The 57,297-nt window shown below is 67.6% G+C and carries 50 protein-coding genes (2 of these 50 running past the window's edge); 36 read left to right on the top strand and 14 right to left on the bottom strand.

All coding sequences use genetic code 11. The features are described 5' to 3' along the window. The 5 genes in view from I5803_RS07820 to I5803_RS07800 are tightly spaced (at most 17 nt apart) and all read left to right on the top strand, a layout consistent with a single transcriptional unit that may run on beyond the window. A protein-coding gene (locus tag I5803_RS07820) for an ABC transporter permease (protein WP_196985811.1) crosses the window boundary here: on the top strand, positions 1-681 show its 3' portion. It extends 258 nt beyond the left edge of the window; 681 of the gene's 939 nt are visible here — the last part of the coding sequence; the start codon falls outside the window, past its left edge; it ends in the stop codon at positions 679-681. Beyond that, positions 678-1,781, top strand: a complete 1,104-nt coding sequence (locus I5803_RS07815) for an ABC transporter permease (RefSeq protein WP_196985810.1) — start codon at positions 678-680, stop codon at positions 1,779-1,781. The genes I5803_RS07820 and I5803_RS07815 overlap by 4 nt, the downstream gene beginning before the upstream one ends. A gap of 13 nt (positions 1,782-1,794) precedes the next feature. Then, positions 1,795-3,474, top strand: a complete 1,680-nt coding sequence (locus I5803_RS07810) for an ABC transporter ATP-binding protein (RefSeq protein WP_196985809.1) — start codon at positions 1,795-1,797, stop codon at positions 3,472-3,474. Between the two features lie 8 nt (positions 3,475-3,482). Beyond that, positions 3,483-5,309, top strand: a complete 1,827-nt coding sequence (locus I5803_RS07805) for a S8 family serine peptidase (protein ID WP_196985808.1) — start codon at positions 3,483-3,485, stop codon at positions 5,307-5,309. Positions 5,310-5,326: 17 nt separating this feature from the next. Then, positions 5,327-8,074: a M16 family metallopeptidase gene (locus tag I5803_RS07800; protein ID WP_354001635.1), complete on the top strand. Its 2,748-nt coding sequence runs from the start codon at positions 5,327-5,329 to the stop codon at positions 8,072-8,074. A 1-nt stretch (position 8,075) separates the two neighbouring features. Here I5803_RS07800 and I5803_RS07795 read toward each other — a convergent pair whose 3' ends face one another. The 10 genes from I5803_RS07795 to I5803_RS07750 form a co-directional block, all read right to left on the bottom strand. Next, on the bottom strand, positions 8,076-9,335 hold the full coding sequence (locus I5803_RS07795; RefSeq protein ID WP_196985807.1) for a 6-phosphofructokinase: 1,260 nt from the start codon (positions 9,333-9,335) through the stop codon (positions 8,076-8,078). Between the two features lie 22 nt (positions 9,336-9,357). Next, positions 9,358-12,012, bottom strand: coding sequence for an aminopeptidase N (pepN, locus tag I5803_RS07790; protein WP_196985806.1), 2,655 nt, complete (start codon positions 12,010-12,012; stop codon positions 9,358-9,360). Next, a complete protein-coding gene (locus tag I5803_RS07785; protein ID WP_196985805.1) occupies positions 12,005-12,670 on the bottom strand; it encodes an HAD family hydrolase in 666 nt (221 codons plus the stop codon). The genes pepN and I5803_RS07785 overlap by 8 nt, the downstream gene beginning before the upstream one ends. Continuing rightward, positions 12,670-13,774, bottom strand: a protein-coding gene (gene prfB, locus I5803_RS07780) for a peptide chain release factor 2 (protein ID WP_196985804.1) whose coding sequence is annotated in 2 segments (ribosomal slippage) — positions 12,670-13,692 and positions 13,694-13,774 — 1,104 coding nt in all. Because the reading frame shifts where the segments join, the coding sequence is not laid out codon by codon here. The genes I5803_RS07785 and prfB overlap by 1 nt, the downstream gene beginning before the upstream one ends. Before the next feature lie 32 nt (positions 13,775-13,806). Beyond that, positions 13,807-14,922, bottom strand: a complete 1,116-nt coding sequence (locus I5803_RS07775) for a hybrid sensor histidine kinase/response regulator (RefSeq protein WP_196985803.1) — start codon at positions 14,920-14,922, stop codon at positions 13,807-13,809. Continuing rightward, on the bottom strand, positions 14,919-15,536 hold the full coding sequence (locus I5803_RS07770) for a chemotaxis protein CheB (protein ID WP_196985802.1): 618 nt from the start codon (positions 15,534-15,536) through the stop codon (positions 14,919-14,921). The genes I5803_RS07775 and I5803_RS07770 overlap by 4 nt, the downstream gene beginning before the upstream one ends. After that, positions 15,533-16,357 carry a CheR family methyltransferase gene (locus I5803_RS07765; RefSeq protein WP_196985801.1) on the bottom strand — a complete coding sequence of 275 codons (825 nt, stop codon included), beginning with the start codon at positions 16,355-16,357 and terminating at the stop codon, positions 15,533-15,535. Before I5803_RS07765 ends, I5803_RS07770 begins: the two co-directional genes overlap by 4 nt. Next, entirely contained in the window at positions 16,358-19,849 is a 3,492-nt protein-coding gene (locus tag I5803_RS07760; protein ID WP_196985800.1) for a response regulator, read from the bottom strand. A 97-nt stretch (positions 19,850-19,946) separates the two neighbouring features. Beyond that, positions 19,947-20,834, bottom strand: coding sequence for a DUF2927 domain-containing protein (locus I5803_RS07755; RefSeq protein WP_196985799.1), 888 nt, complete (start codon positions 20,832-20,834; stop codon positions 19,947-19,949). A 176-nt stretch (positions 20,835-21,010) separates the two neighbouring features. After that, a complete protein-coding gene (locus tag I5803_RS07750) occupies positions 21,011-21,916 on the bottom strand; it encodes an alpha/beta fold hydrolase (protein WP_196985798.1) in 906 nt (301 codons plus the stop codon). 47 nt (positions 21,917-21,963) lie between these two features. Between I5803_RS07750 and I5803_RS07745 the strand changes: the two genes are divergently transcribed. Next, a complete protein-coding gene (locus tag I5803_RS07745; RefSeq protein WP_231402369.1) occupies positions 21,964-23,718 on the top strand; it encodes an acetate--CoA ligase in 1,755 nt (584 codons plus the stop codon). 11 nt (positions 23,719-23,729) lie between these two features. Here I5803_RS07745 and ppc read toward each other — a convergent pair whose 3' ends face one another. Next, the gene (gene ppc, locus I5803_RS07740; RefSeq protein ID WP_196985797.1) at positions 23,730-26,549 is read right to left on the bottom strand and encodes a phosphoenolpyruvate carboxylase; all 2,820 of its coding nucleotides are present in this window, start codon (positions 26,547-26,549) and stop codon (positions 23,730-23,732) included. A gap of 76 nt (positions 26,550-26,625) precedes the next feature. On the opposite strand from ppc, the gene hemC reads away from it, so the two are divergent. From hemC to I5803_RS07720, 4 genes are read left to right on the top strand one after another with little or no spacing between them, the layout of a single operon-like run. Next, complete coding sequence (gene hemC, locus I5803_RS07735) at positions 26,626-27,528, top strand: hydroxymethylbilane synthase (protein ID WP_196985796.1); 903 nt, start codon at positions 26,626-26,628, stop codon at positions 27,526-27,528. A gap of 7 nt (positions 27,529-27,535) precedes the next feature. Next, positions 27,536-28,306, top strand: a complete 771-nt coding sequence (locus I5803_RS07730; RefSeq protein ID WP_196985795.1) for a uroporphyrinogen-III synthase — start codon at positions 27,536-27,538, stop codon at positions 28,304-28,306. Continuing rightward, positions 28,303-29,385 carry a uroporphyrinogen-III C-methyltransferase gene (locus I5803_RS07725; RefSeq protein WP_196985794.1) on the top strand — a complete coding sequence of 361 codons (1,083 nt, stop codon included), beginning with the start codon at positions 28,303-28,305 and terminating at the stop codon, positions 29,383-29,385. The genes I5803_RS07730 and I5803_RS07725 overlap by 4 nt, the downstream gene beginning before the upstream one ends. Before the next feature lie 4 nt (positions 29,386-29,389). After that, positions 29,390-30,643, top strand: coding sequence for a heme biosynthesis protein HemY (locus tag I5803_RS07720; protein ID WP_196985793.1), 1,254 nt, complete (start codon positions 29,390-29,392; stop codon positions 30,641-30,643). 18 nt (positions 30,644-30,661) lie between these two features. Here I5803_RS07720 and I5803_RS07715 read toward each other — a convergent pair whose 3' ends face one another. Continuing rightward, positions 30,662-33,781 carry an Rne/Rng family ribonuclease gene (locus I5803_RS07715; RefSeq protein ID WP_196985792.1) on the bottom strand — a complete coding sequence of 1,040 codons (3,120 nt, stop codon included), beginning with the start codon at positions 33,779-33,781 and terminating at the stop codon, positions 30,662-30,664. 518 nt (positions 33,782-34,299) lie between these two features. Between I5803_RS07715 and I5803_RS07710 the strand changes: the two genes are divergently transcribed. The 4 genes from I5803_RS07710 to I5803_RS07695 are packed head-to-tail and all read left to right on the top strand — an operon-like array spanning position 34,300 to position 37,314. Next, a complete protein-coding gene (locus I5803_RS07710) occupies positions 34,300-35,289 on the top strand; it encodes an RluA family pseudouridine synthase (RefSeq protein WP_196985791.1) in 990 nt (329 codons plus the stop codon). Next, on the top strand, positions 35,261-35,929 hold the full coding sequence (locus I5803_RS07705) for an HAD family hydrolase (RefSeq protein ID WP_196985790.1): 669 nt from the start codon (positions 35,261-35,263) through the stop codon (positions 35,927-35,929). The genes I5803_RS07710 and I5803_RS07705 overlap by 29 nt, the downstream gene beginning before the upstream one ends. A gap of 4 nt (positions 35,930-35,933) precedes the next feature. Then, positions 35,934-36,302, top strand: a complete 369-nt coding sequence (locus tag I5803_RS07700; protein WP_196985789.1) for a Rieske (2Fe-2S) protein — start codon at positions 35,934-35,936, stop codon at positions 36,300-36,302. Between the two features lie 4 nt (positions 36,303-36,306). Next, positions 36,307-37,314: a S49 family peptidase gene (locus I5803_RS07695; protein ID WP_196985788.1), complete on the top strand. Its 1,008-nt coding sequence runs from the start codon at positions 36,307-36,309 to the stop codon at positions 37,312-37,314. 3 nt (positions 37,315-37,317) lie between these two features. On the opposite strand, the gene I5803_RS07690 is transcribed toward I5803_RS07695, so the two are convergent. Continuing rightward, on the bottom strand, positions 37,318-38,085 hold the full coding sequence (locus I5803_RS07690; protein ID WP_196985787.1) for an SAM-dependent methyltransferase: 768 nt from the start codon (positions 38,083-38,085) through the stop codon (positions 37,318-37,320). Continuing rightward, complete coding sequence (locus tag I5803_RS07685; RefSeq protein ID WP_196985786.1) at positions 38,085-38,690, bottom strand: Maf family nucleotide pyrophosphatase; 606 nt, start codon at positions 38,688-38,690, stop codon at positions 38,085-38,087. Before I5803_RS07685 ends, I5803_RS07690 begins: the two co-directional genes overlap by 1 nt. Before the next feature lie 25 nt (positions 38,691-38,715). On the opposite strand from I5803_RS07685, the gene I5803_RS07680 reads away from it, so the two are divergent. The 22 genes from I5803_RS07680 to nagZ form a co-directional block, all read left to right on the top strand. Continuing rightward, positions 38,716-39,261, top strand: a complete 546-nt coding sequence (locus I5803_RS07680; RefSeq protein ID WP_196985785.1) for a YceD family protein — start codon at positions 38,716-38,718, stop codon at positions 39,259-39,261. A gap of 131 nt (positions 39,262-39,392) precedes the next feature. Beyond that, the gene (gene rpmF / locus I5803_RS07675) at positions 39,393-39,575 is read left to right on the top strand and encodes a 50S ribosomal protein L32 (RefSeq protein WP_196985784.1); all 183 of its coding nucleotides are present in this window, start codon (positions 39,393-39,395) and stop codon (positions 39,573-39,575) included. Positions 39,576-39,713: 138 nt separating this feature from the next. Beyond that, positions 39,714-40,763 carry a phosphate acyltransferase PlsX gene (gene plsX, locus I5803_RS07670; protein ID WP_196985783.1) on the top strand — a complete coding sequence of 350 codons (1,050 nt, stop codon included), beginning with the start codon at positions 39,714-39,716 and terminating at the stop codon, positions 40,761-40,763. Positions 40,764-40,775: 12 nt separating this feature from the next. Then, positions 40,776-41,753, top strand: coding sequence for a beta-ketoacyl-ACP synthase III (locus I5803_RS07665; RefSeq protein WP_196985782.1), 978 nt, complete (start codon positions 40,776-40,778; stop codon positions 41,751-41,753). A gap of 10 nt (positions 41,754-41,763) precedes the next feature. Then, the gene (fabD, locus tag I5803_RS07660; protein ID WP_196985781.1) at positions 41,764-42,714 is read left to right on the top strand and encodes an ACP S-malonyltransferase; all 951 of its coding nucleotides are present in this window, start codon (positions 41,764-41,766) and stop codon (positions 42,712-42,714) included. After that, positions 42,711-43,457, top strand: a complete 747-nt coding sequence (fabG, locus tag I5803_RS07655; protein ID WP_196985780.1) for a 3-oxoacyl-ACP reductase FabG — start codon at positions 42,711-42,713, stop codon at positions 43,455-43,457. Before fabD ends, fabG begins: the two co-directional genes overlap by 4 nt. 111 nt (positions 43,458-43,568) lie before the next feature. Further along, positions 43,569-43,808, top strand: a complete 240-nt coding sequence (gene acpP / locus I5803_RS07650; RefSeq protein WP_196985779.1) for an acyl carrier protein — start codon at positions 43,569-43,571, stop codon at positions 43,806-43,808. 8 nt (positions 43,809-43,816) lie between these two features. Then, a complete protein-coding gene (gene fabF / locus I5803_RS07645; RefSeq protein WP_196985778.1) occupies positions 43,817-45,061 on the top strand; it encodes a beta-ketoacyl-ACP synthase II in 1,245 nt (414 codons plus the stop codon). Positions 45,062-45,104: 43 nt separating this feature from the next. Beyond that, positions 45,105-45,563, top strand: a complete 459-nt coding sequence (locus I5803_RS07640; RefSeq protein WP_196985777.1) for a hypothetical protein — start codon at positions 45,105-45,107, stop codon at positions 45,561-45,563. After that, positions 45,560-46,195: an RNA polymerase sigma factor RpoE gene (gene rpoE / locus I5803_RS07635; RefSeq protein ID WP_196985776.1), complete on the top strand. Its 636-nt coding sequence runs from the start codon at positions 45,560-45,562 to the stop codon at positions 46,193-46,195. Before I5803_RS07640 ends, rpoE begins: the two co-directional genes overlap by 4 nt. Positions 46,196-46,217: 22 nt before the next feature. Then, complete coding sequence (locus tag I5803_RS07630; protein ID WP_196985775.1) at positions 46,218-46,796, top strand: sigma-E factor negative regulatory protein; 579 nt, start codon at positions 46,218-46,220, stop codon at positions 46,794-46,796. 18 nt (positions 46,797-46,814) lie between these two features. Continuing rightward, positions 46,815-47,861, top strand: coding sequence for a MucB/RseB C-terminal domain-containing protein (locus I5803_RS07625; protein ID WP_196985774.1), 1,047 nt, complete (start codon positions 46,815-46,817; stop codon positions 47,859-47,861). 26 nt (positions 47,862-47,887) lie between these two features. Beyond that, positions 47,888-49,369 (top strand): DegQ family serine endoprotease, encoded by a 1,482-nt coding sequence (locus tag I5803_RS07620; protein ID WP_196985773.1) that lies wholly within the window; start codon positions 47,888-47,890, stop codon positions 49,367-49,369. Positions 49,370-49,891: 522 nt separating this feature from the next. Continuing rightward, a complete protein-coding gene (gene lepA, locus I5803_RS07615; RefSeq protein WP_196985772.1) occupies positions 49,892-51,703 on the top strand; it encodes a translation elongation factor 4 in 1,812 nt (603 codons plus the stop codon). 16 nt (positions 51,704-51,719) lie between these two features. Further along, positions 51,720-52,685, top strand: coding sequence for a signal peptidase I (gene lepB, locus I5803_RS07610; protein ID WP_196988496.1), 966 nt, complete (start codon positions 51,720-51,722; stop codon positions 52,683-52,685). Between the two features lie 22 nt (positions 52,686-52,707). Then, positions 52,708-53,061 carry a DUF4845 domain-containing protein gene (locus I5803_RS07605; protein ID WP_196985771.1) on the top strand — a complete coding sequence of 118 codons (354 nt, stop codon included), beginning with the start codon at positions 52,708-52,710 and terminating at the stop codon, positions 53,059-53,061. A gap of 4 nt (positions 53,062-53,065) precedes the next feature. Then, complete coding sequence (rnc, locus tag I5803_RS07600; RefSeq protein WP_435520848.1) at positions 53,066-53,776, top strand: ribonuclease III; 711 nt, start codon at positions 53,066-53,068, stop codon at positions 53,774-53,776. Next, positions 53,773-54,684: a GTPase Era gene (era, locus tag I5803_RS07595; RefSeq protein ID WP_196985770.1), complete on the top strand. Its 912-nt coding sequence runs from the start codon at positions 53,773-53,775 to the stop codon at positions 54,682-54,684. The genes rnc and era overlap by 4 nt, the downstream gene beginning before the upstream one ends. Positions 54,685-54,774: 90 nt before the next feature. Further along, entirely contained in the window at positions 54,775-55,527 is a 753-nt protein-coding gene (gene recO, locus I5803_RS07590; RefSeq protein WP_196985769.1) for a DNA repair protein RecO, read from the top strand. Then, positions 55,524-56,285 carry a pyridoxine 5'-phosphate synthase gene (locus tag I5803_RS07585; protein WP_196985768.1) on the top strand — a complete coding sequence of 254 codons (762 nt, stop codon included), beginning with the start codon at positions 55,524-55,526 and terminating at the stop codon, positions 56,283-56,285. Before recO ends, I5803_RS07585 begins: the two co-directional genes overlap by 4 nt. 2 nt (positions 56,286-56,287) lie before the next feature. Next, positions 56,288-56,686: a holo-ACP synthase gene (acpS, locus tag I5803_RS07580; RefSeq protein WP_196985767.1), complete on the top strand. Its 399-nt coding sequence runs from the start codon at positions 56,288-56,290 to the stop codon at positions 56,684-56,686. Beyond that, positions 56,683-57,297, top strand: the 5' portion of a protein-coding gene (nagZ, locus tag I5803_RS07575) for a beta-N-acetylhexosaminidase (protein ID WP_196985766.1). It continues 450 nt past the right edge of the window; 615 of the gene's 1,065 nt are visible here — the first part of the coding sequence; its start codon is at positions 56,683-56,685; its stop codon lies off the right edge, out of view. Before acpS ends, nagZ begins: the two co-directional genes overlap by 4 nt.

The raw sequence follows: 57,297 nt of genomic DNA, 5'->3' as shown, positions 1-57,297 counted from the left end.
GTGTCGAACATCTTCGCCACGCGCCTGCCGGCGACGCTGACGATCATGATCCCCATCCTCATCCTCGAGGTCGGCCTGGCCATCGTGGCGGGCATGGCGGTGGCCTACGTGCGCGGCAGCCTCACGGACCGCCTGGTGATGATCATCAGCACCGTCGCGCTGTCGATCAGCTTCCTGGTCTACGTGATCATCGGTCAGTACCTGTTCGCCTTCCAGCTGGGCTGGTTCCCGGTGCAGGGCTGGACGGCCAGCACCTGGACCAACCTCCTGGTCTATGCGCCCCTGCCTGTGATGATCGCCGTGCTGGTGAGCCTCGCCCCGGCCACGCGCCTGTACCGCAGCTTCTTCCTCGACGAGATCGGCCACGACTACGTGCGCACCGCGCGCGCCAAGGGCGTGCCCGAGAAGACCATCCTCTTCAAGCACGTGCTGCGCAACGCGATGATCCCGATCCTCACGAACGTGGCGACCCAGCTGCCCGGCGTGTTCATCGGCTCCTTCCTGATCGAGGTGTTCTTCTCGATCCCGGGCCTGGGCCGCGAGGTCTACGCCGCGGTGGGCCGTGGCGACTTCCCCGTCATCCAGGCGGTCACGATCTACCTGGCCGCGCTCACGATGGTGATCAACCTGGTCACCGACGTGCTCTATAAATTCGTCGATCCGCGCGTGGTGCTCAAATGAACGCCAATCCGAGCCTCCCCGTCGCCGCCGCTGAGGGCATCGATCCGCCGGGCGTCCCCCTCGTCGAAAGCCTGCCCCGCTCGCCCAGCGTCTGGGCGCAGGCGTGGGCCCGCCTGCGCCGCGACCGCGTGGGCATCGTGTCCCTGTGGATCGTCGGCGCCTTCCTCGTGCTCGTGGTGCTGGCCCAGGTCGGCCTGCTGGCCGGCGGCTGGCAGCGCGAGGTCGGCGAGCCCTTCGCGCCCCCGACCTTCGTCGGCGCCCAGGCCAGGGAAGCGGCGAAGGCGGAAGCGCCGGCCTTGCCCAACGTCGACCTGACCGACATCGATCCGCTCGCGCCCTACTACAAGCAGTGGGCCGAGCGCGCCGCGCAGGTGAAGACGGTGGCCATCGAAAAGTCGGCGACGCTGCCCTTCGGCGGCGACCGCATCGGCCGCGACGTGCTGTCCAAGGCGGTGAAGGGCGCGCAGGTGTCCATCCTCGTGGGTATCGCGGCGGCGTTCCTCGCGACGCTGATCGGCACCGTGCTGGGCGCGGTGGCGGGCTATTTCGGCGGCAAGCTCGACGACCTGCTCGAGTGGGTCTACAACGTCTTCACGTCCATCCCGTACATCCTGCTGATCTTCGCCCTGGCCGCGGTCTTCAAGTACGGCCCGATGGGCAAGGTTTTCTCCAGCAGCATCGTGCCAGTGGTGCTGATCCTGGGCATCGTCGGCTGGACGGGCATCTACCGGCTCGTGCGGGCCGAATACATCAAGCACCGCGGCCGCGAATACGTGCGCGCCGCCGAGTCGATCGGCGCGAGCCACGCGGCGCGCATGTTCGGGCACATCCTGCCCAACATCAGCCACGTCGTGCTCGTTCAATTGAGCCTGCACGTGGTGAGCTTCATCAAGGCGGAAGTGATCCTGTCCTTCCTCGGCCTGGGCGTACCGATCGACATGGTCAGCTGGGGCACGATGCTCGCCGAGGCGCAGACCGAACTCGTGCTGGGCAAGTGGTGGCAGCTCGTCGCCGCCACCGCCTTCATGGCCACCTTCGTCACCGCGTTCGCGCTGCTTACTGACGCGCTGCGCGACGCGATGGACCCCAAGCTTCGTTGACAGGAACCGCCACATGTCTGCATTGATCGAAGTGCGCGACCTGCGCGTGAGTTTCCGTATGGGCCGCGAGGTGCACGAAGCCGTGCGCGGCGTGAGTTTCGACATCCCCGCCAACACCACGGTGGCACTGGTCGGCGAGTCCGGCTCCGGCAAGAGCGTGACGGCGATGAGCATCGTGCGCCTGCTGCCGGACAACGCGATCGTCGGCGCGGACAGCCACATCTTCTACGAGGGCCGCGACCTCGCGCACAACAGCGCCGAAGAAATGCGCCGCCTGCGCGGCAAGGACATCTCGGTGGTGTTCCAGGAGCCGATGAGCTCGCTCAACCCGGTGCTCACCGTGGGCGACCAGATCGCCGAGGTGCTGCGCATGCACTTCCCGCTCGGCCATCGCGCCGCGCGCGACCGCGCGCTCGAACTGCTCGCGGAAGTGGGCATCCCCGAGCCGCGCGCACGCCTCGATGCCTATCCGCACGAGCTCTCGGGCGGCCAGCAGCAGCGCGTGATGATCGCCATGGCGATCGCCTGCGAGCCGAAGCTCCTGATCGCCGACGAGCCCACCACCGCGCTGGACGTGACGGTGCAGCGGCAGATCGTGGACCTGCTCGCGAAGCTGCAGGAGCGCCAGAAGATGAGCGTCCTGTTCATCAGCCATGACCTCGGCCTGGTGGGCGAGATCGCGAAGCAGGTCGTCGTCATGCGACACGGGGAGGTGCGTGAGGCCGGTCCGGTCGGCCAGATATTCGGCGCGCCGCAGGACGCCTACACGCGTGCGCTGCTCGCCTGCCGCCCGCGCCTGGACACGCGGCCGCGCCGCCTGCCGGTGATCGACGATATCGTGAACAACCGTCCGATCGTGACCGAGCAGCGGGTCTCCGCGCCGAGCGAGGGCCCGGCGCTGATCGAAGTGTCGGGGCTGTCCAAGGCCTACCGCCTGAAGGAGGGTTTCTTCAGGCGCCGGACCATCGACGCGGTGAAGCAGGCGGACTTCGTGCTGCACAAGGGCCGCACGCTGGGCGTGGTGGGCGAATCCGGCTCGGGCAAGACCACGGTGGGCATGATGCTCACGCGGCTCACCGACGCGACGACGGGCCGCATCCTGTTCGAAGGACAGGACCTGGCGGCGCTCAATGCGGCGCAGATGCGCCCCTTCCGCCAGCGCATCCAGATCATTTTCCAGAACCCGTACGCGAGCCTGAACCCGCGCTTCACGGTGGGACAGATCCTGATGGAGCCGATGAAGATCCACGGCATCGGCGCGGACGACGATGCGCGCGCGCGCCTCGCGCTCGGCTGGCTGGAGAAGGTGGGCCTGCCCGCCGCGGCCTTCGGCAAGTACCCGCATGAGTTTTCCGGCGGCCAGCGCCAGCGCATCGCGATCGCGCGCTGCCTCACGATGCAGCCGGAGATCATCGTGTGCGACGAGAGCGTGAGCGCGCTCGACGTGAGCGTGCAGGCCACGGTGCTGAACCTGCTGCTGGACCTGCAGGAAGAATTCGGCCTCACCTATGTCTTCATCAGCCATGACCTCGCGGTGGTGAAGTACATGGCCGACGACATCCTCGTGATGAACAAGGGGGAGATCGTCGAGCGCGGCAGCGCCGAGGCGATCTACGCCAACCCGCAACACCCGTACACGCGGCAGCTGCTCGCCGCGATCCCGCGCGGCTACGAGGCCGCCGTTCCCGCCTGAGGTTCGAGATGAAGAAACTGTCCTTCGCGGCCATCGCCATGGCCTGTGCGTTGTCCTTCGGCGTGTCCCACGCCCAGGCCCTGAAGCGGGCCGAGAAGGCCGACGACCTCCCGCGCTACAGCTACCCCGTGCAGGGCCCGCTGGAAGCTGTCGTGCGGGAGCCGCAGCGCTTCACGCCGTTCGCGCAGGGCGTGCGCCGCGACCTGGAAAGCACGCTCGCCACCTACGACATCGCGGAACTCGCGACGCGCCGGCAGATGCTCGGCGTGCTCGTCCAGCTCGACATGCTGGAGGGCCGCCACGAGGACGCGCTGCGCCGCTCCGCGCAGATCCAGCAGTTGCAGGAAAAGCCCGCCGACAAGCTGCTCTCGGGGTTGACGGTGCGCGCCATCGTCGCCGGCCTGAAGAAGGGCGAGCGCGGATCGGCCGCGTACAACGCCGAGGTGGCGCGCTTCATCCGCGAGGAACTCGACCGCCTGCCCTACGCGGTGATCCAGAACGACATCATGCGTGCCAAGGCGGGCATGCAGACGTTCGGCGAGACGCTGGCCCTCGGCCGCGTGCGCGAGGTGCTGCAGCCGGTCGCGACGCGCACGGGCGCGCTCAGCTCCGACCTCGCGCCGGCGATCGTCTCGACGCGCTACGCGCTCGAATACGTCCTTCCGCTCAAGGCCGTGCTGACCGACACCTATACGGCCTACCTGAACGCGCACAAGGTCGACAAGCCGGACATCTGGGCCGCGCGCGACGTCGCGCTGCCGCCGGGGCGCAACTACACGCCCGTCACCGTCGTCGTCTGGGACAGCGGCGTGGACATGGGCCTGTTCAAGGACCAGGTGCTGACGCAGGACGGCAAGCCCGCGATGGTCGCCTTCGACCGGCGCGGCGCACCGTCGGCCGAGCCGCTCAAGCCGATTCCGGAGGAGTTGCGCGGCCGCCTGGACGCGATGCAGGCGCGCAGCAAGGGGCTGTCGGACCTCACGTCCAACATCGACAGCCCCGAGGCCGCCGACATGCGCAACCTGATGTCCAGCCTGCCGCCGGAGCAGTACAAGTCCGTGCAGGAGCAGCTTCGCCTCACGAGCGTCCATTCGCACGGCACGCACGTGGCGGGCATCACCATGGCGGGCAATCCCTATGCGCGGCTGGCCAATGCGCGCATCGAGTTCGGCCACACGCTGCTGCCCGACCCGTGCCCCACGCGCGAGCTCGAGGAGCGTATCTCGGCGAACTTCGCGCGCTACGCGGACTTCATCCGCCGCTCCGGCGCGCGCGTGGTGAACATGAGCTGGGGCGGCAACCTGCGCTCCTACGAGGTCGAGCTGGAGCAGTGCGGCATCGGCAAGGACACGGCCGAGCGCAAGGCGCTGGCGCGCGAATACTTCGACATGCACTTCAAGGCGCTGAAGGCCGCATTCGAGTCGCTGCCCGACGTGCTGCTCGTCACCTCCGCGGGCAACTCCGCGAACGACCCCACCTTCAACGACGCCTACCCGTCGGGCATCACCCTGCCGAACCTGGTGTCGGTCGGTGCGGTGGACAAGGCGGGCGACGAGGCGTCGTTCACCAGCTACGGCCCGACCGTGCTGCTGCATGCCAACGGCTACCAGGTGGACAGCTATGTGCCGGGCGGACGGCGGCTTGCGATGTCCGGCACCTCCATGGCCTCGCCGCAGGTCGCCAATCTCGCAGCCAAGATGCTCGCGGTGAAGCCTTCGCTCAAACCGCAGGAAGTGATCGCGATCATGCGCAGCACGGCCGACCGCAGCGAGGACGGCCGCCGCACGCTGGTGAACCCGAAAAAAGCGCTGGCGGCCGTCGGCTACCAGCCCTGATCCCTGGAGCAGACAACGTGACCCAATTCCTGCAACGCACGGCGGCTTTGCTGCTGTCGGCCTGCGCCGCTGCCGCCTTCGCGCAACCCGCACCGGACATCGCGATCCCGGACATTCCCTACACGAAGTTCGTGCTGAGGAACGGCCTCACGCTGCTCGTGCACGAGGACCACAAGCTGCCGGTGGTGGCGGTCAACACCTGGTACCACGTGGGCTCGAAGAACGAGAGCCCGGGCAAGACGGGCTTCGCCCACCTGTTCGAGCACCTCATGTTCAGCGGCAGCGAGAACTTCAACAAGACCTACCTCTCGGCCCTGTCGCAGGCCGGCGCGACCAGCCTGAACGGCACGACCAACAACGACCGCACCAACTACTTCCAGAACGTTCCGGTGGGCATGCTCGACTATGCGCTGTTTGCGGAGAGCGACCGCATGGGGCACCTGCTGGGCGTGCTGGACCAGAAGAAGCTGGACCTGCAGCGCGGCGTGGTGCAAAACGAAAAGCGCCAGGGCGAGAACCGGCCCTACGGCCCCGCCTACCAGCTCATCACCGAGAACACCTACCCGGCGGGCCATCCGTATTCCTGGACGGTGATCGGCTCGATGAAGGACCTGGACGCCGCGAGCATGGAAGATGTGCGCACGTGGTTCCGGACCTACTACGGGCCGAACAACACGACGCTGGTGCTCGCCGGGGACATCACGCCGCAGGCGGCCCGCGAGAAGGTGGAGAAGTACTACGGCGACATCCCGCCCGGCCCGCCGCTGGCGAAGCACCGCGAGTGGATCGCCAAGCGCACGGGAACGCATCGCGGCGTGCTGGAAGACCGCGTGCCGCAGGCGCGGCTCTACCGCATCTGGAACGTGCCGCCCACGCGCTCCGCGACCGAGCCCCTGCTCGACCTCGGGGCGCACGTGCTGGGTGGCGGCAAGACCTCCCGCCTCTACCAGCGGCTTGTCTACAAGGACCAGGTGGCGACCAGCGCGACGGCGAGCAATGACGCCGGCGAGATCGCCGGGCAGTTCGACATGACGCTGACCGCGCGCCCCGGCGGCGACCTGGGCGTGGTCGAGCGCGCCGCCGCGCAGGAGCTGGCGGCCTTGCTGCGCACCGGCCCGACGGACGCCGAACTGCGACTCGCGAAGACGGCGATCCTGGCCCGCTATGCGCGCATCGCCGAGCGTGTCGGGGGCTTCGGCGGCAAAAGCGACCTGCTGGCGGAATGCCAGACCTACACCGGCAATCCGCATTGCTACAAGGACTACCTGGAGCGCATCAAGGCGGCCACGCCCGCCTCGGTCCAGGCGGCCCTGGTGCAGTGGCTGAGCGACGGCGACTACGTGCTGGAAGTCAAGCCCTTCGCCGAAGGCGTGGCGAGCGCCTCCGGCGTGGACCGCACGAAGGAGCCCGCACCGGGCCAGCCGTCCGCGCTCAACCTGCCCAAGCCGCAGGCGGTGACGCTGGCCAATGGGCTGCGCGTCGTGCTGGTGGAGAGTCACGCGGCCCCCGTCGTCAACCTGTCGCTGATCGTCGATGGCGGCTATGCGTCGGACCCTCCGGCCCAGCCCGGCCTCGCGAGCTTCGCGCTGCGGCTGATGGAAGAGGGCACCGCCCGCCGAGACGCCACGAAACTCGGGCAGGAACTGGAAAGCCTGGGCGCCACGCTGTCCACGAGCGCCAACCTCGACGGCTCCTTCCTGAACATGAACGCCTTGAAGGCCACGCTGCCGCAGGCCGTGGACATCTTCGCGGACGTCGCATTGCACCCCGCGTATGCCGACACGGACGTCGAGCGCATCCGCAAGGACCGGCTCGCCGCGATCCAGCGCGAGAAGTCCAACCCGGAGACGATGGCGCTGCGGGTCATTCCTGCGCTGCTGTACGGCAAGGACCACGCGTATGCGGGCCCGCTCACCGGCACGGGCTCGGAGGCGGCCGTGGGCCGCATCACGAAGGCCGAACTCGCGGCCTACCACCAGGCGTGGTTCAAGCCGAACAACGCGACGCTGCTCGTCGTGGGAGACACGAAGCTCGCCGAGCTCGTGCCGCTGCTCGAGAAGTCGCTGGCGGGTTGGAAAGCCGGCGACGTCCCGGCCAAGAACGTCGCCACCCTGGCGCCCGCCGCGAAGACGGTGATCTACCTGATGGACAAGCCGGGCGCCTTGCAGAGCGTGATCCACGGCGCGCAGCTCGTACGCACAGGCAGCCCGAAGGAGCGCGTGGAACTGCGCCTCGTCAACAACATCTTCGGCGGTACCTTCAGCTCGCGCATCAACATGAACCTGCGCGAGGACAAGCACTGGTCGTACGGGGTCTGGAGCCAGGTGACGCCCGCGCTCGGCCAGCAACCCTATGTGTCGAACTCCCCGGTGCAGACGGACAAGACGGCCGAAGCGCTGCAGGAACTCGTCAAGGAATACGCCGCGATCGCCGGCGCCCGGCCGATCGCCGCGGACGAACTGCGCGTGGCGCAGCAGAAGGAGGCCTTCGCCCTGGCCGGTTCCTTCGAAACGACAGGGGAGTTGAGCGGCGCCTATTCCGCCGTGCTGCAGTACAAGCTGCCGGCGGACTACTACGACACTTACGCGCGGACCGTGCTGGCCCTGACGCCGGAGCAGGCGAACGCGCTGGCCCGGCGCGTCATCGTGCCGGCCGAGGTGACCTGGGTGGTCGTCGGCGACATGAGCAAGGTCGAAGCCGGCATCCGCCAGCTGAACCTCGGTGAAGTCCGCCGGATCGATGCGGACGGCAACCCGGTGAAGTGAGTTACTTCAGGTCGAACTTGGGCAGTTTCTTCGCGACCGGCACGTTCTTCAGTGTCGCGTACACGGGCACGCCGTCCTTGTACTTCGGGTAGTCCTCGCCCTGGATCAGCGGCTTGAGGTAGCGTTTGCACGGCTCGGTGATGCCGAAGCCGTCGGCGGTGATGAAGTTGCGAGGCATGAACTTCTCCACGTTCGCCACCCTGGCGAGAGGCGCCATGCCGATCTTGTACTTGTAGGGCTTGTCGCTGATGCGGTCCACCGTGGGCATGACCGCGTTGTGCCCCTTGAGCGCGAGCTGCACGGCCGCCTTGCCGAGCTCGTAGGCCTGCTTCACGTCCGTCTTTGACGCGATGTGCCGCGCGGCGCGTTGCAGGTAATCCGCCACGGCCCAGTGGAACTTGTGGCCCAGCGCGTTCTTCACCATGTTCGCGACCACCGGCGCCGCGCCGCCGAGCTGCGCATGGCCGAAGGCGTCGCGCGTGCCCTGTTCCGCGAGGAACTTGCCGTCGGGGTAGTGGCAGCCTTCGGAGACGACGACCGTGCAGTAGCCGTGCTGCTTGACCAGCTTGTCCACGCGCGCGAGGAATTTCTTCTCGTCGAATTCGATTTCGGGGAACAGCACGATCACGGGGATGCCGTGGTCTTCGATGAGTCCGCCCGCCGCCGCGATCCAGCCGGCATGGCGTCCCATCACTTCCAGCACGAACACCTTGGTCGAGGTCTTGGCCATGGAGCGCACGTCGAACGAAGCTTCCAGCGCGGACACGGCGACGTACTTCGCGACGGAGCCGAAGCCGGGGCAGCAGTCGGTGATCGGCAGGTCGTTGTCCACGGTCTTGGGCACGTGGATGGCCTGGATGGGGTAGCCCATGCTGTCGGCGAGCTGGCTCACCTTGAAGCAGGTGTCGGCCGAGTCGCCGCCACCGTTGTAGAAGAAGTAGCCGATGTCGTGCGCCTTGAAGACTTCGATCAGCCGCTCGTATTCGCGCTTGTTCGCCTCGAGCGATTTGAGCTTGAAGCGGCACGAGCCGAAGGCGCCCGACGGCGTGGAGCGCAGCGCGGCGATGGCCGAGGCGGATTCCTTCGTCGTGTCGATCAGGTCTTCGGTCAGCGCGCCGATGATGCCGTTGCGCCCCGCGTAGACCTTGCCGATCTTCGCCTTGTTGGCGCGCGCGGTTTCGATCACGCCGCAGGCGGATGCGTTGATGACGGCGGTGACGCCGCCGGACTGGGCGTAGAAAGCGTTCTTCCTGGATGCCATGATGGTTGGGGTTCCTTGCGGTTCAGTCGGCCAGCGCGCGTGTCACCACTTCGCGCACGTCGTTGGACAAATCGGGTTTCGCGGCCACGCGCGCGATCGCCTCGCGCGCCGCGCCGCGCATGGGCTCGGCGAGCTTCTTCCAGCGGTCCAACGCGCGGGCGAGCCGCGCGGCCACCTGCGGGTTGATGCTGTCCAGCTCGATCACGCGCTCACTCCAGAACACGTAGCCCGCCGCGTCGTGGCGGTGGAAGCCGCCCGGGTTGGCGCTGCAATAGCTGAAGATCACGCTGCGCGCGCGGTTGGGGTTGCGCAGGCTGAAGTCCGGGTGCTTCATGAGCTGCTTCACCGCGGGCAGCACGTTGCCGCCGCGGTCCGGCGCGCCGGCCTGCAGGGCGAACCACTTGTCCAGCACCAGCGCCTCGTCCTTGAACATCGCGTGGAAGCGCTGCAGGGCCTGGCCCGCGAGCTCGTGCCCGCTCGTCACCAGCGCGGCGAGGGCGTTGAAGCGGTCGGTCATATTGCTCGCGTCCTTGAAGCGCTGCAGCGCCTTGCCGGGCCACACGGCATCGCCGGACGCGCGTGCGGCCAGGCACAGGTTCGTGAGCGCGAGGCCGGTGAGAGCGCGGCGGCCGGACGAGACGGAGTCGGGCGTGTACGCGCCGTTTTCCTTGTGCGTCTCGAAGGCCCACTGCCAGTCGTCGTACAGGGCGCCGGCGAGCTGCTCGCGCATGGCTTCGCGTACCGCGTGGATGCGCTGCGGGTCCACCACGTCGAGCTGTTCGCCGAGGTAGGTTTCGGCGGGCAGGGTGAGGGCGAGCTCCTTGAACGCGGCGTCGAGCTTCGGGTCGCGCAGGACGGTGCGCATCGCCTCGATGTAAGGTGCGTCCAGCCGGATGTCGCCTGCCGCGAGCCCGTCCTGGCCGATGTAGCCCAGCGCACGGTTCACCGCCAGCCGCTGTCCGGCTTCCCAGCGGTTGAACGGGTCGGTGTCGTGCGCGAGCAGCGTGAGCAGTTCCGCATCGGTGTAGTCGTATTCCAGGATCACCGGCGCGCTGAAGCCGCGCAGGATCGACGGCACCGGCGCCGCCTGCAGCCCCGGGAAGGTCAACGTCTCGGTCGCTTCGGTCAGCACGTGCATCCCGTGCGAGAGCTCGGCGCCATCCGCGCCGAGCAGCCCGAGGCCGATCGGGATGACGAAAGGCTCCTTGACCTCCTGGCCCGCCGTCGGCGGGCAGCTCTGCGTGAGGGTGAGGTTGTAGATGCCGGAGGCGGCGTCGTAGTGGCCCACGGCCTTCACGCGCGGCGTGCCCGCCTGGCTGTACCAGCGCTTGAATTGCGGCAGCAACTGCGCGAGCTTCGATTCGGGGTTCGCGTCGGCGATGGCCTGCGCGAAGTCGTCGCAGGTCACGGCGTGGCCGTCGTGCCGCTCGAAGTACAGCTTCATGCCGCTCGCGAAACCGTCGCGCCCGACGAGCGTCTGCATCATCCGCACGACTTCGGCGCCTTTTTCGTACACCGTGACGGTGTAGAAATTGTTGATCTCCATGTATTGGTCCGGGCGCACCGGGTGCGCCATCGGGCCGGCGTCCTCGGGGAACTGCGCGGTGCGCAGCACCCGCACGTCCTCGATCCGCTTGACGGCGCGCGCCGAGGCTTCGCCCGCGAGGTCCATGCTGAATTCCTGGTCGCGGAACACCGTGAGGCCTTCCTTCAGCGAGAGCTGGAACCAGTCGCGGCAGGTGATGCGGTTGCCCGTCCAGTTGTGGAAGTACTCGTGGCCCACCACCGATTCGATGTTGCCGAAGTCGGTGTCCGTCGCCGTGGCCTGGCTGGCCAGCACGTACTTCGTGTTGAAGATGTTCAGGCCCTTGTTCTCCATCGCGCCCATGTTGAAGTCGCTGGTGGCGACGATCATGAAGCGCTCGAGGTCCAGCGTCAGGCCGAAGCGCGCTTCGTCCCAGGCGACGGAGGCCATGAGCGAATTCATCGCGTGCTCGGTCTTGTCCAGGTCGCCGGGGCGCACGTAGACCTGCAGCAGGTGTTCGTTGCCCGCGCGGGACTTGATGCGTTGCTCGCGCGCGACGAGCTGCCCCGCGACGAGCGCGAAGAGATAGCTCGGCTTGCGGAAGGGGTCGACCCATTTCGCGAAATGGCGCCCATCGTCCATGTCGCCCTGTTCCACCAGGTTGCCGTTGGACAGCAGCACCGGGTAGGCTTTCTTGTCCGCGCGCAGCAGCACGGTGTAGCTGGCCATCACATCCGGGCGGTCGAGGAAGTAGGTGATGCGCCGGAAGCCCTCGGCCTCGCACTGCGTGAAGAACGAATCGTTGCTCACGTACAGGCCCGACAGCTTGGTGTTCTTCGCGGGCGCGCAGGTCGTGAAGATCTCCAGGTCGAAGGGCTCGAAGCCGTCCGGCAGGTTTTCCAGCACGAGCTGGTTGTTCTCCATCTTGAAGGAAGTGCCCTGGCCGTTCACGAGCACGCGCGCGAGGTTGAGCTCCTCGCCGTCCAGGCGCAGCGGCTGCGGCATGACGTCGGGGTTGCGGCGCAGCTTCATCCGGTTCAGGACACGGGTCTTGGCCGGGTCCAGGTCGAAGCACAGGTCGACGGTGTCGATCCAGAAGGCGGGCTCCTGGTAGTCGGCACGGTAGATGACGTTGTTGTGACCTTCACGCATAGAGTCTCTCCAGAAAGTCGGATTGCAGGAGTTCATGGTAGTCGCGCACCTGCGCCACCACATGGTCGCCGGCGAGCTCGCCGGGGGAATGGCTGGTGCACACGGCCACGGCGCGCATGCCGGCGCGGCGCGCGGCTTCGATGCCGAAGGGCGCGTCCTCGAAGACGATGCAGTGCGCGGGCTCCACGCCCATGCGCCGCGCGGCCTCCAGGAAGATCGCGGGTTCGGGCTTGCCGGGCAGGCCCTCGTCGCCGCCCACCACCGCGTGCGGCATGGGGTCCATCTTCAGGTGACCGAATGCGAAGGCGATGTTGTGCCTGTCGCCGGCCGTGCCGACGCCCACCTTGAAGCCGCGCGCATGCGCATCGGCCGCGAAACGCCGAAAGCCGCCCACTTCGGTGAAGACCGGCGTGAAGAGCTCGCGGTAGATCGCTTCCTTCTCGTGGATGAAGGCAAGCGCTTCGTCCTCGGGGACGTCGCGCTCGAACAACTCGCGCATGCACTCGACGCCCGTGCGGCCGGTGGTGCGGCGCATCAGTTCGGGCACGTCGATGTCCACGCCGTGGCGGCGCGTGAACTCGATCCAGCTCTTCGCATGGAAGGGCATCGAATCGATCATCGTGCCGTCCATGTCGAAAATCAGGCCCGCCGTCCTCATCACACGCCCTGCTTGAGCGAGGCCTCGATGAAGGGATCGAGATCGCCGTCCAGCACCTTCTGCGTCGCGGAGATTTCCACGCCGGTGCGAAGGTCCTTGATGCGGCTGTTGTCCAGCACGTAGCTGCGGATCTGGTGGCCCCAGCCGACGTCCGTCTTGGTGTCCTCGAGCTTCTGCTGTTCTTCCATGCGCTTGCGCATCTCGTAGTCGTACAGGCGCGAGCGCAGCCGCTTCCAGGCGACGTCGCGGTTGCTGTGCTGGCTGCGGCTGTCCTGGCACTGCACCACGATGTTGGTCGGGATGTGCGTGAGGCGCACGGCCGAATCCGTCTTGTTGATGTGCTGGCCGCCCGCGCCGCTCGCGCGGTAGGTATCGACCCGCACGTCTGCCGGGTTGATTTCGATCTCGATCGAGTCGTCGATCTCCGGGTAGACGAACACGCTCGCGAAGCTCGTGTGGCGCCCGCCCGAGGAGTCGAAGGGCGACTTGCGCACGAGCCGGTGCACGCCCGTCTCGGTGCGCAGCAGGCCGAACGCGTATTCGCCTTCGATCTTGATGGTCGCGCTCTTGATGCCCGCCGTGTCGCCGGGCGTCTCGTCTTCGACCGTGGTCTTGAAGTTCTTGCGCTCGGCGTACTTCAGGTACTGGCGCAGCAGCATGCTCGCCCAGTCGCACGCTTCCGTGCCGCCCGCGCCCGCCTGGATGTCCAGGAAACAGTTGAGCGGATCGGCCGGGTTGTTGAACATGCGGCGGAACTCGAGCTCCTCCACCAGCTTGGCGAGCTTGTCGGCCTCGGCTTCGATGGTGGCGAGGCCGGCGTCGTCGCCTTCCTCCTTGCTCATCTCGAAGAGCTCGAGGTTGTCGGACAGTTCAGTGGTGAGGGTGGAGAGCGTCCCGACGACGCCGTCGAGCTGCTTCTTCTCCCGGCCCAGTTCCTGGGCCTTCTTCGGGTCGTTCCAGACCTGCGGGTCTTCGAGCGACGCGTTGACCGTCCTCAGGCGCTCCGATTTGGCATCGAAGTCAAAGATACCCCCGGAGGGACTGGGTACGGGCGGCGAGGTCGGCGAGCTTGCCGCCGATGAGGTTGATGCGTTCTGCGTCCATGATGGTAGTGTTCCGGTGAACCCCGGATTGTGTCACGCCGCAGGGGAGCGGCGCGGCAGGCGGACGGTGAAGGTGGAGCCTTCGCCGGGGGAGCTGCTGAGCTCGATCCGGCCGCCGTGCGCCTCCACGATCTGGCGCGTGATGTACAGCCCCAGGCCCAGGCCCGGCGCAACCTGCTTGCCCACCGCCCGCTCGAACTGCTCGAAGATGCGCCCCTGGTCCTGCGGCGCGATGCCGATGCCCTGGTCGCGCACGGAGACGAGCGCTTCCTGCCCCGAGGCCTCGACCTTCACCTGTACCGGCTTGCCGCCCCCGTAGCGGATGGCATTGGTCAGCAGGTTGGCGACGACCTGCTCGATGCGGAACTCGTCCCAGATCCCGGGCAGCGATGCCGGGGCCGTGAGCTCCATGGGGCAGCCGACGCTCGCCGCCTGGTCGGCATAGGCCTCGACCACGCGGCGGGTCAGCAGCGCGAGGTCCGCGGCCGCGGGCTGGATGGCGAGCGTGCCCTTGCGCAGCCGCGACACGTCCAGCATGTCGTCGATGAGGCGCACCATGTTGCGGATCTGCGCCTCGTCGCGTTCCACCATGGCGTTCAGCTGCGTGGGCGTGAGCGTCGCGCCGCTCGCGACGCGGCGGCGCAGCTGCGTTTGCAGGTACAGGGTGTTGAGCGGCGTGCGCAGCTCGTGCGAGACCATGGAGACGAAGTCGTCGCGCATCTCGATCGCGCGCTGCAATTCGGCCTGCGCCTCCTGCAACTGCTGGCGCTGGCGGTGGATTTCCACGAACACCGACACCTTGCTGCGCACCGCGTGCGGGTCGAGCGGCTTGTAGAGGAAGTCCACCGCGCCGGTTTCGTAGCCCTTGAAGGCGTAGTTCAATTCCTTCGCGCCTGCGCTCACGAAGATGATCGGGATGCGCCGGGTCTTCTCCGTGCCGCGCATCATGGCCGCGAGTTCGAGGCCGCTCATCTCCGGCATCTGCACGTCGAGGATGGCCAGCGCGAAGTCGTGTTCCAGCAGCAGCGCGAGCGCCTCGTCGCCGGATCGCGCCTGGTGGATGATGCGATCCTCCTGGCGGATCAAGGCTTCGAGCGCGATCAGGTTCTCGCGCAGGTCGTCGACGATGAGGAGTTTCACGGGCGTCATGGGCAAGGCTCGAGGTGGTTCATCAATTCCCGGATGTCCTTCAAGGGCAGGACGAAGTCCGGATCGCGCGCCGCGATCGCGGCACGCGGCATGTCGGGCACGGCGGCGTCCGCCGGGTCCTGCACGACGGTGAGCGCGCCGCCGGCGCCCGCGTGCGCCAGGCCCTGGGCGCCGTCGTCGTTGGCGCCCGTCAGGAGCACCGCGGCGAATTCCGCGCCCAGCGCGTCGGCCAGGGAGTCGAACAGCACGTCGATGGACGGCCGGCTGAAACGCACCGGCGCGTCGCAGCTGAGGGCGAAGGTCATGTCCGATTCCAGCAGGAGGTGGTAGCCCGGCGGCGCGACATACAGGACCCCGGGTTCGACCGGCAGCTTGTCCGCCGCCTCGCGCGTGGGCATCGCGCAACGCTTCGCGAACAGCTCCGTCAACAGGCTTTCGCGGTCCTCGGGCAGGTGCAGCACCGTGACGATGGGCAACGCGTAGCCGGCCGGCAGCGTCGCCAGCAGCGACAGCAGCGCCTCGACGCCGCCGGCGGAGGCGCCGATCGCGACCATCCGCGCCGCGCGGCGAAAACCGGCCGGCAGCGAGGTGGCGGGGGCGGTGCCGACTTTCATGCCTTGCGGAAGATGCGGTCCGGCTTGGACACCGGGTCGAAGCGCGTGCTCCAGACCGAAAAGTCCAGGCTCTCCTTCGAGCCCAGGCCGAGGAAGCCGCGATGGCCGAGCGATTCGTGGAACAGGCCGATTGCGCGGTCCTGCAGCTTCTTGTTGAAATAGATCAGCACGTTGCGGCAGGAGATGAACTGCGTCTCTGAGAACACGCTGTCGGTGGAGAGGCTGTGGTCCGCGAAGGTGACGCCGTCGCGCAGCGACTTGTCGAAGATCGCGTTGCCATAGGCCGCCGTGTAGTACTCCGAGAAGCTGCGCAGGCCTCCTGCCTTCTGGTAGTTGGATGTGTAGTTGCTCACGCGGTCCAGCGGCAGGATTCCCGCGCGCGCGCGCTCCAGCGAGTCGGGATTGATGTCCGTGGCGTAGATGATGGTGCGCTCGAGCAGCCCTTCCTCGCGCAGCAGGATCGCGAGGGAATACACCTCCTCGCCCGTGCTGCAGCCCGCGACCCAGACCTTGATCGACGCGTAGGTGCGCAGCACCGGCACGACGTGGCGGCGCAGCGCGAGGAAGTAGGGCGGGTCGCGGAACATGTCGCTCACCGGCACCGTGAGGTACTGCATCAGCTGCGCGAAGGACGCCTGGTCGCGCAGGATGCGCTCCTGCATGCTGGAGATGGTGGCGAAGTTCATCTGCTGCTGCGCGTGCAGCACGCGCCGCTTGAGCGAGGCCTGCGAATAGTCGCGGAAGTCCTGGCTGTAGCGCAGGTAGATCGCCTCCACCAGCAGCCGCAGCTCGATGTCCACCGCTTGCGCGTTGCCCGGCACCTAGATGCGCTCCAGCTTGGGCATCCAGACCCGGATGAGCGAGAAGAGGCGCTCCAGCTCGATCGGCTTGGCGAGGTAGTCGTTGGCGCCCGCCGCGAGGCAGCGCTCCTGGTCGTCCTTCATCGCCTTGGCGGTCACGGCGATGATCGGCAGGTTGCGCCACTTCGGGTTCTTGCGGATCTCGCGCGTGGCGGTGTAGCCGTCCATGCCCGGCATCATGATGTCCATCAGCACGAGGTCGATCGCGGCGGTTTCCGCGAGCTTGTCCAGCGCCTCCTGGCCGTTGCGCGCGATCTCGACCACCGCGCCCTTGCTCTCCAGCGCGCTGGTGAGCGCGAAGATGTTGCGCACGTCGTCGTCCACCAGCAGCACGCGGCGCCCCTCGAAGACCTTGTCGCGGTTGCGCGCGACGCGCAGCATCTTCTGGCGGTCGGTGGAGAGCTCCGTTTCCACCTTGTGCAGGAAGAGCGTCACTTCGTCCAGAAGCCGCTCGGGCGAGCGCGCACCCTTGATGATGATGGAGCGCGAATAGCGCGAGAGCTCCGCTTCCTCCTCGCGCGTGAGGTTGCGCCCGGTGTAGACGATCACCGGCGGGAACGAGCGGATCTCCTCGCTCGCCATGCGCTTGAGCACCTCGTTGCCCGGCATGTCGGGCAGCTTCAGGTCGATGATCATGCAGTCGAAGATGTCGGTGTGCAGCAGCTGCAGGGCCTGCGCGCCGGACTCCGCCGTCTCGATCTGGATGTCCTCGTCGCCGATGAGGCGCGCGATGCTCTCGCGCTGCAGCTTGTCGTCTTCCACGACCAGCACGCGCTTGACCTTCTGCGACAGCTTGGCTTCCAGGCGGCCGAACACCTCGCGCAGCTCCTCGCGCGAGGCGGGCTTGCGCGCATAGCCGATGGCGCCCATTTGCAGCGCCGTCTCCGACAGGTCTTCCACCGAGATCACGTGCACCGGGATATGCCGCGTCTTCGGGTTGTCCTTGATGCGCTGGAGCACGGACAGTCCCGAGCTGTCGGGCAGGCGCATGTCGAGCAGCATCGCGTCGGGCGCATAGCGCTCCGCGAGTTCGAACGCCTCGTCCGCCTGCTGCGCGACGATGCACTGGTAGCCGAGCTCGTGCGCGAGGTCGCGCAGGATCTGCGCGAACTGCGGCTCGTCCTCCACGACCAGCACGCGCCGTTGCGCGGGTGCGGGCGCGAGCTCGCGGTCGTCGGCGATCGGCGGCGGACGGGTGCGGCCCAGGCTGGTCGCAGGCGCGGGCGCGGCGGTGGGCGCGAAAGAAGGCGCGGGCGCCGGCGTCGCCGTCGGCTCGGCGGGCCGGCCGCGCGCTTCCTCGTACTGCACCGGCAGCACCAGGGTGAACGTGCTTCCATGCCCCGGCCGGCTCTCGACGGAGATCGAGCCGCCCAGAAGGCGTGCGAGGTCGCGCGAGATGGACAGGCCCAGGCCGGTGCCCCCGTAGCGGCGGCTCGTCGTTCCGTCGGCCTGGCGGAAGGCCTCGAAGATGAGCTCCTGCTGGTCCGGTGCGATGCCGATGCCCGAATCGGTCACCTTGAAGGCGACTTCCCGCTCGCCATGGCGCTGCACCAGCATCGAGACCTTGCCGGAGTCGGTGAACTTGAGCGCGTTGGACAGCAGGTTCTTCAGGATCTGCTCGATGCGCTGCCTGTCGGTGAAGATCGTTTCGGGCAGCCCCGGCGCGAGCGTCAGTTCGAAGTCCAGGTGCTTCTGCCCCGCCAGCGGCTCGAAGGTACGCCGCAGCGTTTGCGCGAGCGCGCTGATGCCGGTGATCTCGGCGCGCACCTCCAGCTTGCCCGCTTCCACTTTCGCGATGTCCAGGATGTCGTTGATCAGGTTGAGCAGGTCGTTGCCCGCCGAGTAGATCGATTCGGAGAACTTCACCTGTTCCTCGTCCAGGTTGCCCTTGGCGTTGTCGGCCAGCAGGCGCGCGAGGATCAGCGAGCTGTTGAGCGGCGTGCGCAGCTCGTGCGACATGTTCGCGAGGAATTCGGACTTGTAGCGGCTCGCGCGCTCGAGCTCCACCGCGCGGTGCTCCACTTCGTGGCGGGCGGCGTTGAGCGCTTCGTTCTTCTCGTCCAGCGCGTCGCGCTGCTCGGAGATCTTCACGTTGATCTGCTCGAGCTCCGCCTGCTGGCTCTCCAGGTGCGCCTGCGATTCCTTGAGCGCCCGCGATTGCTCCTCGAGCTCCTCGTTCGCCGTGCGCAACTCTTCCTGCTGCACCTGCAATTCCTCGTTGAGCTGCTGCGTTTCCTCCAGCGAATCCTGCAGGCGCTGGCGATAACGGGCGGCCTCGACGGAGGCGCCGACGTTCGAGCGCGCGAGCTGCAGCAGTTCGGCGTCGCGCTCCTGGATCGGGCGCAGCCAGCCCAGCTCGATCACTCCGTTCACCACGCCGTCGTTCATGAGCGGGGAGACCAGCACGCTGGCCGGCGCGCCGTGGCCGAGCCCGGAGGTGACGCGGATGTAGTCCTCTGGCACGGAGTCCAGGCGGATCTGCCGCGCGCTCGCCGCGACCTCGGAGACGATGCTGTCGCGCGGGGCGAAGGCGCGGCCCTCGGCCGCGTCCGCGGCGTAGCCCCAGGCGGCCACGCGCTCGAGCCGCCCGTCGGCGGACTGGACGTACATCGCCCCGACGGCGCTGCCCAGGTACTGTGCCAGGAATTCCAGCGCGTTGTGCCCCAGCGTCGGGAGGTCCTGCTTGCCCGAGAGGCTTTCCACGAGCATGCGCTGGCCGTCGCGCAGCCAGGCCTGCGACTGCAGCACGCCCGCCTGCTGCTCGCGCTGCGCGAGCGCGGTGGAGAAGGTCGCGGACAGGCGCATCAACTCGCGCCGGCCGTTGAACGCCAGCAGGCCGCTCAGGATGAGCGAGAACGCCAGGTAGATCACGACCACGAGGATCGCGTTGCGGCTGGCCGTGTCGTTGCGCTCGAGACGCAGGCGGCGTTCCGTGGCGACGAAGTCGTCGTACTCGGTGCGGATCTGGTCCGTGAGCCGCTTGCCGCGCCCGGAGCGGATCGCCTGCGAATAGTCGCCGTTGGCGCGTCGCAGGGTGATCATTTCCGCGGCGAACTTGTCCCATTCCTCCTGCAACGCCTGGATGCGCGAGAGCCGATCGCTTTGCAGGGGGTTGTCCAAGACGAGTTGCTTGAGCGCTTCCGACTCCGCCCGCAACTGCGGGACCGCCACCTCGTAGGGCGCGAGGAACGATTCGTCCCCGGTGATCAGGAACCCGCGCAGGCCCGTCTCCTTGTCCACCGTCAACTTCTCCACCTGCCCGGCCTTGCGCAGCACCTGGTCGGTGTGCTCGACCCAGCTGATGGTGTGCAGCAGGTAGACGATGAGGAAGACGAACAGCGCCGCGCCGGCAATACCGACGGCCAGCGGCAAGGCAACGTTGCGGGTGAGGATGCGCTTGAAATTGCGCGCGTCGGTCGAGTCTGTGATGTCTGTGGGTACGGCTTCGGGCATGACTTGAGCTCGGCAGGGAATCGCCGAGTTTGCCCGAAAGCCCCGTGCCTTGGGGTGGCCCCACCGGCCCTGCGAGCCGGGCTCTACTGTCGAGCTGCTACTGCCGGAATGCGCCCAGCTTGGCCTGCGCGCCGCGGTTGCCCATGGTGGCGGCGCGCTCCAGCCAGCGCACCGCCATGGTCGAGTCGCGCGCCGCGGTCGCGCCTTCCATGTAGGCGATGCCCAGGAAATAACTCATCTCGCCGCGACCGAAGCGGATGCCTTCGGCGGTGGATTTGCCGGAGCGCTTCACGATGGCGGGAATGTCACCCTGCCCATTGGCATAGGTCTGCATCTGCTGCAGCGTGGATGCAAAGAAGGCATCGCGTTGCTGGACCGCTGCCACCTTGTTGGGTTGGCCCGCGACCAGTTCGTCCGCGAGCACCGGCAGCGCTTCGAAAGGCGTCATGCCGCCGCGCATGCGCTCCGAATACCACGCGCGCAGCATCACCCGGTCCAACGGGAGCAGGCCGTCGATCTTCGTGGGGAAATAGCTGAGCACGGTGGCGCCCGAAGGGTGGCCGCGCACGCCCATCACATGCATGGCCTCGTGGTATGCGCAGCGCCAGGCGTCGCGGTTGCGCATCTGGACGGTGGCGGAATCGATGCGCGTCTCGGTGCGGAAGTCCAGGAAGGTCACGCAGGGCTGGTTGTCCTCCAGCGCCGAGTCCGAAACGATCTCGACAGTGAGGTTGGCCTGCTGCTCGGCGGGCGGCAGGGCGCTCACGTCGATGAGCCGGACGCCCGCTTCGCGCGAGACTTCCTGCAGGGCTTCGAGCGTGTGGTCCCGATGGACGGCGGCCTTGGCGCCGAAGATGCGCACGCGGATGTCGCTTTCCCAGCGGACGATGCGTGTCGGCGTGCCGCTCTGGTGCCACAGCACTTCCCACAGCGTGCCGAGACCCTGGTCGAACTCATCGGCGGACGCCGACAGGGGCCAGGCCATGAACGACAGCAACAATCCCCAACAAATCCTGCGCATCCGACACCTCGAACACATTTGGTGAGGAAAGTGTGGGGTAGGACATTTCCTACTTCAAGCGCTGTTACCTGTTGAGCCGTGACGCACGCAGCCCAGCGGTAATTTTTCTCGTTTATGGCCGAGTTGGCCGTCCGGAACGCTCAATCGGCGAGGAAAGGCTCGACCAGATGGGCGAGCTGGGCGGGCTGGTCGTGGTGCAGCATGTGGCCGGCGTCGGTGACGACGGCGCGCCGCACATCGGGAACGGCGTTGAGCCGTTCGTGGTACTCGGCGAGCGTGAACTTGCCCTGCCACCACTGCGTGAGGCTGTCGTGGTCCGACTCGATGGCGAGCACCGGCGCGGTGATCGCCTTGTAGATCTCCAGCACCTCGTCCACGCGATAGAGGTTCGCGTTGGTGATCTTGTGGGCCACGTCGCCGAGGATGTGCCAGCGGCCCTGCGCGTCCGGCTTCGCCCAGTGGCGCGCCAGCCAATCCGCCTTGTCCTGGCCGAGGCGGCGGTTGGTCTTCATCAGGCGCTGAGCCACGCCGTCGGCGCTGCCATAGCTCTTGAGCGCCATGTCGCCGCGGTGCAGCGCCTTGAGCTCGTCCATCCATTTGGCGTAGCGCTTGGGCGCCTGGGACGGCCGCGTGGCTGCCATGCCAAAGCCTTCGAGGTTCACCAGGCGCCGGATGCGCTCCGGGCGCGATCCGGCATAGAGCATGGCGATGTTTCCGCCCATGCTGTGGCCCACGAGGTTGACAGGCGCGCCGGGCGCATAGTGATCGAGCAGGAAGTCGAGGTCGGCAAGGTAGTCGGGAAACCAATAGTTGTCCGCGGGTGGCGATTCCGTCAGGCCGTAGCCGCGCCAGTCGGGCGCGATCACGTAGTGGTCCTCTTCGAACGCATCCACCATGAACTGCCAGGACGCGCCGACGTCCATCCAGCCGTGGACCATCACCATCGGCGTCTTGCCCGGCGCGGGTTCGCCCCACACGGCCACGCGGTAGCGCAGGTTGCGGATCGCGACGAACTGGTCGCGGAAGGATCGCCGGGGTTGGTACATCGGGTGGGTCTTGCTACATTGGCCCACGGATCATAGGAGACAAGCGGATGAGCGTCAGTCAAGCCAGGGACAACCACGCCGCCATGCAGGCGGCCTTTCGCTGGGAGGTGCCGGAGCGCTTCAACATCGCGCAGGTGTGCTGCGGGCGCTGGGCGGCGCAGCCTTCTTCGGCGGCGCGCATCGCAATCCGCGCACATGGCGCCACGGGCGCCGCACGAACGCTGACCTACGGGGCGCTGAAGAAGTTCGCGGATGCCTTGAGCCACCAGCTCACGGGCCTGGGCGTAAAGCGCGGCGACCGCGTGGCCATCGTGATGCCGCAGCGCTTCGAGACGGCGATCGCGTACATGGGGGTGTTCCAGCTCGGGGCGGTCGCGATGCCGCTGTCGATGCTGTTCGGTCCCGAGGCGCTCGAGTACCGTCTGCAGGACAGCGAGGCGGTGGTGGCGATCTGCGACGAGAGCTCGATCGCCAACATCGAGGCGGTCCGCGCGCAGTGCCCGGCGTTGCGCACGGTGATCGGTGTCGGCGATGCGGCCTCGCGCGCGGACGTGCCGGCGGACACGGGCGCGGGCAGGGCGGCCGGGCCGTTCGAGGTCGTTGACACCGACGCGGAAGAGGGCGCGATCCTCATCTACACCAGCGGCACCACCGGCCCGCCCAAGGGCGCGTACCTGCCGCACCGCGCGATCATCGGCAACCTGCCGGGCTTCGTCTGCAGCCAGAACTGGTTCGGCTTCGACGGCGTGGCCAACGCGAAGAGCGACGCGGTCTTCTGGTCGCCCGCCGACTGGGCGTGGACCGGCGGCCTGATGGATGCGCTGTTGCCCACGCTGTACTTCGGCCGCGAGATCGTCGCGTACAACGGGCGCTTCAGCCCGGAGCTCGCGTTCACGCTGATGCAGGACCACGGCGTGACGCACACCTTCCTCTTCCCGACAGCGCTCAAGGCGATGATGAAGGCCTATCCCGAGCCGGAGAAGACATTCCGCCTGAAGCTCGAGGCGATGATGAGCGCGGGCGAAGCCGTGGGCGATGCCGTGTTCGCCTATTGCAGGGAGCACCTGGGCATCACCGTGAACGAGATGTTCGGCCAGACGGAGATCAACTACGTCGTGGGCAACTGCAGCATGAACGGCCGTACGGACCAGGGCATCGGCTGGCCCGCGCGCCCCGGCAGCATGGGCCGCGGCTACCCGGGCCATCGCGTCGCCGTCATCGACGACGACGGCAACGAGTGCGCCGTGGGCGTGCCGGGCGACGTGGCGGTGAACCGCTTCGACGTGCATGGCGATCCCGACCCGATCTTCTTCCTCGGCTACTGGAAGAAGCCCGATGCGACGCGCGCCAAGTACACCGGCGACTGGTGCCGCACCGGCGACCTCGCGACGCGCGACGCGGATGGCTACCTCTGGTACCAGGGCCGCGCGGACGACGTCTTCAAGGCGGCGGGCTACCGCATCGGCCCGAGCGAGATCGAGAACTGCCTGGTGAAGCACCCGGCGGTGATCAATGCGGCGGTGGTGCCGAAGCCCGATCGCGAGCGCGGTGCGCTGGTCAAGGCGTTCGTGGTGCTGTCGCCGGACTTCGTCGCCTCACGGGCGAAGGCGGGAGTCGATGCGGCGAAGTTCGATCTTCAATTGATCGAACAACTGCAGTCGCACGTACGCGGCAAGCTGGCGCCGTACGAGTACCCGAAGGAAATCGAGTTCATCGACGCCTTGCCGATGACGACGACGGGGAAGGTGCAGCGGCGGGTGTTGAGGCTGCAGGAAGAGGAGAGGGCGAGGGCGTCGTCGTAGTGGCCAAAAAATCACCCGGTGTTGCGCAGGGCAGCCGCAATCCCGTTGATCGAAATGTGGATTCCGCGCCGCGCCCGGTCGTCCAGCTTGCCTTCGCGGTGCCGGCGCACCAGCTCCACCTGCAGGTGATGCAGCGGGTCGATGTACGGAAAGCGATGCCTGATCGACCGTTGCAGTGACGGATTGCCTGCCAGCCGCTGCCGCTCCCCGGTGATCGCCTGCAGCGCTTCCACCGTGCGATGCCACTCGGCTTCGATCACGCCGAAGATGCGCTTGCGCAGCCGCGCGTCGGCGACCAGCTCCGCGTAACGCGAGGCGAGCGCGAGGTCGCTCTTGGCGAGCACCATGTCCATGTTGGAGAGCAGCGCGCGAAAGAAGGGCCACTGGCGATACATCTTCTGCAGCAGCGCCAGCGCGTCCTTGCGCGAGGCCTCCGGGTTCTCGTGCAGGAACTCGTGCACGGCCGTGCCGAACCCGTACCAGCCCGGCAAGGTGAGCCGGCACTGGCCCCAGCTGAAGCTCCAGGGGATGGCGCGCAAGTCCTCGATCTTCTGCGTCGCCTTGCGCGAGGCCGGGCGCGATCCGATGTTCAGCTCCGCGATCTCGCGGATCGGGGTGGAGCCGAAGAAATACTCGGTGAAGCCCGGCGTTTCGTACACCAGCGCGCGATAGGCCTTCATGCTGGCCTGCGACAGCGTCTCGGCCGCCTGCAGGAATACGCGCGAGGCGGGCTTGGTCGGCTGCAGCAGCGTGGCTTCGAGTGTCGCGGCGACCAGGGTCTCCAGGTTGCGCCGGCCGATCTCGGGGTTGGCGTATTTGGAGCCGATGACCTCGCCCTGTTCGGTGAGGCGGATCTGCCCGCGCACCGTGCCGGGCGGCTGGGCCAGGATGGCCTGGTAGCTCGGGCCGCCGCCGCGGCCGACGGTGCCGCCGCGGCCATGGAACATGCGCAGCTGGATGTTGTGGCTGTTCGCGAGTTCGTCGAAGAGCGCCACCAGCGCGATCTCCGCGCGGTACAGCTCCCAGTTGCTCGTGAAGATGCCGCCGTCCTTGTTGCTGTCGCTGTAGCCCAGCATGATGTCCTGCTCGGCCCCCGAGCGCTGCACGAGCTGTGCGATGCCCGGCACCGCGTAGAACTCGCGCATGATCGGCGCGGCGTGGCGCAGGTCGTCGATGGTCTCGAAAAGGGGCACGACGATCAGGTCGGACACGGCCTTGTCGTCCAGTGTCCCCGTGAAGAGGCCGGCTTCCTTTTGCAGAAGCAGCACTTCCAGCAGGTCGCTCACCGTCTCGGTATGGCTGATGATGTAGTGGCGGATCGCCTGGGAGCCGTAGCGCTCGCGCATCGCGCGCGCGGATTCGAAAATCGCGATTTCGTGGCGCGCCAGATCGGAGTAGGCCGCCCCGCGCACGCGCAGCGGACGGGCATCGCACAGGAGCCGGATCAGCAGGTCCTTGCGCGCCGCTTCGTCGAGGCCCGCGTAGTTCCGCTCCACGCGCGCGACCTTCAACAGTTCCGCGACGACGGCCTCGTGCTGGTCGGAGCTCTGGCGCAGGTCGACCGTCGCGAGGTGGAAGCCGAAGACCTCGACGGCGCGGATGAGCGGATGCAGGCGCTGCTCCACGATCGCGGTGCCGCGGTGGGCCAGCAGGGAGTGCTCGATCGTGCGCAGGTCCGCGAGGAAGTCCTCCGCGCGCAGGTACGGGTTCTGCGGCGCGACGGCGTGGCGCGCGGCGTCGCCGCCCGTGAGCGCCTTGAGCGTCGCCGCCAGGCGCGCGTACATGCCGGTCAACGCGCGCCGGTAGGGCTCGTCCTGGCGGTGTTCGCTCGTGTCGGGCGAACGTTCCGCGAGGGCGCGCATGGCCGGCGTCACTTCCACCAGCATGGCCGACAGCGACAGCTCGCCGCCGAGGTAGTGCACTTCGGTGAGGAAGAAGCGCAGCGCGACTTCGCTCTGGCGGCGCAAGGCGTATTCCAGCGTTTCGGCGCTGACGTTGGGGTTGCCGTCGCGGTCGCCGCCGATCCACTGTCCCATACGCAGGAAGCTGGCCACCGGGTGCGTGCCCAGTTCGCGTTCGAGGTCCGCGTACAGCTTGGGGATTTCGCGCAGGAAGGTCGCCTCGTAGTAGCTGAGCGCGTTCTCGATCTCGTCGGCCACCTGCAGCTTGGTGAAGCGCAGCAGGCGGGTCTGCCACAGCTGCATCACCCGCGCGCGGATCTGCGATTCGTTCGCGGCCAGCTCGCGCGGCGCCAGCGCGTCCTTGGGCAGCGCGCGCGACTTGATCTCGTCGCGCTCGGTGAGCAGGCGCGCGATGTCCCGCTCCGCATCGAGGATGCTCTTGCGCTGCACTTCCGTGGGATGCGCGGTGAGCACCGGGGAGACATGGCTTTGCGCGAGCGTCTGCGAGACGGTCTTGGGCGAGATGCCCGCCCAGCGCAGGCGCGCGAGCGCGACCTCGATGCTGCCTTCCTGCGTATCGCCCGCGCGTTCGTGCACGGCGCGGCGGCGGATGTGGTGGCGGTCTTCCGCGAGGTTGGCCAGGTGGCTGAAGTACGTGAAGGCGCGGATCACGCTCACCGTGCGCTCGCCCGACAGCGACTTGAGCAGGGACTTGAGCGCGCGATCGGCTTCATGGTCGGCATCGCGGCGGAAGGCGACGGAGAGCTTGCGCACGCGCTCTACGAGCTCGTAGGCTTCGACGCCCTCCTGCTCGCGGATCACGTCGCCGAGGATGCGGCCGAGCAGCCGGATGTCCTCCACCAGCGGGCGCTCGTTCTCGCGGGCTCGCCGCGAGGCGGTGGGGGCGGGTGGCGGCACGGCGGTCGGCATGGTCTTTTGCTTAATTTTTTGGCAGCGTGCATGCTAGCATCCACTCCCCCCCAGGCATTTCCAACAGGTTACGAGATTGAGCAAGCTTGTCATCGCCACGCGCGAAAGCCGCCTTGCGCTTTGGCAGGCCGAACACGTCAAGTCGCTGCTCGAGGCGCGCGGCCACCAGGTGTCGCTGCTGGGCATGACGACGCGCGGCGACCAGATCCTCGACCGCAGCCTGAGCAAGGTCGGCGGCAAGGGCCTCTTCGTAAAGGAGCTCGAAGTCGCGCTCGAAGAGGGTCGCGCCGACCTCGCCGTGCATTCGCTCAAGGACGTGCCGATGGACCTGCCTGCCGGGTTTGCCCTCGCGTGCGTGATGGAGCGCGAGGACCCGCGCGATGCGTTCGTCTCCAGCCGCTATGCCGGCCTGGCCGAATTGCCGCAAGGCGCGGTGGTGGGGACGTCGAGCCTGCGCCGCGTCGTGCTGCTGCGCGCCATGCGCCCGGACCTGAAGATCGAGCCGCTGCGCGGCAACCTCGACACGCGGCTGCGCAAGCTCGACGAGGGGCAGTTCGACGCCATCGTGCTGGCGGCCGCGGGCCTCAAGCGCCTGGGCCTGGGCGAGCGCATCCGCGTGGCCTTCGAGCCGGAGGAGATGCTGCCCGCCGCGGGACAGGGCGCACTCGGGATCGAAGTCCTGTCGGCGCGCCGCGACCTGCTCGACGCGCTCGAGCCGCTGTCGCATCACGCCACCGCGCTGGCCGTCTCGGCCGAGCGCGCGGTGAGCCGCGCGATGGGCGGGAGCTGTTCGATGCCGCTCGCGGCCTTCGCGACCTTTTCCGGCGAGTTCCTCCAGCTGCGCGCGGCATGGGGAGACCCGGAAGGCGCCGTGCCGCCGGTGCGCGCGCAGTCGGCGCTGATCGCCGCGGATGTCTCGCAGGCGGCAGCGCTGGGGACGGCGGTGGCGATGCGCCTGCGCGAAGGCGGCGCGCGGTGACCCCGGCATGCGCGTGATCGTCACCCGCCCCGCCGCCGAGGCCGGCGCGTGGGTGAGCGGGCTGAGTCTGCAGGGCTTCGACGCCGTCTCGTTCCCGCTCATCGCCATCGAGCCGGTGGGCGATGCGCAGGCGCTCCAGCGGGCGTGGCGTGCGCTGGCTTCCATGCCCACGCGCGCAGTGATGTTCGTGAGCGGCAATGCGGTGCGGCACTTCTTCGCGCAGCGCCCGGCGGGTGCTTCCTGGCCGGTTCGCACCCGCGCCTGGGCCACGGGGAGCGGCACCCGGGACGCGTTGCTGGCCGCCGGTGTGGACGCCGCGTGGGTCGATGCACCGGCGGCAGACGCCGCGCAATTCGATTCGGAAACCCTGTGGCAGCGCGTGGCGTCGCAGATCCGGGCCGGCGACGCCGTCCTCATCGTGCGCGGCTCGGACGGCGATGGCGAGCCTGCGGGGCGCGACTGGCTCGCCGAACAGCTGGCAGCGGCGGGTGCGTCAGTGCAGTCGGTCGCTGCCTATGTGCGCCGCGCGCCGGTGTACGACGGCGCCGCCACGCGCGCGATTCGCATGCAATGGGCCGATGCCGTGTGGCTCTTCAGCAGTTCGCAGGCCGTTGCCAACCTGTCGTCGTTCGTCCCGGGTGCGGACTGGTCGAAGGCGCGCGCGATCGCGACGCATGCGCGCATCGCGGAGCGCGCACGGCGGGCAGGGTTCGGTGTTGTTTGCGAGTCACGACCGGGCCTCGACGCCGTGGTCGCGGCCCTAAAATCTTTGGGATGAGTGCAGAGCCCGCCGATCCCGCCAACGTGAGCCCCGTTCCCACGCTGGAGGTGGCGCAGCCGCCGCGCGACGGCGCAGCGAATGCCGGGAATGCGAACGTGGTGGTCGTGCGCGGTGTGATGTACTTCTTCCTCGCGCTGTCCGCGCTGGCGCTGGTCGCCAGCGGCCTGCTCTGGCAGAAGCTGTCGACCATCCAGGAGCAGCTCGCGCGGCAAAGCGCCGACAGCGGCGCCAGCGCCCTGGAGGCGCGCACGCTGGCCCGGCAGGCCCAGGAACTCGCGCGCGACACGGCCGCGCGGCAGGCGCTGACCGAAACGCGCCTGGGCGAGGTCGCGCTGCAGCGCACGCAGATCGAAGAGCTCATGCAGAGCCTGTCGCGCTCGCGGGACGAAAACCTCGTGGTGGACATCGAGTCGGCCCTGCGCCTTGCGCAGCAGCAGGCGCAGCTCACGGCCACCGTCGAGCCGCTGCTGGCCGAACTGCGCAACGCGGACAAGCGCCTCGACCGCGCAGCGCAACCGCGCCTGTCCCGTGTGCGCGCCGCGATCGCGCGCGACATCGATCGCGTCCGTGCCGCCAGCGTGACGGATGTGCCCAGCCTGCTCGTGAAGCTCGACGAACTGGCGAGGCAGGTCGATGAATTGCCGATGGCCAATGCGGTCGCGCCGGCGGGCCCGGCATCCGCCGCGAACAAGGCGGCCGTCCCGGCGGCGCTGCCGTGGTGGGAGCGCCTGCTGGCCGACGTCCGCGACGAAGCCCGCAACCTGGTCCGCGTGAGCCGGGTGGACCAGCCCGAGGCTGCGCTGCTCGCGCCCGAGCAGGCGTTCTTCCTGCGCGAGAACCTCAAGCTCAAATTGCTCAACGCGCGGCTCGCGCTGCTCGCGCGCCAGACCGATTCCGCGCGCGCGGACGTGGCCGCCTCCACCGCCGCGCTGCGTAAATACTTCGACCCGTCCGCGCGCAAGACGCAGGTCGCGATCGCCCTCGCGCAGCAGGTGCAGGCGCAGCTGCGCACGGTGGAACTCCCGCGCATCGACGAAACGCTGGCCGTCCTTGCGACCGCGGCAGCGGGCAGGTAGACGCATGCGCGCAGCCCTCTGGCTCCTGGCCCTGTTCGGCATCGCCGTCGCGATCGCCCTCTTTGCAAGCAACAGCCAGGGCACGGTCACGCTGTTCTGGCCCCCGTACCGCGTTGACGTGCGGCTCAACCTCGTGCTGCTGCTGCTGCTCGGCCTGTTCATGTTCGCGCACGCGGTGCTGCGCGCGCTTTCGGCCCTGTTCGACCTGCCGCGGCAGGCCCTGCGCTGGCGGGCCCTGCAGAAGGAGCGTTCGATGCACGGCTCCATCCTCGACGCGATCTCGCACCTCATCGCGGGGCGCTTCACCCGCGCGCGCAAGTCGGCGGAGATCGCGCTCGCGCAGGAGAAGTCGCTCACGGACGGCGGACAGGCGCCCACCAATGCCGCCCAGGTCCGCACGCTGGCCCACGTTCTGGCGGCCGAAAGCGCGCAATCGCTGCAGGACAAGGCAGGGCGCGACGAACACCTCAAGTCCGCGCTCGAGCAGGGCACCTCGCGCGACGCGCAGGAGACGCACGAGGGCGCCCTGATGCGCGCGGCACGCTGGTCGCTGGACGACCACGAACCGGTGGCCGCGATGAACTGGCTCAAGGGCTTGCCGCAGGGCGCCGCGCGCCGCACGCTCGCGCTGCGCATGCGCCTGAAGGCCGCGCGCCTGTCGCAGAGCACCGGCGAGGCGCTGGAGACGGCCCGCCTGCTCGCGAAGCACCGCGCTTTTTCGGCGGGCGCGGCGGCCAGCATCGTGCGGGGGCTGGCGATCGACCTGCTCAACGGCGCGCACGACGTGAACCAGCTGCAGCGTGCGTGGGCGTCGCTCGAACCGTCGGAGCGCGCGATGCCGGAGCTCGCCGTGCATGCGGCGCAACGCCTGATCACCCTGGGCGGCGACGCGCACCTTGCGCGAGACTGGCTGTTGCCGGTCTGGGAGCGCCAGGGCGAGCTCGGGGAGACATTGAAGGTGAAGCTCGTGCGCGCGCTGGAAGCCGGGCTGGACAGCCTGGACGGCGCGTGGCTCGCGCGCATCGAAGCCGCGCAGCGCGCCAATCCGCGCGACGCGACCTTGCAATACCTGGCGGGAATGGCGTGCATGAAGCGCCAGCTCTGGGGCAAGGCGCAACAACTCATGTCGCAGGCCGCGATGGGCCTGAAGGATGCGAGGCTGCATCGCAATGCGTGGCGAGCCCTCGCCCTGCTGGCCGAGGAGCGCGGCGACGAGCAAACCGCCGCGCAGGCCTGGAAGCGCGCGGCCAGCGACTAGCCGGCCGCGCTGTCCGGGTTACAGCGGCAGCGACGTCTGCTCGAACGGCAGCTTCATCTCGCCGAGATCGCGCCGCGTTTCCACCAGCACCAGCGGACCTTCATCGATGACGACCGCAGGCGGACGCTCGCGGGGCACGCGGACCGGCTTCGGCTCCGCAGCGATCGCTGCCTGCACGGCGGCGATCTTCGCGGCGTCCGAGTTCACCCATTGCAGGCCCGAGCCTTCCGCGACCTGCACCAGTTCCTGCACGGGCAGCTGGAAGGGCTGGACCTTGGGCAATTCGCGCGCGGCAGCAGCGGGTGCGGCGGGCGCCGGCACGGGTGCGGCAACGGGGCGGGGCGCAGGCGTGTACGCGACCGGCGCCGGCGCCTCGGCCTGCAACGGAGCTTGCGCCGGCTCAGCGACGGTGGACGCCGCGTAGGGCGCCGGCTCGGAGGCGGGCTCGCCCTCGTCGTTCACGAAGCCGGTCGGGTAGCGCACGCGCGATTCCTGTTGCTGCGCATCGGGTGCGGCACCTTCTTCGCGGGGTGCGCGGTCGCCGCCGCGTTCGCGGCGGTCGCGGCCATAGCGGTCACGCGAGCGGCGGCGTTCCTCTCCACCGTTTCCAGCCTGCTGGCCATCCTGCGCCGCGTCCTGGTGGGTATGCGACTCGAGCACCGGGTCGGCCGCCGGTGCTTGTTGGCCACCTGTGTCGGCCACCATGCCGACAGACGCTGCAGCCCCTGCGAGCGCGGCTGCACCGGCAACTTCCTCACCGGGCGCCTGCTCGCGCGGACCGCGGTCGCCGCCGCGGCCGCCGCGGCGTCCACGGCTTTCGCCGCGCTCACCACGCTCACCGCGTTGCTCCGTGCTTTCTCCGCGGCCTTCCGGGCGGGTTTCACCGCGGCCTTCGCCGCGGACATCCGGACGCTCGCCGCGCGGCGGCCGGTCCTGCCTGGCTTCGCGCGGTGCGCCTTCGTTCGACGCGGGCATGCCCGCGGCAGCGCCTTCCACCGGACGGCGTTCGCCGTCGCGGCGGTCGCGCGATCCGTTGCGCTCGCCGCCGCGTTCCGCGCGTTCGCCACGCGGCTCGCCCCGGCGCTGGTCGCCCTGCTGGCGTCCGCCCTCGTTGCGGGCTTGCCCCTCGGTACCTGCTTCGGCGCGGTCGCGGCGCGGCTCGCCTTCGCGGCGCGCTTCACTGTCGCGGCGCTGTTCGCCGCCCTGGCCACGGCCTTCGCCGCGGCGTCCATCGCGGCGCTCGCCATCGCGGCCGCGGCCGCCACGGCGGTTGCCGTCGCCCCGCGCGCCGTCGCGCGCGCCTTCGCGCTTGTCCTCGCGCTTCGGCTCGGCGGCCGGAGCGGCCGCGACCGGCGCGGGCGCCGGCGCGGCACCGAAGAGGCTCTTGAGCCAGCCCATGAATCCCTGCTCGGCCGGGACCGGCGCCGGCGCGGGCGCCTGCGCGGGAGCGGGCTTGCGCGCTGCGGCGGGTTCCGCCGCCTTCACGGGTTCGGCGGCCTTCACGGGTTCCGGCTTCGGCGGAACGATCGGTGCGGGTGCGTCCGGCAGCACACCCTTGATTACGGGCTCCTGCTTGTTGGTGCGCTCGTGCGAGCGGCGCGTGACGGCCGTGGGGTCTTCGATTTCCTCAGCCATGTGGTAGCTCGCCTGCAGGTTGTCCAGGCGCGGGTCGTCGTGCTTCAGGCGCTCGAGCCGGTAATTCGGCGTCTCCAGCGTCTTGTTGGGCACCATGATCACGTTCAGGCGCTGCTTGAGCTCGATCTTCGCGATCTCGGCGCGCTTTTCGTTGAGCAGGAAGGATGCGACTTCCACCGGCACCTGCACATGGACGGCGGCCGTGCCGTCCTTCATCGATTCTTCCTGGATGATCCGCAGGATCTGCAGCGCGGAGCTTTCCGTGTCTCGGATGTGGCCGTGGCCGCCGCAGCGCGGGCAGGGGATGGATGCGCCTTCGGACAGGGCGGGGCGCAGGCGCTGGCGGCTCATCTCCATCAGGCCGAACTTGCTGATCGTGCCGAACTGCACGCGGGCGCGGTCCTGGCGCAGCGCGTCGCGCAGGCGGTTTTCCACTTCGCGGCGGTTCTTCGACTCTTCCATGTCGATGAAGTCGATGACGATCAGGCCGCCCAGGTCGCGCAGGCGCATCTGGCGGGCCACTTCGTCGGCGGCTTCGAGGTTGGTGCGCGTCGCGGTTTCCTCGATGTCGCCGCCCTTGATGGCGCGCGCCGAGTTGACGTCGATGGACACCAGCGCTTCGGTGTGGTCGATCACGACCACGCCACCGGACGGCAGCTTCACTTCGCGCGCATAGGCCGATTCGATCTGGTGCTCGATCTGGAAGCGCGAGAAGAGGGGCGCGTCGTCGCGGTAGCGCTTCACGCGCGCCGCGTGCTCGGGCATCACGTGCGCCATGAACTGCTGCGCCTGGTCGTAGATGTCGTCGGTGTCGATCAGGATGTCGCCGATGTCGTGGTTGAAATAATCACGGATGGCGCGGATGACGAGCGACGATTCCTGGTAGATCAGGAAGGCGCCCTTGCCGCCCTTGGACGCGCCGTCGATGGCGCCCCAGAGCTTGAGCAGGTAATTCAGGTCCCACTGGAGTTCGGGCGCGCTGCGGCCGATGCCGGCGGTGCGCGCGATGATGGACATGCCGTTCGGATACTCCAGCTGGTCCATGTTCTCCTTGAGCTCGGCCCGGTCCTCGCCCTCGATGCGGCGCGAGACGCCGCCGCCGCGCGGGTTGTTGGGCATGAGCACCACATAGCGGCCCGCGAGCGACACGAAGGTGGTGAGGGCCGCGCCCTTGTTCCCGCGTTCTTCCTTTTCGACCTGGACCAGCAGTTCCTGGCCCTCGCGGATCACGTCGTTGATGCGGGCCTGGTTGACCGGCACGCCCTGGGCGAAGTAGGTGCGGGAGATTTCCTTGAACGGCAGGAAGCCGTGGCGGTCTTCGCCGTAGTCGACGAAGCAGGCTTCGAGCGAGGGCTCGACGCGCGTGACGACGGCCTTGTAGATGTTGCCCTTGCGCTGTTCGCGCCCTTCGATTTCGATTTCGTAGTCGAGGAGTTTTTGTCCGTCGACGATCGCCAGCCGGCGTTCTTCCGCCTGCGTGGCGTTGATCAGCATCCGCTTCATAGCGTCACCTTCTTTTGCATGTGTCATCACAGACCCGCTCTGGGGTCAACGATGCCGGGCAGGCGCCTTGAAACGAATGGAATTGCCGCGGATGCGCGCGCTTACCGAGACGGGCTCGGTTGGCGTGGCAAGGGCTCGTGGAGCAGGGCGAGAGGGGGGCCGCCGTATCGGCGGTGCCCGGGCGCCGCATGTTTCGCGGCGGGCCGGGGCCCCGTGAGGCGTGCGGACGGCGGTACACGGGCTTCGGCCGGGGCTATGAGCCACCGCCAGCAGGCCAGGAGTATCGCCATCAACACAGGGGTTCTCGCTTTGTCCGTCCGGCAAGCCTGGGCTTGCGGACTGTTATTCCGTATCGGTGTTTCAAAGTGCCGGCTTGACCCCGACCTGGACGGGCCATCGCCAGCGATGGCTGGCAAATCTGCGCGTCCGGAGCAAGGTGGCATCGACCTTCCAGCGCAACCCGGGCCGATGCGTGGACTAAACTCCAAGGCAAATCAACCACTTACAGCGTTACGCTAGTGAAACACATTATAGGGGGCGATCCGCCCCCTGCAAGCGCGCAGGTGAAATTCGTGACGGTCGAGGAGGATTCGGCCGGCCAGCGGCTCGACAACTTCCTCATCCGCGAGCTGAAGGGCGTGCCCAAGACGCATGTATACCGCATCATCCGCAGCGGCGAAGTGCGCGTGAACAAGGGGCGGGCCGGCGCCGATACCCGAGTGGCGGCCGGCGACGTCGTCAGGCTGCCCCCGGTGCGGGTCTCGGACAGGATCGCGGAGAAGCTGGAGCGGCCCGCGCCCGCGCGTGAGTTTCCTGTCCTGCTGGAAGACGAGCACCTGATTGCCATCGACAAACCCGCGGGCGTGGCTGTGCACGGCGGCAGCGGCGTGAGTTTCGGAGTGATCGAGCAGTTGCGGCAGGCCCGGCCCGGCGCGAAGTTCCTGGAGCTCGTCCACCGGCTCGACCGCGAGACTTCGGGCATCCTGCTGGTGGCCAAGAAGCGCTCGGCGCTGACGCGCCTGCAGGACCAGTTCCGCGAGCGCGAAACCGGCAAGACCTACCTCGCGCTCGTCAATGGCGCATGGCCGGCCAGCAAGAAGGTCATCGACCTGCCGCTGCACAAGTACCTGCAGGACGACGGAGAGCGGCGCGTGAAGGTGGTGGCGAAGGACGATCCGGACGGCATGCGCTCGATCACGCTCGTGAAGGTCGCGCGCAAGCTGGAGGGGCTGACGCTGCTGGAAGTGACCATCAAGACGGGACGGACGCACCAGATCCGGGTGCATCTCGCATCCCAGGGCCACCCGATCGCCGGCGACGACAAGTACGGGGATTTCGAGGCGAACCGGCAGTTGCACAAACAGGGGCTCAAACGCATGTTCCTGCATGCGTGGCGGTTACAGTTCGATCATCCCGCCACCTCGGAACGCGTCGAACTGATCGCCCCGCTGCCGGCGGAATTGCAGAAGTTCGCCGACCATGCCCACGCCCCGTCCCCGCCGGTTTGACCTCATCGCCTTCGACTGGGATGGCACCCTGTTCGATTCCACGCAGATCATCGTGCGCTGCATCCAGCAGGCAGTGGTCGACGTGGGCGGGGCGATGCCGACCGACAAGGCTGCGGCTTACGTGATCGGCATGGGGCTCATGCAGGCGCTCGCGCACGCGGCGCCCGACGTGCCGGAATCGAAGTATGCGGAGCTCGGCGCACGCTACCGCCACCACTACCTGGCCCGGCAGAACGACCTCATGCTGTTCGAAGGGGTGCTCGGCCTGCTCGACGACCTGAAGGCACAGCAGCACCTGCTCGCGGTGGCGACGGGCAAATCGCGCCGCGGCCTCGACGACGCGTTGCACAGCGTCCAGCTCAAGGGCGTGTTCGACGGATCGCGCACCGCCGACGAGACCGCGGGCAAGCCCCATCCGCGCATGCTCCATGAGTTGATGCAGGAATTCGGCACCGAGCCGTCGCGCACCCTGATGATCGGCGACACGACCCACGACCTGCAGATGGCCGTCAATGCGGGCTGCCCGTCGGTGGGGGTGAGCTACGGTGCCCACGAACCCGGCGAGTTCGGCGCGCTGAACCCGCTGTTCATCGCGCATTCGGTGGCCGACCTGCGCGCCTGGCTCCTCGCGAACGCGTGAGGCCATGGGCGACGAGCTCATTCCCCTGTGCAACGCCTCGGACCTGGCCGAGGGCGGCGACGCCGTGCCTTTCGACGTCGTGTTCGGCGGGCAGACCTGCCGCGCCTTCGCGATCCGGTTCGAAGGTGCCGTGCACGCCTACCTGAACCGCTGCACGCACGTATCGATGGAGCTCGACTGGCAGCCCAACCGCTTCTTCGACGACACCGGCCGCTGGCTCCTCTGCAGCACGCATGGCGCGGCCTACCGGCCGGACACCGGCGATTGCGCGGGCGGCCCCTGCCGCGGGGGACTCGTGAAGATCGCCCTCACCGAGCGTGATGGCGTGGTCCACTGGCATACTGCCTACAACCTGAAACCCGTCGAGTTCTGAACACATGGACGAAACCCTGCCGCCCGAGCCTCCGGCTCCTTCTTCACGCGCCGCCGCGTACAACGAGTCCGACCGCACCACGGCCCCCGGGCTGTGGGAGCGCACCACGATGGAAAAACTCGTGTTCGAGACGCTGCGGGAGCAGCGGGCCGCGCGCCGCTGGCGCGCCTTCAGGAGCCTCGCCTGGCTCACGTTCTTCGTGTTCCTGGTGTGGGGCTTGACGCACCGCGGCAGCGCAAGCACGGACAAATCCACCCCGCATACCGCGGTGATCGAGATCAAGGGCGAGATTGCCTCGGGCAGCGACGCCAGTGCGGAGGCCGTGACTGCGGCGATGCGCACGGCGTTCGAGGACAACGGCGCCCAGGCGCTGGTGCTGCTCATCAACTCGCCGGGCGGCAGCCCGGTGCAGGCGGGGATCATCAACGACGAGATCAAGCGCCTGCGGGTCAAGTACAAGAAGCCCGTCTACGCCGTCGTCGAGGAATCCTGTGCGTCGGCCGCCTATTACATCGCCGCGGCGACCGACAAGATCTTCGTGGACAAGGCGAGCATCGTCGGCAGCATCGGCGTGCTGATGGACGGGTTCGGCTTCACGGGCCTCATGGACAAGCTGGGTGTCGAGCGCCGCCTCATGACGGCGGGGGAGAACAAGGGATTCCTCGATCCGTTCAGCCCGCAGACCGAAAAGCATCGGGTGTTCGCACAGGCGATGCTGGACACGATCCACAAGCAGTTCATCGACGCGGTGAAAGCCGGGCGCGGCAAGCGGCTCAAGGAGACCCCCGAACTCTTCACCGGCCTGTTCTGGACGGGCCAGCAGGCGGTGGAGATGGGCCTCGCCGACCAGCTGGGCAACCTGGACTTCGTTGCGCGTGAGGTGGTGAAGGCGGAGGAGCTGGTCGATTACACGCGCCGCGACAACGTCGCCGAGCGCCTGGCGAAGAAATTCGGCGCGGCCATGGGCGAGGGCGCCATCCGCGCGCTCAAGGCGATTCCGGCGATCCGCTGAGCGTCAGCGCCCGATGGCGAAGACGGCCGGCGTGTCGTTGGACACCGGCGACGCCTCGTGGCGCCATTGCGCGATGGACAAGCTCCGCACCTGCGCGTCGGGCATGGTGAGCGAGCTGCCCGCCGCGAGCCGCGTGCCAGGCTGCAGCGACTTGACGAGCGCGTCCCAGATCGCGGCGTTGCGGTAGGGGGTTTCGATGAACAGCTGCGTCTGGCCGGTCTTTTGCACCAGGTTCTCCAATTCCCGCAGGCGCTGCGCGCGCTGGATGGAATCCTGCGGCAGGTAACCCACGAAAGCGAAGTTCTGCCCGTTCATGCCGCTCGCGGCGAGCAGCAGCAGAAGCGACACCGGACCCACGAGGGGCGCCACGCGCAGGCCGAGGTCGTGCGCGGCGCGGACCACCGAGGAGCCCGGGTCCGCGATCGCGGGCATCCCCGCCTCGCTCAGCAGCCCGATGTCGTGTCCAGAGAGAGCCGCAGTCAACATCGGGCGGGCGTCGAAAGCCACCGCGTGGTCGCCCTTCTTGTGCACTTCGCGCGGCAGTTCGACGATCTGCTGTTCGCGCAGCGGCAGCGACAGCGGATGCAGTTCCGCGATGCGGTTGAGATAGGCGCGCGCGGACTTGGCGTTCTCGCAAATCCAGTGCGACAACGCCGATGCCTGGAGCAAGGTGGCCTGCGGCATCACATCCGCGAGCGGCGCCTGCACCGCGCAGCCGAAATCGAGCGGCGCGGGCACGAGGTAGAGGGCTCCCTTGCCGGTGTCGTGCATCACGGCACCTTCACGCCGGCGGCGCGGATCATGCGGCAGGTACGGATGAGGGGCAGTCCGATCAACGCGGTGGGGTCGTCGCTCTCGATGGCGTCGACCACCGCGATCCCCAGGCCTTCGCTGCGTGCGCTGCCTGCGCAGTCGTAGGGCTGGTCCAGCCGCAGGTAGTTTTCGATCTCTTCGTCGCTGAGTTCGCGAAACCGAACCTTCACCGGGGCCAGCTCGACCGCCTCGAATCCCGCATCCGTGCAGACCACGGCCACCGCGGTCTGGAACACGACCGCGCGCCCGCGCATTCGCCGAAGCTGGATCACGGCGTTGTCATGCGTTCCGGGCTTGCCCAGGGGCTCGCCGTCGAAATCGCAGACCTGGTCCGAGCCGATCACGATGGCGCCGGGATGCATGGCGGCCACGGCGCGGGCCTTGGCCAATGCCAGGCGCCGGGCGAGTTCGTCGGGGCGCTCGCCGGGGCGGGGCGTTTCATCCACGTCGGGCGCGGCGACATCGAACGGGATCCGCAGCCGCTCCATGAGCTCGCGGCGGTAGCGTGACGTGGAGCCCAGCACGAGCCGGCGGGGTGGGGCAGGGGTGGGAGCCTCGGACATGGCGCGATTCTCTTACACTGGGCCGATGACCAAGGAGTTCCCGCCGCGCCGCCTGGATGTGAAAGCTTTCGCCGAGGCCGGTGCCACGCTGCGCGGCGAGGAGCCGCTTGCCCGCTACGCCAGGCTGGTGGCCGAGACCCAGGACACGGAATCTCCGGCGCCCGTCGTCTGGTCGGCCACGGGGGAGATGCGCAACCCCGGCCATGTGAATCCCGAGATCTGGCTTCACCTCGAGGCCGGGGCGGTGCTCGCTTTGACCTGCCAGCGATGCCTGGGTCCCGTGGACGTGAACGTGACGACGGATCGCCGTTTCCGTTTCGTCGCCGACGAAAACCTCGCGGCCGCGCAGGATGAGGAGGCCGAGGAAGACGTGCTGGCCTTGTCGCGGGAGTTCGACCTGCTGGAGCTGGTCGAGGATGAGCTGCTGATGGAAACCCCTCTCGCCCCCCGCCACGACGTGTGCCCGCAGCAGCTGTCCATGAGCGTGGCGGACGAGGATTTCGACGCGGGGGCGGGCGCGCGGGAAAATCCCTTTGCGGTCCTGGGCAAGCTCAAGGGCGGCTCCACCTAGACACGCGGCGCATTCAGGAGTTGGGCTATAATCATGGGCTTTTCCGCCAGTGCCACCCTCGCTGGCCCCTACCCACCCTTTTCGACCCCGGGCGCTCCCTGCGCGGGGTTCAACGTACCGAGGAGCCCCTCATGGCCGTCCAGCAGAACAAGAAATCGCCGTCCAAGCGCGGCATGCACCGCTCGCACAACGCCCTCGTGGTGCCGGGCATCGCGGTGGAACCCACCACCGGCGAAACCCACCTGCGCCACCACATCAGCCCGACGGGCTTCTATCGTGGCCGCAAGGTGCTCAAGACCAAAGACGAGTCCTGATACCCCCGGCCTGATACGGCTCGCACTGAACCGGATCCCGCCCCCAAAGGCCCGGCTGCGCTCCCGCAGCGCGGGCCTTCATTTTTGGCACCGGCTGCCGGTAGGCCTGCCCGTCCGATTCCCTCTACATTTGAGCCCATGACAACCCTGGCCGTCGATTGCATGGGGGGAGACCACGGCCCCCGAGTCACGCTCGCCGCCTGCCGGCAGTTTCTGCAAGCGCATCCCGACGCTCACTTGTTGCTGGTGGGCGCACAGGACCAGCTGGGTGGGCTCGTGCATGAGCGGGCCCGCGTCGTCCATGCCTCCGAGGTCGTCGCGATGGACGACGCCGTCGAAGTCGCGCTGCGCCGCAAGAAAGATTCGTCGATGCGGATCGCGATCCAGCAGGTCAAGGACGGACACGCGCAGGCCACGGTGTCCGCGGGAAACACCGGCGCTTTGATGGCGCTGGCCAGGTACCTGCTCAAGACGGTCGACGGGATCGACCGTCCCGCTATTGCCTACCCCATGCCCAATGCGAAGGGCGGTGCCACCACGGTGCTCGACCTCGGGGCGAACGTGGACTGCACCGAACATCACCTGCTGCAGTTTGCCGTCATGGGGTCGGCGCTGGTGTCCGCGCTCAACCATGTGGAGGCCCCCTCCGTCGGGCTGCTCAATATCGGGGAGGAAGAGATAAAAGGCAGCGAAGTGATCAAAAAAGCGGGTGAATTGCTTCGATCTGCGGCCAATTCCGGGGACTTGAACTTCTACGGCAACGTCGAGGGCAACGACATTTTCAAGGGGACCACCGACATCGTCGTGTGCGACGGGTTCGTGGGGAACGTCATGCTGAAGACGAGCGAGGGCCTGGCGAGCATGATCGGCGGTTTCCTGAGGGAAGAATTCAACAGGAATATCGTGACCAAATTGGCTGCTATCTTTGCCTATCCCGTCCTATCTGCATTCAAAAGTCGCGTGGATTACCGTCGCTACAACGGCGCAGCCTTGCTGGGCCTGCGGGGGCTGGTCTTCAAGAGCCATGGATCGGCCGACGAGTTCGCTTTCAGCCAGGCCTTGAACCGGGCGTATGATGCGGCGCGAAACAACCTCCTGGAGCGCGTCCAGACGCGCATCGCCCATGCCCGGCCCCTCCTCGTGGGCAGCGAAGGCGAGGCGCGCACCATGGAAACTGCGGCGTCCTGATCCATTTCCCTGATGACCCGATATTCACGCATCACCGGCACCGGAAGCTTCCTGCCCCCGCGCCGAGTCACCAATGCCGACCTTGCCGGCGAGCTCGCGGCCCGGGGCATCGAAACGTCCGACCAGTGGATCATCGAGCGCACCGGCATCCAGGCCCGTCATTTCGCAGCGCCTGAAGTGACGAGCAGCGACCTGGGCGCGCAGGCGGCACGGAACGCGCTGGAGGCCGCGGGCATCGCAGCTTCCGAGATCGACCTGATCATCGTCGCCACCTCCACGCCGGACATGGTGTTCCCGTCCTCCGCGTGCATCCTGCAGAACAAGCTCGGCATCGCCGGATGCGCCGCGTTCGATGTCCAGGCGGTATGCAGCGGCTTCGTATACGCGCTCACGATCGCGGATTCCCTGATCAAGACGGGCGCCGCCAGCAAGGCACTGGTGATCGGTGCCGAAGTGTTCTCGCGCATCCTCGATTTTTCCGACCGCACCACCTGCGTCCTTTTCGGCGACGGCGCGGGAGCCGTGGTGCTGGAAGCGTCCGACACGCCCGGCATCCTGGCGAGCGACCTGCATGCCGACGGCAAACACGTCGGCATCCTGTGCGTGCCGGGAAACGTTTCCGGCGGCAAGGTGCTGGGCGACCCCCTTCTGAAAATGGACGGGCAGGCGGTTTTCAAGCTCGCGATCGGCGTGCTCGAGGATGCGGCTAGGGCGACGCTCTCCAAGGCAGGCCGCACCGAGGCCGACATCGACTGGCTGATCCCCCACCAGGCCAACATCCGCATCATGCAAGGCACCGCGAAGAAGCTGAAGTTGCCGCTGGACAAGCTCGTGGTGACGGTGGACCAGCACGGCAACACGTCCGCCGCATCCATTCCCCTCGCGCTCGATGCTTCGGTGCGAAGCGGCAAGGTGAAAAAGGGCGACACGCTCATGCTCGAAGGCGTGGGCGGCGGCTTCACCTGGGGCGCCGTGCTGCTGGACTTCTAGTGAACCGACCATGAAACCATTTGCTGCCGTCTTCCCCGGCCAGGGGTCCCAGTCCGTGGGCATGCTGGACGCCTGGGGCGACCACCCTGCAGTCGCCGACACGCTGCGCGAAGCGTCCGATGCGCTGGGCGAGGACATCGCTCGGCTGATCCAGGAAGGGCCGAAGGAAACGCTCGCGCTCACCACGAACACCCAGCCCGTGATGCTCGTGGCAGGTGTCGCGGCCTACCGCGCCTGGCTGGCGGAGGGCGGCGACGCGCCGGCCGTTGTCGCCGGCCACTCACTGGGCGAGTATTCGGCACTCGTCGCGTCGGGTGTGCTGACGCTCGCGCAGGCCGCCCCGCTGGTGCGCTTTCGCGCGCAAGCCATGCAGGAAGCCGTGCCGGTGGGCACGGGCGCGATGGCCGCCATCATGGGCATGGGCGCGCAGAAGGTGATCGAGTGCTGCGCGGAAGCGATGCGCAGCTTCGGGACCAACTCCGGCGAGGTGGTCGAAGCCGTGAACTTCAACGACCCGACGCAGACCGTCATTGCCGGCAGCAAGGCGGCCGTCGACAAGGCGTGCGAAGTGGTGAAGGCCCAGGGCGCCAAGCGCGCGCTACTGCTGCCGGTCTCCGCGCCCTTCCACTCCAGCCTGATGAAGCCGGCCGCCGAGAATCTCAAGGCAAAACTGGCCGCGACTTCGTTCGCCGCTCCGCGCATTCCCGTGGTCAACAACATCGAAGCGAAGGTGGAGACCGACCCCGATCGCATTCGCGCCGCTCTCTACGAACAGGCCTTCGGTCCGGTGCGTTGGGTCGAGTGCGTGCAGGCGATCAAGGCGCGCGGAATTTCGACGATCGTCGAGTGCGGGCCCGGCAAGGTCCTCACGGGCCTGTGCAAGCGCATCGATGCGGAATTGACGGGCCTTGCGGTATTCGACCCGGCCACGCTGGCAGAAGCCAAGGGAGCACTCGCATGACGACCTCATTCGCGGGGCAGGTGGCCCTGGTCACGGGTGCATCCCGGGGGATCGGCGCGGCCATCGCGCTGGAACTGGCACAGGCGGGCCTCAAGGTGATCGGCACGGCCACCACCGACGACGGCGCGGCGCGCATCGGCCATGCGCTCGGCGCGCATGCCGGGTGCAAGGGGGCGACGCTGGACGTCAACGATGGCAAGGCCTCCGAGGCCCTGATCGATTCCATCGTCAAGGAGCACGGCGGATTGCAGGTGCTCGTGAACAACGCCGGCATCACGCGCGACATGCTGGCAATGCGGCTGAAGGACGAGGATTGGGATGCCGTCCTGGACACCAACCTCAAGGCCGTCTTCCGCATGAGCCGGGGGGTGATGCGCACCATGATGAAGCAACGCTACGGGCGGATCATCAGCATCACCTCGGTGGTGGGCGCGTCGGGAAACCCGGGACAGGCCAACTATGCGGCGGCGAAGGCCGGGGTCGCAGGCATGACGCGGGCACTCGCGCGTGAGCTCGGCAGCCGCGGTATCACGGTCAATTGCGTCGCCCCCGGATTCATCGAAACCGACATGACCGCGGCCCTTCCGGAAGAGCAGCAAAAGGCGCTGCTGGGCCAGATTCCGCTCGGGCACCTGGGCAAGCCGTCGGACATTGCGCATGCCGTCGCCTGGCTCGCCTCCCCGCTCGCCGGCTACGTCACCGGGCAGGAAATCCACGTCAACGGCGGCATGTTCATGTCCTGAAGGCGCCGACCTTTCACTCACCCCGGTTGATCCGCCCGGTGGCCGCCTACAGGGAACAGCACCCGTCGGCGGCTAAAATCGCGGATTCATTTACAACCCTTTGAGGGAACCATGAGCGATATCGAAGCACGAGTCAAAAAAATCATCGCCGAGCAACTCGGCGTGGAAGAGTCCCAGGTCACCAGCGAAAAAGCCTTTGTGGCCGACCTCGGCGCTGACTCGCTGGACACGGTGGAACTGGTGATGGCCCTCGAAGACGAGTTCGGCATCGAGATCCCCGACGAGGACGCCGAAAAGATCACGACGGTGCAGAACGCCGTCGACTACGCCAACGCCCACCAGAAGGCCTGACACCCAGCATGAGACGCCGCGTCGTCGTCACCGGCCTGGGCTGCATCAGCCCCGTGGGAAACACGGCGGCCGAATCCTGGGCGAATCTCCTTGCCGGCAAGTCCGGCATCGATACCGTCACCAAGTTCGACACCAGCGCGCTCGCCTGCAAATTCGCGGGCGAGGTCAAGGGCTTCAACATCGGGGACTACGTTCCCGAGAAGGAAGCCCGGCACATGGATCGCTTCATCCACCTCGGGCTGGCGGCTGCCTGCCAGGCCATCGCCGATTCGGGCCTGCCGACAGGCGATGCGGTGGGCGAAGAACTCGCGACGCGCATCGGCTGCAACATCGGCTCGGGCATCGGCGGGCTGCCGATGATCGAGGAGACACATAGCGAACTGATCAATCGCGGGCCGCGGCGCGTGTCGCCGTTCTTTGTGCCGGCCTCGATCATCAACATGATCTCCGGCCACGTGTCGATCAAGTTCGGCTACAAGGGTCCCAATATCGCAGTGGTCACGGCCTGCACCACGGGCCTGCATGCGATCGGCCTCTCCGCGCGCCTGATCGAGGCGGGCGATGCGGACGTGATGGTGTCCGGCGGTGCCGAATCCTGCGTGTCCCTCCTCGGGATCGGCGGGTTCGCCGCGGCGCGCGCCCTTTCCACGCGCAACGACGACCCCAAGACGGCCTCGCGGCCCTGGGACAAGGACCGGGACGGCTTCGTCCTCGGCGAGGGAGGTGGCGTGCTGGTGCTCGAGGAGTACGAACACGCGAAGGCGCGCGGCGCGAAGATCTACGCGGAGCTCGCCGGTTTCGGCATGAGCGGCGACGCGTACCACATGACGGCGCCGGACATCGACGGCCCACGCCGGTCGATGCTCAACGCCTTGCGCAACGCCGGTGTCAACGTGGACGAGGTGAACTACCTCAATGCACACGGGACGTCGACGCCTCTCGGCGACCTGAACGAGACGAACGCGATCAAGGCGGCATTCGGCGACGCCGCGAAGAAGCTCGTCGTCAATTCGACCAAGTCGATGACCGGTCACCTCCTCGGCGGCGCGGGGGGCATCGAGTCGGTGTTCTCCGTGCTGGCGCTGCACGAGCAGAAGAGCCCGCCCACCATCAACATTTTCCATCAGGATCCCGAGTGCGACCTGGACTACTGCGCCAACACGGCGCGGGACATGAAGATCGACGTGGCCGTGAAGAACAATTTTGGCTTCGGCGGCACCAACGGGACGTTGGTGTTCAAGCGGCTCACCTGAACGCGGGCACTGCGATCCAAGTCATCCGCCGCGATACCCACCCATGCACAGCGCCCCATCGGTGAGCTATCCGGTGGGGCGTTCGCTCTTTGCCGCCGCGCTGATGAGTTGCGTGTGGCTGGCCGCCGCCGGCGTGGGCATGCTATGGATCTGGCAGATGCCGATCCCAGGCTGGCGCGCAGGCGCCATGGCGGCTGCGCTGGTGGGTTCCGGGGGTTTCGCCGCCTGGTCGTGGCTGCAGGCGCCGGCAGGTGAGCTGTCCTGGGACGGCCGTGACTGGGCCTGGCAAGCAGGCGCGAACGCCGTCACAGGCAGGGTGGCCGCGATACTCGACCTTCAAGGCGTCATGCTCCTGCACTGGCGCGCTCCCACCGGGCCCGAATGGCTCTGGGTCGAAAGCCGCCGCCGCGAATCCGCATGGCGGGACCTGCGCCGTGCTGTATATTCGCGCGCCAGACCCGAAGCCTCCCCGCATCCGCGCCCGGCGGCGCCCACTCCATGACGAAGACGCCGCCCGCTGCATCGCCGACACCCGCCGAGACAGACCTCATGCTGGTCGAGCGTACGGTCGCGGGCGACCAGAAAGCCTTCGAGCTGCTGGTGCTCAAGTACCAGCGGCGGATCGAGCGCCTGATCGGGCGGATGGTGCGCGACACCGACCTCGTCCAGGACATCGCCCAGGAAACCTTCATCCGCGCCTACCGCGCGCTGGCCCAGTTCCGCGGCGAAGCGCAGTTCTACACGTGGCTGTACCGGATCGCGGTGAATACGGCCAAGAAGGCCCTGGTGGACATGAAGCGCGACCCGACCGTTTCCGAGTCGGCCCTGCGCGGCGGCGACGAGGAAGATGAAACTTCCGGGGTGGAGAACGAACTAACCACCGCGGAAACACCGGAGACGGTGCTGGCCGCCAAGGAAATCGCCGCGGCGGTCAACTCGGCCATGGAAAGCCTCCCCGAGGAACTGCGCCAGGCCGTGACCCTGCGCGAAATCGAGGGCTTGAGCTATGAAGAGATCGCGGAAGTGATGAATTGCCCGATCGGCACGGTGCGCTCCCGGATTTTCCGGGCGCGCGAGGCCATTTCGCAGCGGATCAAGCCGCTGCTGGAAAATCAGGCGGGCAAGCGTTGGTAATGCCGTATGGCGAGGTGAAGCGATGGACAAGATGGAAACCCGGGAACTGATTTCCGCACTGGCTGACGGCCAGTTGCGCGGCGAGGAATTCGCGCGAGGCGTGGAGGTGGTCGCCGCCGATGCGGACGCGATGGCGTCCTGGCACGCCTACCACCTGATCGGGGACGTGCTGCGTACCGGGGAGTGCAGCGTCTCGACGCAGCCCGCCGTGTTTCTCTCCGGGCTGCAGGCCCGCCTCGCGGACGAGACCGTTCCCGCGATGACGGGGGCCGCCGTGATGGCGGTTCCGCCCGCCGCGATGCGAGCGGAAGCAGCGAACGACACAAGCTTTCGCTGGAAGCTGGTCGCCGGTTTCGCATCCGTGGCGGCGGTGGCGGCGGTGGGTTGGTCGCTGGTCGCCGCACCCGTCAATCCGGTGCAGCCGCAACTGGCCGCGATTCCCGCCGGCGCGGTGGTCGCGAACACCGAGCGCGGCGCGATGATCCGCGAGGCTCGCCTCGACGCCTTCATGGCCGCGCACCGCGAACTCGGCGGGGCTTCCGCCTTGCCGACGCCTGCGGGCTTCCTGCGCAACGCGACCTTCGAAGGCTCCGCCCGCTGATCGCGAGGCCCGCCGCGCATGCATCTTCCGATTCCGTCCGCTTTCCGCATCCCCGGCCGCCTGATCGCGGCCTGGTGCTGCCTCGCCCCGCTCGGTCCCGCGGCCGCCGAAACGCCGCAGCCGGCGGCGCCGGTCACGACCGCGCAGGCCCGCGTACCGGAGCGCAGCGTAAGCGAATGGTTGCTGCGCATGCACGAAGCCTCGAAACTGCGCAGCTACATCGGCACCTTCGTGGTGCTCTCCAGCAATGGCGGCATGTCGAGCGCGCGCATCTGGCATGCGTGCGAAGGCAACCAGCAGATCGAGCGCGTCGAGTCGCTCACCGGCGCGCCGCGCTCCACCTTCCGCCGCAACGAGGAGGTCGTCACCTTCCTTCCGGAGACCCGGGTGGTGCGCACCGAAAAGCGCGAGTCGCTGGGTTTCTTTCCCAGCCTTTTGAAATCCGCCGACAGTTCCATTCCCGAGTTTTACGGCGCGCGCCGCCTCGGGCACGACCGCGTCGCCGGCTTCGAGACCGACGTCGTGCAACTGGCCCCGAAAGACAGCCTGCGCTACGGCTACCGCATCTGGAGCGAAAAAAAGAGCGGCCTCGTCGTGAAGCTTCAGACCATCGACGTCGACGGCACGGTGCTGGAGCAGGCGGCGTTTTCGGAACTCGCGCTGGATGCCCCGGTGCGCATGGACAAGCTCAACCAGATGATGGGCGCAACGAACGGCTGGCGCGTCGAGCGCTCCGAAGCGGTGAAGACCACGCCGGAGGCGCAAGGCTGGCAGATGCGGGTGCCGGTCGCAGGTTTCAGGCCGATCAGCTGCTACAAGCCGCCGTTCGCGGGCACGCAGGCGCCCGACGGCGCGTTGCAGTGGATTTTTTCCGACGGGCTCGCGGCAGTCTCGCTGTTCGTGGAGCAATATGACAAGCAGCGCCACGTCCAGGAAGGCCAGTACGCGAGCGGGGCCACGCAGACCCTCACGCGGCGCATCCAGGACTGGTGGTTGACCGCCGTCGGCGAAGTCCCTCCGCAGACGCTCAAGGCCTTTGCGCTCGGCCTCGAGCGGCGCAAATAATGTTTTCCGTGATTCGAAAGGTCGAAATGTCCAAGATCGATGGGATGAAAGTGCGCGCGGCCGGCCTTGCACTGGCGCTGGCCGCCGGCATGGCTGCTTTTGCGCCTGCGACGCCTGCAATGGCCCAGACCCGTGTGCTGCCCGATTTCACCGACCTCGTCGAACAGGTCGGGCCCGCGGTGGTGAACATCCGGACGCTGGAGCGCGCCCGGCAGGCCGGCGGCGCGGGAGCGCCGAACGGCATGGACGAGGAAATGCAGGAATTCTTCCGGCGTTTCTTCGGCCAGCCCGCACCCGGAACGCCGCGCCAGACACCGCGGCCGAACCGGCCGCAGCCCGATGAGGACCAGCCTGCGCAGCCGCGTGGCGTGGGCTCCGGCTTCATCCTCACCACCGACGGTTTCGTCATGACGAACGCGCACGTGGTGGAGGGCGCCGAGGAAGTGCTCGTGACGCTGCCCGACAAGCGCGAGTTCAAGGCCAAGATCGTCGGCTTCGACAAGCGCACGGACGTGGCTGTGGTGAAGATCGAGGCGACGGGCCTGCCCGCGGTCAAGGTCGGCGACGTGAACCGCCTGAAAGTGGGCGAATGGGTGATGGCCATCGGCTCTCCCTTCGGCCTCGAGAATTCCGTGACGGCGGGCATCGTCAGCGCCAAGCAGCGCGACACCGGCGACTACCTGCAGTTCATCCAGACCGACGTCGCCATCAACCCGGGCAATTCGGGCGGGCCGCTGATCAACATGCGCGGCGAAGTGGTGGGCATCAACAGCCAGATCTATTCGCGCTCCGGCGGCTTCATGGGCATCTCCTTCGCGATCCCGATCGACGAGGCGATCCGTGTCAGCGAGCAGCTGCGCCTGTCCGGCCGCGTCTCGCGCGGGCGCATCGGCGTCCAGATCGACCAGGTCACCAAGGACGTGGCCGAATCCATCGGCCTGGGCAAGCCGCAGGGTGCCTTCGTGCGCAGCGTCGAGAGCGGTTCGCCCGCGGACAAGGCGGGCGTCGAATCCGGCGACATCGTGACGAAATTCGACGGCAAGCCGATCGAGCGCGCCAACGACCTGCAGCGCCTGGTGGGCAACACCAAGCCCGGCAGCCGCGCGACGCTCACGGTGTTCCGGCGCGGCGGCTCGAAGGATCTCACCGTCACGATCGCGGAGTTCGAACCCGAGAAGCCCGTGACGGCGCGCGCCGTGCCGAAGGACGAGAAGCCGAAGGGCTCCCCTGCGGCGCAGTCCGTGGGTCTCGTGGTGAGCGAGCTCACCGCCGACCAGAAGAAGGAGCTGAAGATCAAGGGTGGCGTCAAGGTCGATTCCGTGTCCGGTGGCGCCGCGCGTGCCGGCATCCAGGAAGGCGACGTCATCATGGCCATCGGCAACATCGACGTGGCCAGCACCAGGGACTTCGATGCGGCGCTCGCGAAGGCCGACAAGAGCAAGCCGATTCCCGTGTTGCTGCGCCGCGGCGACCTGGCGACTTACCTGCTGATCAGGCCGGCGCGCTGAGCCGGGGCCCCTGCGCCGGGGGGCTTCCAAAAGGCCCCAAGCCATAGTCGGCTTGGGGCCTTTTCGGCCGGCGTTCCCTGAAAACCGACGGGCCAAAAAAATATTTTCCCGATGCTTCAGGGTGCAGACATGTTTGCACCCACTCACATCCGAGTCGACCTAATTACTTTTTTGGCTAGAATCTGCCTGCCTCACCGGCCATTACGGGTATATCGAAAAGCGGCCAACCCACCATGCGGGATGTTTCCACCCCGTTCACCGGCGATCCACAGATCGCCCACAAGTTGTCCCGAAGCTTGCCCCCTTATTTTGTTGATAACCTGTGAATAAACTTCTTGTTGCTGGTCCGCAACGAGCCGCCTCCGGCGGGTCGGCGTCTGTACGTCCGGGGCTTTTTGCCTACAATGAAGCTCCAACTATCGCAGTTGCCATAGATTGTTGGTTTAGGGCGCGTCACCATTCGACGCGCCCTTTTTTCTTTCCCCCCGCCTTTTGAATTCAATCACTTAAGCGTTCCCGTTGATGAATCACATCAGAAACTTTTCGATCATCGCGCACATCGATCACGGCAAATCGACGCTCGCGGATCGACTGATCCAACGATGCGGAGGCTTGTCGGATCGCGAGATGGAAGAGCAAGTGCTCGACTCCATGGATCTCGAAAAAGAGCGTGGGATAACCATCAAGGCGCAGACCGCTGCGCTGCATTACAAGGCGCGTGACGGACAGGTCTACAACCTCAATCTGATCGACACGCCGGGCCACGTCGACTTCTCGTACGAAGTGTCTCGTTCGCTGTCGGCATGCGAAGGCGCGTTGCTCGTCGTCGATGCGAGCCAGGGCGTCGAAGCGCAGACCGTCGCGAACTGCTACACCGCGCTCGACCTCGGCGTCGAGGTCGTGCCGGTGTTGAACAAGATGGACCTGCCGCAGGCGGACCCCGAAAACGCGAAGTCGGAGATCGAGGACGTGATCGGCATCGACGCCACCGATGCGATCCCCTGCTCGGCGAAAACCGGGATGGGCATCGACGACATCCTGGAGGCGATCGTCGCCCGCATTCCGGCGCCGCGCGGCAATCCGGAGGGCGCGTTGCGCGCGATGATCGTCGACAGCTGGTTCGACAGCTACGTGGGTGTCGTCATGCTGGTACGCGTCGTCGACGGCCGCCTCGCCAAGGGCGACCGCATCAAGCTGATGGCGACCGACACGACCTACGAGGCCAACCAGCTCGGCGTCTTCACGCCCGGCAACGAGCCGCGTCCTTCGCTGGAGGCCGGGGAGGTCGGCTACATCATCGCCGGCATCAAGGAACTGCAGGCGGCGAAGGTGGGCGACACCGTCACGCTGATCAAGCAGGGATCGGGCGCCGCCGCCTTCACCGCCACCGAGGCGCTGCCCGGCTTCAAGGAAATCCAGCCGCAGGTCTTCGCCGGCCTGTACCCGACGGAAGCCAACCAGTACGACTCGCTGCGCGACGCGCTGGAGAAGCTCAAGCTGAACGACGCCTCGCTGCACTACGAACCCGAGGTCAGCCAGGCGCTGGGCTTCGGGTTCCGGTGCGGCTTCCTCGGGCTGCTGCACATGGAGATCGTGCAGGAGCGGCTCGAGCGCGAGTTCGACCAGGACCTCATCACCACCGCGCCGAGCGTCGTCTACGAAGTGCTCAAGGCCGACGGCGATGTGATCATGGTGGAGAACCCGTCCAAGATCCCGGACCAGGGAAAGATCACCGAGATCCGCGAGCCGATCGTCACGGTGCACCTCTACATGCCGCAGGAATACGTCGGCCCCGTGATGACGCTGGCCAACCAGAAGCGCGGCGTGCAGCTCAACATGGCCTACCACGGCAAGCAGGTGATGCTCACGTACGAGCTCCCGCTCGGCGAGATCGTCCTGGATTTCTTCGACAAGCTGAAGTCGGTGAGCCGGGGCTATGCGTCCATGGACTACACGTTCAAGGAGTTCCGGCCATCCGACGTGGTGAAGGTGGACATCCTCCTGAACGGCGAGAAGGTGGACGCGCTGTCGATCATCGTGCACCGCAGCCAGTCGCAGTACCGCGCCCGCGCGGTCGTCGCCAAGATGCGCGAGATCATCAGCCGGCAGATGTTCGACGTGGCGATCCAGGCCGCCATCGGCGCCAATATCATCGCCCGCGAAACCATCAAGGCGCTGCGCAAGAACGTGCTGGCAAAATGCTACGGCGGCGACATCAGCCGCAAGCGCAAGCTCCTCGAAAAACAGAAGGCAGGCAAGAAAAGAATGAAGCAGATCGGCTCCGTCGAAGTCCCGCAGGAAGCATTCCTCGCCATCCTGCAGGTGGAAGAATGATGAGGAGCCACCCATGATGCCGGCCATCACCGCCGCGATCCTCGCGGCTTTCGCGGGCTATGCCGGTGCCTGGTACTTCGGCTACGTGGACGGCAACTTCGCCCTCCTGCTGTTCCTCGCGACCGTCGTCACCGGCGTGTACTGGCTGATGGAACGCTTCTATTTCCTGCCGCGCCGCCGCGCCGCCGCCGACCAGCTCGAAGCCGGCCTGGCGCAGCGCCGCGCCGACCTCGCCGCCAAAGGCATCACGCAGGTCGACGGCGACGTCGCCCTGGGCCGCCAGCGCCTGCTGATGCAGCCGTGGTGGCTGGACTGGACCGCCGGCCTCTTCCCCGTGATCATCGCGGTGTTCGTGCTGCGCTCGTTCCTCTTCGAGCCCTTCAAGATCCCCTCGGGTTCCATGATCCCGACGCTGCTGATCGGCGACCTGATCCTGGTCAACAAGTTCACCTACGGCATCCGCCTGCCGGTCATCAACACCAAGCTGACCGAAGGCACGCCGCCCAAGCGCGGCGACGTGATGGTGTTCCGCTACCCGCCGCAGCCCAGCCTGGACTACATCAAGCGCGTGGTCGGTGTGCCGGGCGACGAAGTCTCCTACCTGAACAAGCAGCTGAGGATCAACGGCAAGCTGCAGGAAAAGCAGCCCGTCGCCGAGTTCTTCGACGAGGACACCACGCGCTATTTCAAGCAGTTCGACGAGAACCTGGACGGCCGCCACCACCGGCTGCTCAATGACGACAACGCACCCGCGTTCGTCACCTCCACGATCGACTTTCCCGACAAGGGGAATTGCCGTTACAGTGTGGAGGGCTTTGTCTGCAAGGTGCCCGAGGGACACTATTTCATGATGGGCGACAACCGCGATAATTCTGCCGATTCGCGCGTGTGGGGCTTCGTGCCCGATGCCAACATCGTGGGCAAGGCGTTTTTCATCTGGATGAACTTCGGCAGTTTCAAGCGCATCGGATCATTCGAATAGCACTTTACGGAGAGGGGAAGCAATGAAGCTTCGATTCAAGTCCAGCCAGAGGGGCATTTCCTTCGTCGGCCTTCTATTCGTCGTGGGCGTGCTCGCCTGCGCCGGCGTGCTCGCGGCCCAGGCCTTCCCGACGGTCGTGGAGTACCAGGCAGCCGTGAAGGCGGCGCAAAAGGCGTCGGCGGGCGGCACGGTCAAGGAGGTCAAGGACATCTTCGACAAGGCCGCGCAGATCGACGACATCAAGTCCATCGCGGGGAAGGACCTGGAGATCACGAAGGACGGCGACAGGGTCGTCGTCAAGTTCGCCTACAACAGGGAAATCCACATGGCCGGCCCGGCGTACCTGCTCCTGAAATACGCATACACCTCGAAGTAGGGGCGTGAGCACCAAGGCCAGCGTGGATGGACAGCCCGCAGCATTACAGGCACTGCAGGCGCGCTTGCAGCACCCCTTCGCCGACCGGCAACTGCTGGTCCGCGCGCTGACGCACCGCAGCTTTTCTTCCGACCACAACGAGCGCCTCGAATTCCTCGGCGACTCGGTCCTGAACCTGGCCGTCGCCGCGCTCCTCTATGAGCGCCTGCAGGAGCAGCCCGAGGGCGACCTCTCCCGGGTGCGCGCCAACCTCGTCAAGCAGGACACCCTGCACCAGCTCGCCGTCACGCTCGGCCTGCCGGACATGCTGCGCCTGGGCGAGGGAGAGATGCGCTCCGGCGGCAACAAGCGGCCCTCCATCCTCGCGGACACGCTAGAGGCGCTGATCGGTGCCGTCTACCTCGATGCGGGCTACCCCGCCGCGCAGGCGCTGGTGCGCCGGCTCTTCGACGGCGTGGAGATCAAGCCGGCGATGGCGGCCAGCGCAAAGGACCCGAAGACCGAGTTGCAGGAATGGCTGCAGGGCCGCAAGATGAAGCTCCCCGTCTACCGCGTCGCGGCGACGCTGGGGGCGGCGCACAAGCAGACGTTCGACGTCGAGTGCGAGGTTCCTGAACTGGGCGCGGTGGAACGGGGCATCGGCGCCTCGCGCCGCGCCGGCGAGCAGGCGGCAGCCGCCGCCATGCTGATTGCACTGAAGGCCAAAGGCAAATGACCGACACTTCCCCGGCGCAGCGATGCGGCCTGATCGCCATCATCGGCAAGCCGAACGTCGGCAAGTCGACGCTGCTCAACGCGCTGGTCGGCCAGAAGATCAGCATCACCTCCCGGAAGGCGCAGACCACGCGCCACCGCATCACCGGCATCCGCACCGTGGGCGCCGCGCAGTTCGTGTTCGTGGACACGCCGGGCTTCCAGACGCGCCACTCCACGGCCCTGAACAAGTCACTCAACAAGACCGTGATGGGCGCCGTGGGCGACGTCGACCTGGTCCTGTTCGTGGTGGAAGCGGGGAAGTTCACCCCGGCCGACGCGAAGGTGCTGTCGCTGCTCAAACCCGGCATCCCGGTGCTGCTGGTGGCCAACAAGCTGGACATGGTGCATCGCCGCGGCGACATCGCGCCGTGGCTGGGCGAGATGCAGAAGCGCCACGACTTCGCCGAGTTCGTGCCGATCTCCGCCAAGAACGCGAAGGACGTCGAGCGCCTTTTCGGCATCTGCGAGAAGTACCTGCCCGAGCAGCCCTGGTGGTACGCGGAGGATGAGCTCACCGACCGCTCCGAGAAATTCCTCGCCTCCGAAACCGTTCGCGAGAAGCTGTTCCGCTTCACCGGCGACGAGCTGCCCTATACCTCCACCGTGGTCATCGACAAGTTCGAGGAGGAGCCCAGCCCGAAGCACAAGCGCATGATCCGCATCGCCGCGACCATCGTCGTGGAGCGCGACGGCCACAAGGCCATGGTCATCGGCGACGGCGGCGAGCGGCTCAAGCGCATCGGCACCGAAGCCCGCCAGGAGCTGGAAAAGCTCATGGACTGCAAGGTGTTCCTGGAGATCTGGGTGAAGGTGCGCAGCGGCTGGGCCGACGACGAGGCACGGGTCAAGAGCTTCGGCTATGAATGAGCAGTTGACCCCCACGCTCGGCGCTTCGTTTTGTCGCTGCCCCCCGTGCGGGCGCAACCGGCTTTGGGGCGGCCCGGCGGCCGGTTAGGCGTGGCTGCTCGCCGAACCAGCGACGAACCCGCGTTCGTCCTCCACCGCTATGACTGGAGCGAATCGAGCCTGATCCTCGAGGTGTTCACGAGGTTGCACGGCCGTATCGCCGTCGTCGCCAAGGGCGCCAAGCGGCCCAGCTCGAACTTTCGCCCGATCCTGCTGCCCCTGCAGCCGCTGCGCATCGCATTCGGTGGGGAAGGGGAGATCCGCACGCTCAAGGGCGCGGAGTGGGGCGGCGGTCACGTCATGCCCACCGGCGACGCGCTGCTCTCGGGCTACTACCTCAATGAACTGCTGATCCGCCTCCTCGCGCGCGACGATCCGCATCCCGCACTTTTCGACGCGTACGGGAGCGCCGTGCAGGTGCTTGCCTCCGAGCACGGCGAGGCGCTCGAGCCCGCGCTGCGCGCCTTCGAATTGCTGCTGCTGCGCGAGATCGGGCTGTTGCCCGCGCTGGATGCGCAGACGATGACGCTGGAGCCGCTGGCTCCCGATGCGCGCTACAGCCTGGTGCCGGAAGGCGGCCTGGTCGCGGCGGGCGAGCGCGACGGGCGCTCCACGCTTTCCGGCAGCGAATGGCTGGCGCTGGGCGATTCGATGCGGGACCACGCGCCGTTCCATGCCACGCTGCAGCAGGCGGCGCACTCCATGGCCGGGCTGAAGCCCCAATTGCGCGCGCTGCTGCACTACCATTGCGGAGTCGCGACGCTGCGCACGCGCCAGCTCATGATCGACCTCCAGGCCCTATGACCGCATCCACCGCCCGCACCGCGCTGTCCGTCAACCTCAACAAGGTCGCGCTCGTGCGCAACACGCGCCACCTCGGCATCCCCAGCGTCACCCGTGCGGCCACCTTGTGCCTGCAGGCGGGCGCGGATGGGATCACCGTGCACCCGCGTCCGGACGCACGCCACATGCGCGCCCAGGACGTGCGGGACCTGCACGACCTGCTGCGGGCCTGGCCACAGGCGGAATTCAACATCGAAGGCAACCCCTTCCACAACCTGATGGAATTCGTGACGCTGCTGCGCCCGCACCAGTGCACCTTGGTGCCGGACAGCGAAGGCCAGTTCACGAGCGACCACGGCTGGAATCTCCCCGCGGACACCGAGCGACTGCGCCCGGTCATCGCGCAGGCGAAGGCTGCGGGCGTGCGCATCAGCCTGTTCATGGACCCCTTGCCCGAGGCGATGGCTCACGCCAAGGCAGTGGGTGCCGACCGCGTCGAGCTCTATACCGAGAGCTACGCGAGCGCATGGGGCACCCCGCGCCAGGCCGAAGTCATCCGGCAGTTCGCGCAGGCCGCGCGGGCGGCGCAGGCGGCCGGGCTCGAAGTGAACGCGGGGCATGACCTGAGCCGCGAGAACCTGGCCGACTTCCTGCGTGGCGTGCCGGGTGTGCGGGAAGTCTCCATCGGCCATGCGTTCGTGTCCGACGCGCTGGAGCTGGGCTACGCAGCCACGGTGCACGCGTACCTCGCCGAGATCGCGAAGGCGTCCGGCGGCTGACCATGGTCCAGGGCATCGGCACCGACATCTGCGACGTCCGCCGCATCCGTGCGTCGTTCGAGCGGCACGGCGAACGCTTCGCGCAGCGCATCCTGTCCGACGGCGAGATGGCCGTCTGGAAGTCCCGCACCGCACGCTGGCCCGATCGCGGCCTGCGCTACCTCGCGACGCGGTTCTCCGCCAAGGAGGCGTTCAGCAAGGCCGTCGGCCTGGGCATCCGAATGCCCATGACCTGGCGCCTGTGCGAGATCGCCAACCTGCCCAGCGGCAAGCCGGTCATCGTCCTGCACGGCGGCCTGAAGGAATGGTTCGAGGCGCAGGGCTGGACAGCCCACGTAACCGTCACCGATGAAAGCGACTACGCCGCGAGTTTCGTGGTCGTCGAAAAGAAAGCACCATGAGCGAACACGCCCCCCTGATCCTGGACATCGCCGGCACCATGCTGACCGACGCCGACAAGCGCCGCCTCGCGCACCCGTTGACGGGCGGCGTGATCCTCTTCTCCCGCAACTGGAAGGACCGCGCGCAGCTCACCGCCCTGTGCGCGGAGATCAAGTCCGTGGGCGAGGACCTCCTGGTCTGCGTCGACCATGAAGGCGGCCGCGTGCAGCGCTTCCGCACCGACGGGTTCACGCACCTTCCGCCGATGCGTGCATTGGGCGAGCTGTGGATGAAGGATGCATTGGCGGCCACCAACGCGGCCACCGCGGCCGGTTACGTCCTGGGCGCCGAGCTGCGGGCGTGCGGCGTCGACTTCAGCTTCACGCCGGTGCTGGATCTGGACTGGGGCGGCAGCAGCGTCATCGGCGACCGGGCCTTCCATCGCGATGCGCGGGTCGTCGCGATGCTTGCCAAGAGCCTCATGCACGGCTTGCTGCTTGCCGGTGTGGCCAACTGCGGCAAGCACTTTCCGGGACACGGGTTCGTCAAGGCCGATTCGCACCTGGACTTGCCTGTCGATACGCGCAGCCTCAAGGCCCTCCTCGCGGAAGACGCAGCGCCGTATCGGTGG

The sequence above is a fragment of the Caenimonas aquaedulcis genome (assembly GCF_015831345.1).
Taxonomy (GTDB): domain Bacteria; phylum Pseudomonadota; class Gammaproteobacteria; order Burkholderiales; family Burkholderiaceae_C; genus Ramlibacter; species Ramlibacter aquaedulcis.
Note: the sequence above shows the minus strand (reverse complement) of the source record. Positions and strands in the feature narration are given on the sequence as shown.

What these genes read in the sequence shown, in the direction of transcription:
- fabD (WP_196985781.1), top strand. Translation starts at nt 41,764, where the DNA reads ATGAAACCATTTGCTGCCGTCTTCCCCGGCCAGGGGTCCCAGTCCGTG.
- I5803_RS07785 (WP_196985805.1), bottom strand. Translation starts at nt 12,670, where the DNA reads ATGAGGACGGCGGGCCTGATTTTCGACATGGACGGCACGATGATCGAT.
- I5803_RS07665 (WP_196985782.1), top strand. Translation starts at nt 40,776, where the DNA reads ATGACCCGATATTCACGCATCACCGGCACCGGAAGCTTCCTGCCCCCG.
- I5803_RS07815 (WP_196985810.1), top strand. Translation starts at nt 678, where the DNA reads ATGAACGCCAATCCGAGCCTCCCCGTCGCCGCCGCTGAGGGCATCGAT.
- rpoE (WP_196985776.1), top strand. Translation starts at nt 45,560, where the DNA reads ATGACGAAGACGCCGCCCGCTGCATCGCCGACACCCGCCGAGACAGAC.
- I5803_RS07750 (WP_196985798.1), bottom strand. Translation starts at nt 21,916, where the DNA reads ATGTACCAACCCCGGCGATCCTTCCGCGACCAGTTCGTCGCGATCCGC.
- I5803_RS07700 (WP_196985789.1), top strand. Translation starts at nt 35,934, where the DNA reads ATGGGCGACGAGCTCATTCCCCTGTGCAACGCCTCGGACCTGGCCGAG.
- I5803_RS07720 (WP_196985793.1), top strand. Translation starts at nt 29,390, where the DNA reads ATGCGCGCAGCCCTCTGGCTCCTGGCCCTGTTCGGCATCGCCGTCGCG.
- I5803_RS07755 (WP_196985799.1), bottom strand. Translation starts at nt 20,834, where the DNA reads ATGGCCTGGCCCCTGTCGGCGTCCGCCGATGAGTTCGACCAGGGTCTC.
- plsX (WP_196985783.1), top strand. Translation starts at nt 39,714, where the DNA reads ATGACAACCCTGGCCGTCGATTGCATGGGGGGAGACCACGGCCCCCGA.
- I5803_RS07745 (WP_231402369.1), top strand. Translation starts at nt 21,964, where the DNA reads ATGAGCGTCAGTCAAGCCAGGGACAACCACGCCGCCATGCAGGCGGCC.
- I5803_RS07770 (WP_196985802.1), bottom strand. Translation starts at nt 15,536, where the DNA reads ATGAAAGTCGGCACCGCCCCCGCCACCTCGCTGCCGGCCGGTTTTCGC.
- pepN (WP_196985806.1), bottom strand. Translation starts at nt 12,012, where the DNA reads ATGCGTGAAGGTCACAACAACGTCATCTACCGTGCCGACTACCAGGAG.
- ppc (WP_196985797.1), bottom strand. Translation starts at nt 26,549, where the DNA reads ATGCCGACCGCCGTGCCGCCACCCGCCCCCACCGCCTCGCGGCGAGCC.
- I5803_RS07640 (WP_196985777.1), top strand. Translation starts at nt 45,105, where the DNA reads ATGCACAGCGCCCCATCGGTGAGCTATCCGGTGGGGCGTTCGCTCTTT.
- lepB (WP_196988496.1), top strand. Translation starts at nt 51,720, where the DNA reads ATGCCGGCCATCACCGCCGCGATCCTCGCGGCTTTCGCGGGCTATGCC.
- I5803_RS07795 (WP_196985807.1), bottom strand. Translation starts at nt 9,335, where the DNA reads ATGGCATCCAGGAAGAACGCTTTCTACGCCCAGTCCGGCGGCGTCACC.
- I5803_RS07715 (WP_196985792.1), bottom strand. Translation starts at nt 33,781, where the DNA reads ATGAAGCGGATGCTGATCAACGCCACGCAGGCGGAAGAACGCCGGCTG.
- acpS (WP_196985767.1), top strand. Translation starts at nt 56,288, where the DNA reads ATGGTCCAGGGCATCGGCACCGACATCTGCGACGTCCGCCGCATCCGT.
- I5803_RS07725 (WP_196985794.1), top strand. Translation starts at nt 28,303, where the DNA reads ATGAGTGCAGAGCCCGCCGATCCCGCCAACGTGAGCCCCGTTCCCACG.
- lepA (WP_196985772.1), top strand. Translation starts at nt 49,892, where the DNA reads ATGAATCACATCAGAAACTTTTCGATCATCGCGCACATCGATCACGGC.
- I5803_RS07585 (WP_196985768.1), top strand. Translation starts at nt 55,524, where the DNA reads ATGACCGCATCCACCGCCCGCACCGCGCTGTCCGTCAACCTCAACAAG.
- I5803_RS07810 (WP_196985809.1), top strand. Translation starts at nt 1,795, where the DNA reads ATGTCTGCATTGATCGAAGTGCGCGACCTGCGCGTGAGTTTCCGTATG.
- I5803_RS07625 (WP_196985774.1), top strand. Translation starts at nt 46,815, where the DNA reads ATGCATCTTCCGATTCCGTCCGCTTTCCGCATCCCCGGCCGCCTGATC.
- acpP (WP_196985779.1), top strand. Translation starts at nt 43,569, where the DNA reads ATGAGCGATATCGAAGCACGAGTCAAAAAAATCATCGCCGAGCAACTC.
- rpmF (WP_196985784.1), top strand. Translation starts at nt 39,393, where the DNA reads ATGGCCGTCCAGCAGAACAAGAAATCGCCGTCCAAGCGCGGCATGCAC.
- I5803_RS07760 (WP_196985800.1), bottom strand. Translation starts at nt 19,849, where the DNA reads ATGCCCGAAGCCGTACCCACAGACATCACAGACTCGACCGACGCGCGC.
- I5803_RS07730 (WP_196985795.1), top strand. Translation starts at nt 27,536, where the DNA reads ATGCGCGTGATCGTCACCCGCCCCGCCGCCGAGGCCGGCGCGTGGGTG.
- I5803_RS07775 (WP_196985803.1), bottom strand. Translation starts at nt 14,922, where the DNA reads ATGACGCCCGTGAAACTCCTCATCGTCGACGACCTGCGCGAGAACCTG.
- fabF (WP_196985778.1), top strand. Translation starts at nt 43,817, where the DNA reads ATGAGACGCCGCGTCGTCGTCACCGGCCTGGGCTGCATCAGCCCCGTG.
- I5803_RS07685 (WP_196985786.1), bottom strand. Translation starts at nt 38,690, where the DNA reads ATGTCCGAGGCTCCCACCCCTGCCCCACCCCGCCGGCTCGTGCTGGGC.
- I5803_RS07705 (WP_196985790.1), top strand. Translation starts at nt 35,261, where the DNA reads ATGCCCACGCCCCGTCCCCGCCGGTTTGACCTCATCGCCTTCGACTGG.
- I5803_RS07630 (WP_196985775.1), top strand. Translation starts at nt 46,218, where the DNA reads ATGGACAAGATGGAAACCCGGGAACTGATTTCCGCACTGGCTGACGGC.
- I5803_RS07680 (WP_196985785.1), top strand. Translation starts at nt 38,716, where the DNA reads ATGACCAAGGAGTTCCCGCCGCGCCGCCTGGATGTGAAAGCTTTCGCC.
- I5803_RS07605 (WP_196985771.1), top strand. Translation starts at nt 52,708, where the DNA reads ATGAAGCTTCGATTCAAGTCCAGCCAGAGGGGCATTTCCTTCGTCGGC.
- I5803_RS07620 (WP_196985773.1), top strand. Translation starts at nt 47,888, where the DNA reads ATGTCCAAGATCGATGGGATGAAAGTGCGCGCGGCCGGCCTTGCACTG.
- I5803_RS07805 (WP_196985808.1), top strand. Translation starts at nt 3,483, where the DNA reads ATGAAGAAACTGTCCTTCGCGGCCATCGCCATGGCCTGTGCGTTGTCC.
- I5803_RS07695 (WP_196985788.1), top strand. Translation starts at nt 36,307, where the DNA reads ATGGACGAAACCCTGCCGCCCGAGCCTCCGGCTCCTTCTTCACGCGCC.
- era (WP_196985770.1), top strand. Translation starts at nt 53,773, where the DNA reads ATGACCGACACTTCCCCGGCGCAGCGATGCGGCCTGATCGCCATCATC.
- fabG (WP_196985780.1), top strand. Translation starts at nt 42,711, where the DNA reads ATGACGACCTCATTCGCGGGGCAGGTGGCCCTGGTCACGGGTGCATCC.
- I5803_RS07690 (WP_196985787.1), bottom strand. Translation starts at nt 38,085, where the DNA reads ATGCACGACACCGGCAAGGGAGCCCTCTACCTCGTGCCCGCGCCGCTC.